The sequence below is a fragment of the Mesorhizobium sp. M0185 genome (assembly GCF_040322175.1).
GTDB lineage: Bacteria > Pseudomonadota > Alphaproteobacteria > Rhizobiales > Rhizobiaceae > Mesorhizobium.
In genome coordinates, this window is sequence record NZ_JAMYSY010000032.1 from 1 (window position 1) to 54,761 (window position 54,761).

Here is a 54,761-nt window from a genome sequence, read left to right on the forward strand (position 1 = left end):
TTGGGACTCCGAGAAGCCAGAGCAAAATGCCACGTCCCATGGATGCCTCCTGCGGCGATTGTGATCAACTACAATGCCTTGAAAGACTTTCCGTTCCGGCGCTCCTCGGCTATCTTGTTGCGATACAGCAGCCGGCATGGTGCGCCAGGATGCACTTCATGCCTGCTCCTGCGTATTCTGGATCGCGGCTCAGATATCCAGATTGGCGACCGACAGCGCGTTCTCCTGGATGAATTCGCGCCTTGGCTCGACCTCGTCGCCCATCAGCGTGAAGACAGGCTTTCCGCGTCAGTCACGTCATTGACCTTGACCTGTAAGAACGAGCGCACGAAGCGCTCTGCGATTTCACCGATGTTCATGGTCCGCCTCCATTTCTTGGCTGTTCTGTTCCTCACCACCGTGCGTACGGTTGATCGTCACCGTGCACGTAATCAGGTGTTCCAGTCCGGGCCGTCTTCGACGATGTGATGAAGCTCGGAAATCTCTTCAGAATAGTGCTCGATCGACAACCTCGACCCAAAGGCAGAGGAGCGAAAGGCGTTCCTGATACAGCATCGGCACCATGCCGTCGGCACACGAGCTTAGCGAGCGCGATGCGCCGCACGGACTGTTGCTTGCCATCGGCAACGAAAAGGAAGCCGCGCCCTGCTTGCCTGGGCTCGATCGACGGTCGGCGGCAAGTCATTCCCTGTCAGTCGCACCGGAGTCCGGTCGCCGATATCATTCTAACGGCGCTCACTGCCGTGGGCATAAGGCACCCCTTCAGGCTGGTTAGGCGGAGCTTACCAAAAAAGTGCTGTTCGAACGGAACACAGAAAGCGCAGGCAAGTTCGGTGCGCAGTGGAGGAGGTTGCGCCATGAACAGTGTCATTTATCTCATCGGCCTTGTCTGGCGTGGCTGATGCTCGGCAAAGGCACTTCGCTAGACAGGTCAGCGCCAGGTGCGTATCGGAGCGGCAGGCCATCTGGGGGCTCCCGCAATTTCTCCGACCGGCAGAGCTTCGGCGAGGGCTGGCAGGAGTCGAGCAGCGAGTACTATGGTGCCGAAAGCGAAGCTGCCGGAGGCGGCTCCATGCTCTCAGATGCCGCTGATTCGGTGGCTTCGGTAGCAGGCGGTGCTACCGAAGCTGTTACAGACCTTGCGAGCGGGGCCAGAGAAAAGTTGAGAAGCACGGGCGGACAAGTCGCCTCGGGCGTTAGTGATGCGGCTGCACAGGCGCGCGAATCTGCGCTGGACTTGTTCCAGCGCGAACCTCTGGCAATGGCTGCGGTCGGCCTCGCCGTGGGCACCGCCATCGGTGTGATGCTGCCCCACACCGCCACGGAAGACGAGCAACTTGGCCGTTACAGCGACCAGCTCCGTGAGAGTGCCGAGGTCGTCCTCGAGAATGGCATGGAGCAAGCCAAGCAGGTCGCCGCCGAAGCCTATGAGACCGTAAAGGAAGAGGCTGACCGCCAGGGCGCCAGCGGCGACGAGACGCTAGTCGACCGCGTCGGCGAAGTGGCAAAGAAGACGGCAAGCAAAACCGAGCAAGCTATTCGCGATCGTTTGCCGGAGACGGACGAGCCTCCCAAGACTTCGTCATAGCGCTGCCGCCGGTTTCGTGGTGCGCTGGCGAAGCTGTTCTTGAGGTCCACCGAACTAGCGTTTCAGGCTATTCCGTACCGTCCCCTGCTTCTTTGAAAATATTGGGCTTCTGGATTTATTTGTCTCGCACTGTCCGGCCCCGTCCCGTACTCATGTGGGCTCGTGACGGCAAGCGGCGTGAAATGGGCTTGGGCGCCTATCCCGTCGTCACACTTGCAAAGGCACGAGCGAAGGCCACCGAGTGCAGGTCTGCGGTTGAGGAAGGCCGCGATCCAATTGCAGAGAAAGCGAAGGAAGCAGAGCCGACTTTCGGGGACTGCGCTGACAAGTACATCGCCACCATCAAGTCCGAATGGCGGACAAGCACGAATATCAGTGGAATCAGACGCTCACCAGTTTCTGCGAGAGCATCCGGCCGAAGCGGGTTTCGACAATCACAACCGAAGACGTTCTAGAAGTTCTTGCGCCCATCTGGCAGGCCAAAGCCGAGACGGCATCGAGGCTTCGCGGGCGTATCGAGCGCGTTCTAGAGTTCGCAAAGGTGAAGGGCTGGCGCTCGGGAGAGAACCCGGCGGCATGGCGCGGCAACTTGCGGAACCTCTTGCCGAAGCGCCAGCGGTTGCAGCGAGGCCATCAGCCGGCAATGCCGTATGCTGAAATCCCCGCGTTCACGGCTCGCTTGCGGAAGGCATAGGCGATGGCAGCTCGTGCGCTAGAGTTCACAATCCTGACTGTGGCCAGATCCGGCGAAACGTGGAAAGAAATCGATTTTAAGGGAAAGCTCTGGAATGTGCCGAAAGAGCGCATGAAGGCCGGCGCCCCGCATACCGTTCCGCTATCGATCGAGGCCCTGGCGATTCTGGAAGCCCTGCACGAGCAACGGCAGGAGGGACAGGAATTCATCTTCACCCGTGACGGTGAGAACCCTCTGTCAAATATGGCCATGATGATGCTGCTTCGGCGCATGAAGCAGACGGAAATCACAGTTCACGGTTTCCGCTCTGGTTTCCGGGATTGGTGCGGCGACGCCACAAGCTTCCCGCGCGAAGTTGCGGAGGCCGCCCTGGCTCACAAGGTCGGGGATGAAACCGAACGAGCCTACCGCCGGTCTGACGCGCCCAAAGGTAAGGCTCATGGCCTCTGCCGCCACGGGCGATTCACTTGCGAGGCGATCGAGCAGCGCAAAGAGATTGCCGCGTTGGTAGCCGAGGCGCGGCGAACAGCGGCCGCTGTGGTATGAATGGACCTAGTTCGCCAATCACACAGCGATGCCCGTGCCCCTAACCTTCAAGTCGCACGACCCAGAGCGGATGAAACTAAAGCCGCTTCCGTTCCCGGCAGTTCGAACAGCATGGGCAGATGGCGACACTCGGCTTCGTCCACGATCAGCTCCTCGATAGTCGCGATGGAAAGATGGCTTTTGAGGCGCAGCCGGACAACCGCCGCGAATTTGTGAACGGGGACCGGTACCGCGCCGGCGTGATGGGCTAGCAGAGTATTGATCTCAGCAACTACCTTTGGATCGACGGCGTGGGGCAATGGCAGCATGAGAGCACTCCTTTCGGAAGTAACTCTAAGCGGATCAGGGCGATGAGTCTGGCGGCGTACGTTTTTAACCAAATGCGCGGACATCATTGGACGTCAGATCACGCTCGTTAGCGGTTGCGTGCATTCGAGCGGCGGGCGCCGGCTGCATAGCCAATCGTGAAGCAAGATGAACCTTCCCCGCATTATTGTGTTTGTAGGGATGCCTCGCTTTTTCTTCGACTTCACCGATACCAGGCAAGTCTTCCGCGACGTCGAAGGCACAGATCTGCCCGATCTCGAAGCTGCAAAACAAGAGGCGGTGAGAGCCTTGGTCGAGATCACCACAGATAAGCTGCCGGATGGCCCCTATCGAGAGTTTGTGATGAAGGTACCCGACGAGAGTGACCAGACGTTCGCAGAGGCAGTGCTCAAGTTTGAGCTGCGGGAGCGCTAGCGGTCTTCAAATGGTTTCCGCCTGGGACAAGTTTGACATAGTAACTGGTCGATTGAATGAGCGCCTCGCCCGCGCAGACATCGAAGACCTTCGGCAGACCCTCGGCGAAACCCGCCGTGTAATCGCAGCAGCCCGTAAGCTGTTGGACCGGCTAGCCGTAGGCCACGGGGCCATCTCGTCAGAAAGCAGCTCCTCCCGCCCTACCTAGGCGCTGCTGATGCCCGCTATGCGGCTCAGTTCGAATTTGACCACGATCTGCACTACCTGGTTGCCTGCTTCATCGCGGACTTGAATGCTAGCCTCGCGGTAGGTGCCATCGGGCAGCTTTTCTCTTGCGTTCAAACAGCGTTTTTGCTGCCTCGTCCTCCGCAGATTCCAGGTTCGGAAGCTCTGAACCTTTAGGGTCTGGGAAGATCTCTCCATTGCTGGACAAGTCGAACAAATAGCGCGGCATCAGTCCTAACTAGGATTGCCGGAAAATGTTCAAGGTCTCTTTTTTACATACAAAGAGCTAATTCACCATGTCCCGCAGGGGCTTCTTGCGCTTCGGTGGCCGGTATTTCTCCACCAGCCTGATCTTGTCGATGTCGATCGTCTCGAGTACAACAGCGCGACGTGGTTCAGCCGCGCATTGTGCTTTTGCCCACCGAAGGGCGCTCGACGTGGCGCGTGTCCAAGCCCGAAGGTAGTCAGCCCAACGTCAGTCCGGCATGGCGCGCCGCATCGCGCAGGAATGGCAGCCCGACTTCGATGACGTCGCGCGGATCTTCCGCCACCGGACGCCACACCGCCAGGCCGCCGGCAATGTCGACATCGACATGGTTCATGCTTTCGAGCGTGATCGCGCCCCGGTAGCCGATATCGGCGATCGCCTTCATGCAGGCCCGCCAGTTGAGCATGCCGCGCCCCGGCACACCGCGATTGGCCTCCGAGACATGGACATAGCCGAGGAAGGGTGCCGCCGCGGCGAAGCCGGCGGCAAAGCTCTCCTCCTCGATATGCATGTGGTAGGTGTCGAGGTGGATGAAGACGTTGCCGGCGCCGACCCGCTCGATAATCTTTGCCGCATCGATGCCGCGGTTGATTAGATGTGTCTCGTAGCGGTTACAAGGCTCGATGCCGAGCTTCAGCCCATGCGCCTTGGCAGCCTTCGCCGCGCGCCCGAGGAATCGGCACATGCCGTCGATTTCTGCCGTGGTCGGCGCACGGCCCGAGGTCTTGCCGATCGTGCCATAGGTGACGCCGCCGAGCGCCGCGCTGCCGACCGCTTCGCAAACCCGGAAGGCCGGCTCGAGGAAAGCCAGCGCCTCGTCCGGCCGCTCGACCACGTCGAGCGCGCGCGGCAGGCCGAGCGATGGGATGAGCTCGATACCCTGGCGTTCGGCGAAGGCGCATGTCTGCTTGGTGTCGATCTCCTCGGGTCGCAGCAGCGGGATCTCGAGCAGGCCGATGCCGAGTTCCTTCAGCCGCTCCATCTGCGGCTCGATCAGGTCAAGGTCCCAGACCGGAGCAATGGCGAAAGTGTGCAATCCAAAAACATTCATCGGTCAGCCTCGTTGTTCGTGCGCCGCGGCGGCACTGGTATCGCCGCCGCCGACGATGCGGCTGACGACTTCGTTCATGTTGGTCCTGGCTGTGACGAGATCGGCATCGGCCCGCCCGTGGCGCAGCACCACGATGCGGTCGGTGACCGAAAGCACGTCGTTCAGCCGGTGCGAGATCAGGATGACGGCGATGCCTTCGGACTTCAGCCGACGGATGAGATCGAGCACGCTCTGCACCTCGCGCACGGCGAGCGCCGCAGTCGGCTCGTCCATGATCACCAGCTTCGGATTGAAAGTCAGCGCCCGGGCGATCGCCACCGTCTGCTGCTGGCCGCCCGAGAACGAGCCGACCGAGCGGTTGATCGACGGCAAATGCGCCCCTAACCGCTCAATCATCTTTGCCGCCTGGCGGTCCATCTCGGTCTTGTCGACGAAGCCGGGAAACAGCCCGAACAGTTTTCTGGTCGGCTCGCGGCCCAGAAAGATGTTGGCCGCCACGTCCTGCTGCTTGGCCAGCGACAGATCCTGGTAGATCATCTCGATGCCGAGCTCGCGCCGCTGGCCGGGATCGAGTGGCAGGATGTCCTTGCCGTCGAGTTCGATCGATCCGGTATCGGCGCGGTAGATGCCTGTGATGGTCTTCATCAGCGTCGATTTGCCGGCCCCATTGTCGCCGACAAGGCCGACCACCTCGCCCGCTTCGACCGAGAGGTCGACGCCGTGCAGCACATCGACGGCGCCAAAACTCTTGCGGATGCCGTGGAGGGTGAGAAGGGTCATACGCGTGACTCCTTCCGCACCTGATACTGGTCGATGAACACCGCAAGGATCAGCACGGCGCCGATCGCCATTTGCTGGTAATAGGATTGGACGGCAAGCAGCGTCAGCCCATTCTGCAGCACGCCCATGATCAGCGCACCGATCATCGTGCCGAGGATCGAGGCGCGGCCGCCGAACAGATTGGTGCCGCCGATGATCGCCGCGGTGATCGCTGTCAACTCATAGTTGATGCCGGCGGTCGGGTCGCCGGCGTTGACGCGTGCCGTGAACAGCAGGCCGGCGAGACCGGCAAGCGCCCCGGACAGCGTGTAGATGATGCGGCGATGGTGTTCGATACGGATACCGGCGGCGCGCGCAGCGCCTTCGCTATCGCCGAGCGCCAGCGTGTGGCGGCCGAAGCGCGTGTATGCAAGCACGCAATGCGCGATGATAGCTGTGAGCACCAGCAGGATGACCGGCATTGGAATGCCAAACGGCCGGCCCTGACCAATATAGACGATCGCCGCAGGCAGTCCGTAGATCGCCCTGCCCTGCGAGATCACCAGCGCCAGACCGCGCGCCAGGCCAAGCATGCCGAGCGTGACGATGAAGGCCGGTACGAAGGCGCGAGTGACCAATTGCCCGTTGATATAACCCGCTAGCCCGCCGGCCACGATGCAAGCGGCGACCGCGAACACCGAAGGCCAGCCGAGGTTGACGGCAACGAATGCGCCCGCAACACCGGCAAGTCCCATGACCGAGCCGAGCGACAGATCAAGCCCGCCCGAGCCGATGACGAAGGTGGCGGCGATCGCCAGCACGCCGATCGTTGACGTCGCCAGCAGGATGTTGAGAAAATTGCTGAGCGACAGGAAATACGGCGACAGCACCGCCATCGCCGCGCTCAGCGCCAGCAGCACCACCAGCGACTCCAGTCTTATATGGAGCCGTTCGACGGACGCACGCTGCACCCGAGCCCAGAACCCAGGCTGTGCCATTTCAGAAGCCATTTGCCTCACCTTTGAAAAAGGTGGCTGGCGCAGGCTAAACCCGCGCCAGCCCAGTCCGGGAGGACTATTTCACGTATTCGAGCATCGGCTCCTTGCCGGCATCGAGCACATCCTTGGTCAGCACCAGGGTCGGCACGGCGATGCTGTCCTCGACCTTGTCGCCCGCCAGCGCCTTCTTGACGTTTTCGACCGCCTGCTTGCCGACGAGGTAAGGCAGCTGTGCCACCGAGGCGTTGAGCCGCCCGTCCTTGATCGACTTCACCGCATCCGAATTGCCGTCGACGCCGATGATGGTCACCTGCGGCCCCTTGCCGGCGGCATAGACGGATTCCACCGCGCCCAGCGCCATGCCGTCATTGGCGCAGAAGATGGCAACGAGGTCGGGATGCGCCGTCAGCGTATCAGTGGCGATCGAGGCCGCCTTGCCGCGGTCCCAGTCGCCCGGCAGCGACGCGACGATTTCCAACCCTGGTGCCAGCTCCTTGAGCTTGTCGGCAAAACCCTTGGCGCGCTTCTCGCCGGTGATGTTGCCCGAAAGGCCTTCGATCACCAGCACCGGGCCTTTGGCGTCCTTGCCTAGCTTGGAAACGAGATATTCGGCGCCTTGCGCGCCGGCCGCAACATTGTCGGAGCCGATATGGAAGGTGACTTTGATACCTTCCTTGTCGAGCACCGCCTGATCGAGATTGTTGTCGAGATCGACGATCTTGATGCCGGCATCCTGCGCGGTCTTCAGGCAAGGAAGCAGATTGGTCGAGTTGATGGCGGCGGTGATCATCGCCACCGGCTTGCGTTCGAGCATCGTGTTGCAGAGGTTGAGCTGCGGCTCGGCGGCCTGGTCGCTTTCGGCCGCCTGCTGGAAATATTTCACGCCAGCTTCCTTGGCACCGTCCTCGACGCCCTTTCCCATCGCACCCCAGAACGGGTTAGCCAGCGTCTTCATCAGCACGCCGTATTCACCATCCTCCGCCTTCGCCGCGCTGATGGCGGAGAGCACCATCGCAACGCACAGAGCCAAGGTAAATCGATTTATCTTCAGAACGAACGGTGTCATTTTTCATCCTCCGGTTGACGTCACGTGCCGCGAGCCAAGGCCAGGTGCAGCGCTACTGGTTTTCGACAATGGGGGTTATTGTCGGTCTCCTCCCCCGGAATGCGGGACGTTACCTGGCGAGCCAACGGATTCCCGCATCAAAACCTTGCAAGGCTCGAGCCGCGCGATCGGCGGCCCCTCCTCGCCTTCGATCCTGGCAAACAGCGCCTCCATGGCGTGGCTGGCGATCTGACGCATCGGCTGCACCACGGCGGCGATAGCCGGCCATGTCACCTGCATCCATTCGGCATCGTCGAAGCCGATCAGCGAAATGTCGTTGGGGCAGTGCCAGCCGCGGCGGCGAAATTCGGACAGCGCCACCAGCGTGCCCTTGAGGAACAGCGAATAGACCGCCGTCGGTCGTTCGCCTTTTGCAAAATAGTCGCGCAATTGCGCCCGCAGCGGTTCGACGTCGGTTTCCGCAAGCACGACGTCGATGCGGACATCCGGCGCCAGCGCCCGCGCGGCGGCGCGAAAGCCCTCGAGGCGGGCGCGCACGGTCGCCGCCTGTTCGCCAAGACCGACGACCAGAATGTGGCGGTGGCCCTTGCCGATCAGTTGGCCCGCGACCTCAGCGCTAGCGGAAGCACTGTCGGCCGACACGGTATCGAAGGCGTCATCGGACAGCACGCGGTCGATCAGCACGCCGGTCATGCCGTTGGCCTTCATGAATGCGGCAGCCGGGCCGTGCTCGTTGCGCACTGGCGCCAGCACCACGCCGGCCACCCGCCAGTCATGCATGCGGGCCAGGATCTCCGTTTCGCGCGCCTCGGATTCGCGGCTCGATGCCGCCACCAGCGTATAGCCGCGCTGCTCGGCGTGGCTCTCGAGCTGAGTGATCATCTGGCCGAAGAACTCGCTTTCGAACTCGGGCATGATAGCGCCGATGATGCGGCGCTTGGCCCGGCGCATGTCGGAGGCAAGCGGATCGACGCGGTAGCCCAGCAGCTCGATGGCGTCGATGACGCGCTGCGCATTCTCTAGCTTCACCGTGGTGACGCCGGCCATCACCTTGGAGACGGTGGCAGCGGACACGCCGGCATGGCTGGCTACGTCGTGGATCGACGGACGCCGCTGCTGGGCTTGTCGATGCGCCATTGTTCTCCTCCTGGGGCGGATAGACGCATTCTCGTCCGCTATCAAAATTAGTAAATCGATTTTTCACGATTGTAAATCGTTTAATCTTGAGTAAACATTCCCTTCAGGAAAGCGCGGACGCGGATCGCGTCGCCGGGAGGAACCATCATGTCCGATAGTACCTCGCCGCTGGTCATCAGCGCGCCCGAACCGCGCACGCTCGACCTGATTTTCACCCTCGATGCGCTGAAGAGGTTCCGGGCCAAGTACCGCATCGTGGAGACAACCGCTGATGAAGTCGCGGAACTGCCGGCGGATATGCTGGCCGGGGCCCGCTACATCATCGGCCAGCCGCCGATCTCGCCACGGACGCTGGAACAGATGAAGGCGCTGCGCTGCGTCTTCAATGTCGAGACCAATCTCGTCAACAACATGCCCTATGAGACGCTGTTTGCGCGCGGCATCCATGTCGTCACCACCGGCCTCGTCTTCGCCGAGCCGGTGGCCGAGCTGGGCCTTGCCATGGCACTCAATCTTGCCCGCGACATCGTCGACGCCGACCTCGCCTTCCGCCAGGGCAAGGAGTTGTGGGGCGGCGATGGCAACCAGACGGCGCGGCTGCTTTCGGGCGCCGATGTCGGCATCATCGGCTTCGGCGATCTCGGCCGCGCCCTGAACCGGCTGCTGACCGGTTTTCGCACCCGCACGAAAGTGTTCGATCCCTGGCTGCCGCCATCGATCCTGATCGACAATGGCGTCGACCCGGCTTCGCTCGAGGAGGTGCTGACATCAAGTGATTTCGTCTTCGTCGTCGCCTCGGTGACCTCTGAGAACCAGGGCTTTCTCGGCGCGGACGCGTTCGCGAGGATGCGCAGGGGCGCCGCCTTCATCCTGCTCAGCCGCGCTGGCGTGGTCGACTTCCCCGCCCTGATGGCGGCGGTGAAAAGCGGCCACATCGTCGCCGCAAGCGACGTCTTCCCCGAGGAGCCGCTGGCGCGGGAACATCCCGTGCGTGCCCTGCCCGGCTTTCTTCGCTCGGCCCACCGCGCCGGCGCGCTCGACATCGCCTTCAAGCGCATGGGCGACATGGTGCTGGAGGACATGGACCTGATCGACCGCGGCCTGCCGCCGCTGCGCTCCAAGCGCGCCGAGCGCGAGACCGTGTCGAGAATGCGTTCCAAGCCTGTGACCACAAATTGAACTTAAGGCTGCCCTAGGAGATTGAGAGCTTGATCAGGTCGTGAAGGATGCCAGAGGCTCGGTCTTGCATCGGGCCAGGCGGCGGTCCTACCCGGTACGTCGCGGTGCTTTGAAGGCCTGCAGTGCTTTCGATGACGAATTGGGTGACAACGGCGGCAAGCGCGCCGACGCCAAAAAAGAGCAGCACCAGGAGCGGTCGCCGTGACCGCGCCCGCCAACCCTTGAGCCCTCACGATTAGGGTAGGTTACCGGCTATTCTGGAAAACGCCCCGCTACGCTCGGCTCAAATCGACCCAGCTAGCAGATCTGAAGGCCCCTGAACTAAGCCTTGAGCAACTTGTCGCGTAGAAGAGAATGGAGGAGGAAAAGTGGAACATGCGTGTGCCGAGAAGATGCTTAAGGTCTTCGCTGCGGTTCAGCATGGCCATTTTTGGCGGTTTCAGTAAGCTCCATAGCCAGGTTGAATCTTGCTGGTATCAATAGGCGTTTCCGCCCAGTCGTTGTTTCAGCGGTTAAATCCGGTGCACTCCGTTGCGTCGTTGATCATCAGCCAATAGAGAGGGAATAAATCAGACAAAAGGACCAATCAATGACCAACCAAGCCGATACCCGCGCTGCCGAACTTGCTGAGTTAACCGCCGGCATTGTCTCAGCATATGTCAGCAACAATTCGTTGCCGGTGTCTGGCTTGCCGGATGTGATAGCATCGGTTCACACTTCGTTGTCCGGACTTGGCACGCCGATCGCGCCTGCCGCTGAACCGCAAACTCCCGCGGTCAACCCGAAGAGGTCGGTGACGCCGGACTTCATTATCTGCCTCGAAGACGGCAAGAAGTTCAAATCCCTGAAGCGGCATCTTAGATCTAGACGTCCGCGCCTTAATGCGGCAAGACCGGTCGCATCTATGTTTGAGGGCATCGCGTTGAAACACCAAGAGCGCTAAGGGAGAACAAGCGGTGATTTTGGTGTGCGATCGCTATGATCGCTGCCCGGGTCGCCCGCAGTCAACTGTGCCGGCTATGGGAACGAGTTATGAGCGCCAAATCCGGCTATTTAGTTGCGCGCGAGGAACATGAAAGCCGCGATCAGCCTTCGGCAGTTCCGGCCTGTCTGGAGCGCCTATCAAATTGCTCTAGTCGACTGGAATCGCGTCAAATCACCAGTACATACATCGGCTATGTGAGGTCCGCCTCAAGCTTTTCATCCCCAAAAGAATTGCCTCCCAGGTGCGGCTCGATAACCGAAGCTTGGCGATCCTATTCCACATCCGAGATACCTCCTCAGAACATGATCGATAATAGTGTTGCAGGCGCGCCACCGCAATTGCTTACCGCGATCACCTCCGAGAGCGCTCCGAGGATTGTTCATCCCGACGACGTACGTGGCGAGGATCGACCCGCCTGCGCCAATTCGGACGAGCGTGTATCCGGCGCAATCCTGAACCGATCGTGAGCTGAAGCTGCTGGAGGGAGCCCTTCCAACTCGTCACTGACCCCAGACCGATCCTGGCAGCGCGTTGAGCGGGATTTTCAGATAACGCAGGCCATTTTCCTCGACCTGAGGCAGCTCTCCTCCGCGAATATTGACCTGGAGGGCATGCAACATGAGCCTTGGCATCGGCAATGCCCTGTCTCGCGCCTCTCGAAGCCTGATGAACGCACTCCGAGATTGACCGGCAACGTGCTTGTTTTTCTCTTTCTGCTCCGCCACCGAACTCTCCCACAGAGCCTGGCGCCCTCCCGGCCTGTAGTCGTGACCGGTAAAGAGACGGGTCTCGCCGGGTAAGCTCAAAATGTCCTGGATGGACTGCCACAGATCAGCTGCGCTGCCGCCTGGAAAATCGGCGCGGGCGGAGCCGCTATCGGGCATGAAAAGCGTGTCGTGAATGAACGCCGCGTCGCCGATGACATACGTGATCGACGCCAATGTGTGCCCTGGCGAGTGCATGACGCGGGCTTCCAGCTCGCCAATCTTGAAGATCTCGCCGTCGCCAAACAGCCGATCCCATTGTGAGCCGTCGCATGCGAGATCCGGCCAATTATAGATCTCCTGCCAGATCTGCTGCACTTTCTTCACGCGCTCGCCGATCGCTATCGGCACGCCGGTTTTTGCCTTGAGATAACCCGCGGCCGAAAAGTGATCGGCATGCGGATGGGTATCCAGAATCCATTCGAGCTTCAGATTGTGGCTGTTGACGTAGTCGAGGATCACGTCCGCATTTGTCGTTGCTGTCGAGCCGGACTTTTCGTCGAAATCGAGTACGGGGTCGATGATGGCGCATCTTCGCGAACTCGGGCATGCAACGACATATTGGATGCTGCCCGTCCGTGCATCATAGAACCCGGCGACTTCAGGCTGCTGCATGGGCATTGCCCTCGACTGCGGCTCGCGGGAAGAAGATCGCCCGGCCAGGATCGAGGTCGTAGTCATGCTCGAAGTCCGTTGCCTCGGACGCAATCTGCGCCACGGCATCGAGTATGAACTGCACCTTCTCGTCCGGCAGCAGAACGCTGAAATTCAGCCGGGTGAATCCCGGCTTTTTCATTTCCTCGCCAGAGAGAATGGCTTGCCTTATTTCCTCGGACTGTTCGTCGTCGATCGATAGCAGTCTGTGCACATACGGGCCGGCACAGGCGCAGCCACCGCGCGCCTGGATCCCGAACCGGTCGCTTAGCATGCGCGTGATCAGCTGCTGGTGGACGTAGCCACCCTTTCCGTTTTCGACCCTAAAGGAAAAGATCGGAAGCCGCTCAGGATCCGACAGGCCGAGGAGTTCCAGCCGCGGCACGTCTTTCCATGCGCGAAAGGCACGGCGCGCTAACTCGCGATTGCGCGCTACCATCACATCAAGTCCGATCGCATCTTTGACGATGAAGGCCAGCGCGGCTCGTATGTCGCCGATCACGTTCGGCGTACCAGCTTCCTCGCGGGATTCCAGGCTGTCGCTGTAATCGTGTGTCTTCGGGGAGACAAACTTCACCGTCCCGCCACCTGGCCACGACGGCGTTTTCGTCGAAGGTCCGTCGCGTCGAACGATCAAGATGCCGGAGGCGCCGGGACCCCCGAGGAACTTGTGAGGCGAAACAACTATCGCGTCGATCTGGGCATCAGGGGCGGGCGACATGGAAATCGGCAGGTAAGGACCTGCGCCCGCATAGTCCCAGATCATCTTTGCGCCGGCGGCCTTCACGATCACGGTGATGGCCGCGACATCGCTGGTGATGCCCGTGACGTTTGAGGCCGCGGACATGGTGCATATCGTCAGATCTGACGACCCCCCGCCAACCGCGTCCTTGAGCTGAGACAGGTCCGGCCCGCCAGACGGATCCTCGGCGATTTCCACGATTTCTGCTCCGCTCTCACGCCAGGGCAGAATGTTGGAGTGATGCTCATAGGGACCGATAATGATCCGAGCGCGCTTGCCCGCTGCCACGGCTTCAGCGACGCCGAATAGCTTGACGAGGCGGTTGATCCCCGACGTAGCGCCGGAGCCGGTGAAGATCACAGCATGCCGTTCGGTGGCCCCGCAGAATTGACCGACCAGGGCGCGCGCTTCCCGACGCATGCGGGTCATGAAGCCTCCGCAATACGAGGCTTCCGTGTGGCTGTTGGCGTAGTACGGCAGGACCTCCTCAAGCACAAAGCGCTCGATCTGACGGAGTGCGCGGCCTGACGCGACATAGTCGGCGTACACCAAGTCCTTTTGCCCGTATGGACCCACGATTTTCGCCGTCGATCCCACAAGCCCATCCCGGAGGTCGGCGGTCACGTCAGCCTTTTTCTTTAGCCCCTGGCGGAACTTTGACAGAGGGGTCTCGGTCTGCCCTGTCGTTGGGCGAGCTGCTTGCACGGTCATTCTCCCCGGCTCGGATATTGACTCGGATTGTACCCTGCTCCACGGTCGAAAAAATTCACCTATTTTCTGCAATTTCTTGCAAAGAGCGTGTCAGATGATCGAAGATCGGGCGAAAATCGATGCATTTGATATGAAGATTTTGACGGCCATGCAGATCGATGCAAGCGTTTCCCAGCGAGATTTGGCGGAGAGGGTCGGCCTGTCTCAGAACGCGTGCTGGCGGCGGATCCAGCGCCTGCAGTCGCTAGGCCTTATCCGGGGGTCGCACAGCGATATCGATCTGCGAGCGCTGGGACTCGACCTGACGGTTTTCGTAATGGTCCGCACTCGCCACCATTCCAAGGAGTGGAGTGAGGCGTTCCGTGCCCATGTTGAACGGTTGTCGGAGGTGATCGATTTCTATCGGATCGGAGGGGACTGGGACTATCTGATCAAGGTCGTGACACAAGGCATGTCCGGCTACGATGCATTCTACCAGAAACTGATCACGAACTTCGACCTGGCTACGGTGACAGGCTTCTTCTCCATGGAAGCGATCATCAACAATCGTCCAGTGGATCTGACCAATCTGCGATAATCCGGCGCGCAATTGGACGCGCCGCTGGCCGTCGAGCAAGCCTTCGGCCGCAGGCCCCGCCAAGGTGTCTATTACAAGCCCACAGATCTGGCTGCGAGCTGGCCCCGCACGTCGGCTGTTTGCAGGCTCTCAACAGAGCCTTGAGTTCCTCCGCCTTGATGCGCGGGTTCCGACGACGCTTCGCTCAGGTCCGTACCCTAAGGGCTTGCTCCAGCCTGTCGGCAATCTGGGTGACGATATAGGCAATCACCATGTAGATCACGACGGCAATCACGAAGGCTTCGAGGTAGTAGTAGTTCAGCGCGGCGGTCAGCTGGGACTGGGCGAAGATATCGACAACCTCGATGGCGAATCCGAGAGAAAGCGCCTTCATGATGACCATCATCGAGGTTGTCAGGTCGGGAATTGCCGTGAGAGCCACCTGGGGAAACAGAATCCGTCGGAACAATTGGCCGTTCGTATAGCCAAGCGAATGGGCGGCGTCTGACTGACCGGTGTCGAAGGCGTTCAAGGCTCCCTTGATAATCTCGGATTGGAACGCAGCGATACAGCCTGTCACCGCAATAATAAGGATAACCGAGTTGGGTGTTTCGTGGGCGTTGAAGTTGATCCCGAGCAACGAGAGCAGGAACTGGAACGCCGGGGGCAGACCGAAATAGGCGAGGAAAATCACGATGACCATCGGAACGCCCTTGAAGACGATCTTGTAAGCCATGATGAGCTCTCGCAGCACCGGGACTCGTCTATATTCGACGAGCGCAAAAATGCTGCCGACTAGCGTCGACAAGACGAAAATCGTCAGCGCCATTCCAAGCGTTACAGGTACGGCGCCCAGAATTTCCTGGGTGTCCTGGAGCAAAATTTCGGTATCGAACATGGTTTAATACCCTTTAGGTCAGACGCTGGCGATGGCCGCGTTCTTGATCTGAGCTGTTGTCGTGGCCTCAGGCGCCTGCATCGGCGAGCGAAGCTCGAACAAGTGCACGATGAACCAGGCAATCAGGCACATAAGCGCATAGATAACCGCCAGGACGAGGTATGTTTCGAACTGGTACTGGTTATAGTCGCGCTCCATGATCAAATGCGCGGTCGCCATCACGTCCGCCGCCCCGATGTACATGACCAGCGCAACGTTGTGGATCAGATAAATGATGGAGTTTCCATAGCCCGGCAATGCGAAGTGCACCGCTTGCGGGCCGACGATGCGGGTGATCTTCTGGCGAAAGGTATATCCGAGACTGTCGGCTGCATCATGCTGGCCGCGATCGACGGCCAGGTATGCGGGCCGCAGGACTTCCGACAGATAGCCGCCATGGTAAAAACTCAGTCCGACCATCGCAGCGATCGTCGGCGAGAAGAAATCTGCGGAGCCGAACAGCGCCACCAACAGGGGGAGCCCGTAGAACGCGACGAACAACTGGAGGACGACGGGAACGCTGCGGGCATAGGACACGTAGAGGTCGGTGAGGTGGCTGACCACTGGTATCCTGCGAATCCGCAATGTTGTCGCAACGAGCGCCAAGCAAAAGCCGACCAACATGGCGGTAAACGTGATAGCGAGCGTCAGCGGCAATGCCGAGAGCAACTCGGGAATCATAGCAGAAACATCCACTTTGAAACGCTCCTTCTTGCAATTCAGCCTTGCCGCTGACGATATCTACTCAGATCGCATCACTTCATATACTTGACGATGCCTTCGCCAAACCACTTCTGCGAGAGCTTTTCGATCGTACCGTCGTCTTTCAACTTCTTGAGAACTTTGTTCACGTCATCGACCAAAACCTTGTTTTCATCTGACTTGTGAATAAGCATATAAGTATTGTTGGTGAAGACTGGTTCGGACGCCACGATGTCGAGCTTCTTTTCATCGATGACGGTCTGCTCACCAAGATTTGAAGGCAGGACCAGCGCGTCGAACTTGCCGTTCTGAACCTCATCCAAACGGTTTGGATACGGGATTCCGGCGCTCGACGCCGTCACGTCAAGCTTGTATTGCGGATTTTCTTTTTGCCAGTTCATGATGAACTTATAGGTTCCGCCGCCAGCCGTGGTCGGAACGATCCTCTTGCCGACCAGGTCTTTCATTTCTTTGATGCCGCTGCCCTTTTTGCTGTAGATCTTCATCAGGCTGGCGCCCATGGGGTTTTCAGGAATGAAGAACTGCTTGGCGCGCTCGGGTGACTTGTAGTAACCGCCGACCGCGATGTCGTATTTGCCTGTGGCCAGGCCGGTTTCCTGCGCGATGTCGGAGACACCTTCCATTTCGAACTTGTATTGCGGCAGCTTGGCGTTGATCGCCCTCAGCAGATCGGGTTCATACCCTTGCGGCTCGACGCCGAGCGCGCCCCAAGCCAATGGCTTGGATTCGGCAGAGGTCGCGATCTTGATTGTCCGAACGGTCTGACCATAACTGACCCCTGCTGTCGCAAGGGCAATTGCGATGCCGCCGGCGACGGCCAGGGCATAACGACGCGAAAAACTGGATTTGATTGCAGACATTTCTTGGGTTCCCTTCTTGTTGGATTATTGAAAAGCGAGTTCAGACTGCAGGAATTGAGCAAGTCGTGGGCTGGAAGGCGCATCGAAGATCTCAGCCGGACTGCCGTCGGCGGCAACCACGCCACGATCCATGAAGACGATCCGGTTCGAGATGTTCTTTGCGAATTGCATCTCGTGGGTCACAAGCAGCGAGGTGATGCCGGACGACGTGACGTCCTTGATCACTTTCAGGACTTCACCGACCAGTTCAGGATCAAGCGATGACGTCGGTTCGTCGAAGAGCATCACATCCGGCCGAACCGCCAGCGCTCGTGCGATGCCTGTGCGCTGGAGCTGGCCACCTGAGAGCTGGGACGGATAGCTGTCCCGCTTCGCTGAGAGGCCGACCCTTTCGAGCTCTCGCAGCGCGATTTCACGCGCCTCGTCCGTGGACTTGCGCTGCACGACGACCAGCGGATCCATGACGTTCTGGAGGACGGTCATGTTCTTGAAGACGTTGAATTGCTGAAAGACCATCGCTGTCCGCAGCCGGATCGCCTGGATGGCTGCCTTGTCGGCGCGCTGGTAATCCATCCGAATCTGGTCGAACGCGATGGTTCCAGATGCCGGCTTAACCAGGTAGTTGATGCATTTCAGCAGGGTGGTCTTGCCAGTGCCGCTTGGGCCGATGATTGACACAACGTCACCTCGCTTTACCGAGAGATTGACGCCGTTCAGGACCTGCGTGCTTCCGTAGGACAGCTTTATATCTTTGAGTTCAAGCATTCTGATTGGTGCCCTTCAGAGTGTGGGACGGAGTGCCTTGATCGCATGCGATATCATCACCCGCTCTCCGCATGGCCGAGAACGTGCATCAGCCGGTTTGCCCAGCCGAAGATCGATATGGCGTGGATAAGGTCGATGATCTCGACATCATTCATGCCGACGGATCGCAGCGCGGCGATATCGTCTGCCGTCGCTTCCGACGGCGCCGCCGACAGGCGGCGGGCAAAGCTGTAGATTGCCGCATCGCGCGGCCCAAGCTTTTCGGGTTTGTCGAGGTACAGCGCGGTGACCACATCGTCGCTCTTGGTCAGCTCTGCATGCCTGCGGGCGTGGACAACGGCACAGAATTTGCAGCCATTGACGATCGAGGCCCCCAATGCGCCAAGTTCGCGATCGGGACGGGCGAGCCCGCCTTCGACATACATGATCGCGTTGAACAAGTTGGTGCGGGCAAGATAGCTTTCCGGATCATGCACAAGGGTCCGTACATATTCCGAAACTTTCTTGGCGGAGGGCGTAACCTTCATCGCATCGAGCTGTTCCGGCGTGGCCCCGGACAGCTCGACCGGCGCGATGTATGGCTGCCAGTTCAGCGGCTTCAGGCGCACCGAGGAAATCATGCCGACCTCATCAATCGCAAGCCGGTCGCCACCCGTGTCTGGAAGTTGACGAAGGCGATCAGTTCGGAGAGCGCGACGATCTGAGGATTGTTCAATCCAGCCTTGTCCAGGAGCGCGATGTGGCTTGCTTCCGCCTTTTTCGGCGTCAGGGTGATCAGGTCAACATGACGGACGATGGTCGCCAATGGTTCTTCCAGAGCCGTTTCGCCCTGGGTCACGGCCAGAAGCTGCTCGGTCGGACCAAGCTGAGCCAGCTGCACATCATATTCGGCCACCAGGACCGGATCGGCGTTCAGGGCGGCCATGCGGCGGGCAAGAGCAACACGCAAGTTCGGCGCCAGCCCCTGATCGTTTGCCGGCTGCAGCACCGAGAGGCGACATTCTTCCGCCCCGTGCACGAATTCGGGCCGAAACCGCCTTGCGGCGAAAAGCGCATCGTCCGGCGAAAGACCGGCGGCTTTGTCAATTGCGTCGATCACCACGCGGCCTCCTTCTGCAGCAAGGGTGTTGAATCGACCCATTCGTCGCCGAGAAGTTCGGGCGTATCGTAGGCGATCAGATTGGCGAAGTGGGTTTCGACATCCTCGGCAAACAGCGATGCAGCAATGCCGCGGACGAGACGGTCGGCCCCGGCGCTGACGGCCGGGATGTCGCCGGAGACCTTGCCGTGGGTCAGCATGGCGGAGTCGTTGAAGCAGTGGATATGTCCCAGCATCGGGCAGGAACCGGGAGTGCGTTCACGGAACTCGAAGGCAGGACCGAGATCCGGTGCATCGGACATGCCTGCACGCGGCGGTCCCATATCCGGCCTGTATCGGCCATCCGACCAGGTGCGGATATGTGGGGCGATCGCCGCAAATTCCGGGCGGCCGCTGAAGTCGTTTGAAAAGCCGGTTGCCGCGATCAGGAAGTCGTAGCGCAACGGCCCCTGCGTGGTTTCCACCAGCAGGGTCCCTGTATCCTCCTTCACCGCAACTATGCCGCAGTCGAGAAGGAACCGAGCATTCGAATGGCGAGACACGCGAAGTGTCGATGAACGCGGCGGCGGTGTCTGGGTCGAGGCGGTATAATCGAAGAATTTCCATTTCCAGGCGTCGGGCAACTGATGCATGCCGAGTACAACACCCGGGCTGCCAATGCCGGTCAGCTTGTTGATGCGCGGCATTTCCTTGCGCCGGATCAACATGTCAACAGAGCCGGCTCCCGCCTCGAGTGCCGTTGCGGCATTGTCCATGGACGAGGCACCAGCGCCGATCACCGCCACACGCTTGCCTTTCAGCGCGTCGAAATCGATGTCGTCGGCAGAATGGGCCCAATAGGCGCGATCGATGCCGCTGAGGAAATCGGGCACGGCAAAACCGCCCAACCCGGACCGACCAGTGGCCAGAACGAGACGACGGGTGAGAACCCGGCCGGTTTCCGCGCCTTCGATATCGATCGCAATCAGATCTCCAACGGCTGCCAGTCCGGTCATGCGCACGCTGTTGCGCACCGGCAGGCCAAGAACCTTGCGGTACCAGACCAGGTAGTCCATCCACTGGCCCTTGGGGATTTTGTCCAGCGACCGCCAGGCCTCAACGCCCCATTGCGCCGTGAACCAGGCGCGGAACGTCAATTGCGGCAGGCCGAGCGACGGACCGTGCAGGGTTTTCGGCGACCGGAGCGTTTGCATGCGGGCAAACGTTACCCATGGTCCTTCGAGCCCGGCCGGAGCCGCATCATAGGCCACGACATTGCTTATCCCGGTCAGTAACAGCTTTGCCGTGGCAGCAAGTCCGCACATGCCGGCGCCGATGACCACGACATCGCGGACCGGCACGTCATCGTGCGAACGCGCGGGAACCCATGGCTTGGCGGGCAGTTCGAGAAAGTCGAGATCTTGCGTGAGCTGTGCTTCGAGCGCAGCAAGACCTGTCGGCGTTGGCACGGTGGGGGTATGCTTCATATTCCCGTTCCGTGATTTGTGCCGGATGCAGGATCGGTCACCAATTGGCCGGCCAAGGCCGGATCAAGTTTCTTGAAGCCGACGATCGATCGTTCAGCCACCGCTTCGACCGCCTCCATCAACGCCTGTGCGACTGGACGAAGGGGACTTTTTTCGGCAGCCACAACCCCCCAATAAAAGAGAACGGTCGCGTCAATCGGGCGGATGGCGACCCCAGCCAAGGCCACGCCATAGGCGGTGAGGGGATCAATGACAGCGGCAACGCCGGTCCGGCGCACAAGCTGCAGCGCGCCATAGGCAGTATTCGTCCGGATCACTGGCCCGGTGTCGATGCCCCTGGCCGCCAATGCCTTGGAGACATGCAACTGGAAACGTAGGGGGTTGAGCAATGTGGCGACGCGGCGACCGGCAAAGGCGGAAAGCGGTATGACGTCAAGTTCAGCCAGCGGATCGTCCTCCCGCACGGCAGCAACATCAGGCGCCGAATAGAGCCGCAGGACATCCAGGCCGGGCGTATCGAGCGGCAGGCTTGAAAACCCGATCTCGGCACGACCGCTGCGCACCTCCTGGGCGACGATCGAGGGCAGAAACTGCCCGAGATGCGTCTCGTGCGGAAGTTCGACACCTTTGAGCTCGGCCATGGCCGTCGGGATCAAGCCAGTACCGATCGCGGAGGTTGTGACAATCTGCAGGATCCGCCCCCGGCCGGCGGCGATCATCTTGGCCCGCGCTGCGAGTTCCGTGAAGGACATCAGCAAACGCCGCGCCTCCTCCTCGAAGGCCACACCCTCCTCGGATAACTGCACCCGGCGACCGACACGGTGCAGCAATTCGAAGCCGAGCTCCGCCTCGAGGTCCTGAATGGTGCGTGTCACCGAAGGCTGGGAACACCCGAGCATCTCGGCAGCCTTGGTGATGCTGCCGCTGGCAGCAACCGCAAGGAAGCTCTGAAGGTCGCGGGTTTCCATGTTCTCTCTACATGCGCAATCCGTATGATTGACATCGTCTCATTCATTTTTGATATATGTCAAGCGGAAACGAATATTCGCTGAGGCATGTTGCAATCGCGGGCTCAGGCCGGAATCCCATCGACAGAAGCCGACGATGGCAGATGCGGCTCCGATTTGTGGAACCTCCTAGTGAGAAATGGAGGCTGCAATGCCCGCAACAGGAGGGAATTTATGCGCGTAAGCATTCTTGGCGCCGGAGCGATTGCTTACGGCCTTGCCGCCTATCTGGCCGAAGCGGGACATGACCCGATGCTTTGGTCGCCTTCCGGAGAACGCACCAAGGCGCTGGCCGCCGGTGGATTGCTGAAGGCTACCGGAGCTATCAAGGCAACGACTAAGGTGCGCATCGCCAAGGATTGCGAAGACGCCATTGCCGATGCCGACATCGTCATAATCGCGTTGCCGGCTTACGGCCACAAGATGGTGATGGACGCTGCCACTCCTTATCTAAGCGACGGAACGCCGGTTATCATCAGCTCGCACAGTTCCTTTGGGGCACTGTATCTCTCCAAGCGGCTTGCGGACCGGAAGGTTAGCCTGCCGATCGTCGTCTGGGGTACCACGCTCGTGACTGGGCAACAGCGCGGGCCAGTCGAAATCGATATTGCAACCGTTCGCCAGAAACTGGATGTCGCGACGCTGCCTTTCAGTGCTCAGGACCAAGGGTTCGAGCTTTGCACGAGCTTGTTCGGCGATCGTTTCGTCAAGCGCGACGGCATGCTTGCTATCGCGCTCAGCAACCTCAATCCGCAGAACCATCTCGGGATCGCTCTTCTTAATCTCACACGCATGGAGAAGGGAGAACAGTGGAGCCAGGCCGGAAACGTCACCCCGGCTGTCGGCCGCTTTATCGAGGCTCTGGACGCGGAACGATTGGCGATCGCCGCCCGTTTTGGAATTGCCGTGCGGACGGTTGAAGAGCATTTTTCATTATCGTTTCACGTCCCCATGGCCACCGTTTCGGAAATGAACCAGGAGATGGATCGCCAAGGCCGCGGCGGCTTCGGCCCGTCAACCATCGACAGCCGCTATATTCTCGAGGACGTTCCGTTCGGGCTGCTGCCGACCGTTTTGTTGGGGAAGATCAGCGGAAATTCAGCGATTCTCCATGAATCTGGAATTGCCATATTCTCGGCGGCTTACGGTCGCGATCTTAAGGGAGATAATGATATTCTTCCCGCGCTGGGCTTCGAGGGAATGGCAAAAGCGGACCTCGAAAACCTTTGCCGTAAGGGATTTTAACAACTTTCCACAGTGGACTGGGACATAGGCCAAGTGCCCGAAAAACCACCGGGGCTGGTTGCCGGCGAGCACGACATGCAGGTTCCTCGGCGAGCGTCGGGAGATGTCTCCAGGAACTCAGCACGAGATCGAAATGGTCCCGCCCGACGGTGTGAGTGGGTCTGTAGCAGGGTCCGTCATCGAAACCCAGTGCGGCATGGTTCCATCAGTTGCCAGATGCCTGAACATTGCATCAACTGCGCAGGCGCTTCGCGCCTCCATCAAGATACCGGCCATGCAGGCGCCGACAGTCCGGAACAACGAGTGTCGTAGCCCGTTCAGGATAAGTGGTTCGTCCACAATCAGCTACGCGAGATAGACATGTTCCGATTTCTAACGTTGGCAGGGACCATCTTGGGTCTGACGATGTCGCCGGCGCAGGCCGCCAGTGATGCGGATCAGGCTGTCGAACAATTTCACCGTACCTGTCTGGCCGAGGGTCCCAATTTCGAGCGCATGATAGAGACCGCGCACGAACGCAGGTGGACACTTATTGCCGAAACAGGCTTCGCCGAACTCGCGCCAATCGCTAATCCAACCTCAGTGGAGGCATGGCTGGTGGCCGAGGCGGAGGAAGGATTGCCAGCAGGAACCATCATCGGCACCACCAAGGCAACGATGAGCGGCAAACGGGTGCAGACGTGTACGCTGGCATTTCCCGATGTCGATCAAGAAGCATTTCGGAAGAGTTTCTTCACCCGTACGGATGCCGAGAAGATTGCCGAAGATCGCGATACGGAGGAGTTCTCGCGTCTCTACATCCTCGTTGCCGGCGGACGTAAGCAATTTGTCCGGCTGGTGGTCGTGCCTTCAACGCCACCAGGAAACCCGCGCGTCGTTGCCAGTTCGATCATGGCCGACTGACATCTCATTCCTCCCGCCCCCGTGCTCCTCTGGAGGGCGAACACTGCGAAATGTCGCGAGCAGCAGAAGGTCGTAGATAATTTTTCAGCCCACCGGCGATGATCAGGGGCCAGCCGAAGCTGGAGACGGCAAGGAGAGCCCCTGCGAGGACTGGACTGGCGGCCGCCGCGAGGGCCTTCAGACCGAAGAAAAGCGCCTGCACCGCGCCGACATTGCCTAAAATCGCATAAATCCAGCTCAGCGCCATGATGGCGAGGACGCCGGGCAGTACGAACAGTGTGCCGGCCACGAGCCCGCCTCGGATTTTATGCAGGAGCCACCCGATGTAGACGGCGAGCTGCTGGGCCTCCGGTCCTGGCAGCAGCATGCAGTAGTTCAGCGCATGCAGGAACCGCGTCTCGCCGATCCAGCGCTTCTCCTCAACCAGGATGCGATGCATTACCGCAATCTGGCCGGCCGGGCCACCAAAACTCAACGCAGCGACTCGCGCCCAGACCCGCACTGCTTCGCGGAAGGGGATCCCATGCGAAGGTTCATCCCCCAGCGCATTCGGATGGACGGCATGGGCGCTGGTCATTGGTTCCCCTCACCCGCGCTTCTGGCGGAAATAGGCCCGCTTCGTTCTGATCCGATGGACTGGATTAGACTAGGCCTCCTGGCGTTGGCGGGGTTCCTCACCTGGACACTGAACACCCTCTCGGCCGGAGGCGGAGGTCTATTGCTGATCCCCGCCGTGACTTTCATCACAGCGAGCGCGGCGGTTGCGCCGGTCATCACCTTGACCGAGCTCATCGGCAATCCCATCCGCGCCCTGGCCTTTCGGCGCAACATCGATTGGAGCCTGGTCCGTTGGTACCTGCCCGGCGCCATCGCCGGCGCCGCGGCGGGCTCCTGGCTCTTCGCCAACAGTCGGGCGGAATGGCTCCAGATACTCATAGGGATCTATCTGATCAGTGCAGTCTGGGAATTTCGCGGCGGGGCGCGCGAGCGGAGCTACCGAGTCCGCCGCTGGTGGTTCCTCCCGGCCGGCCTGATCGTCGCGCTGTTGTCGGCGCTGATGGGCACGGTGGGACCCGTCCTGAATTCGCTCTATCTGAACTACGGTTCGGAGAAGGAGACGTTGGTCGCCACGAAATCGGTGAACTCGTTTGTGACCGATGTCGTCAAGATCGCGGTATTCACCGGACTTGGCGCGCTCGGGGGTCAGGCGGTCATGTACGGCGCAGCCGCGGGTTTGGGCGCTCCGCTTGCCAATCTGCTGGCCAAGCGCTGGCTCGAGCGCCTGAGTGGACGACAGTTCCGCGGCCTTGTGGTCGCGCTCATGGCAGTCAGTGGAGCGCTGATGATCTGGAACCAGCACAGCTTGGTTGTGCAGGCCTGGCGCGCGGCCACAGGAACGTCTTTAACAATGTCCATGTTGGCTGGAGCCCTTCGCGCGCTGTACCGTAGCTGGTTGGCCGGTCCCGCGACGCGCAGCAGCTGGCGAAAGGCCTGCGCGCAGCCCTCGACAAGGTCGCCGTCAAAAAGAGCTAGGCTTCCCAAACGTCTATATCGGACGGGACTCTTCGGCCGGTTCCTTCGAACCAGCCGATCTAACCAGCTCAGCTTCGAAAAGGTTCGCGAGGTCAGATCACGCTCAGCGTCACTGCGGCAAGAACAAGATAACGGCCGACCTTGGCGGCAGTGACCAGCAAAAAAAGCTCGCGCAGGACACCGGCAATGACGGACAGCCTCGCGAAACGCGTTGGGGGCAGAAACCCCATCTTTCAGATAACAGGGCGACCCGCGCTATCAGCCAGATGACAGGCTGCAACGCCGCCATGCGGCACCGATCGCAGCATCGGTTCCTCGACCCGGCAGACATCGATCGCCACCGGACAGCGCGTGTTGAACCGGCACCCCGGAGGCGGCGCGCTGGGACTTGGCGGATCGCCGGCGAGAATGATCCGGCGGCGCCCGGCTTCGATGCGAGGATCGGGAGAAGGAACAGCCGACAGCAGCGCCTGGCTGTAGGGATGGGCCGGCTCGCGAAACAGCGGGCGGGTCAGGCCGGCTTCCGAGATGCGGCCGAGATACATCACCGTCACGTTCGAGCAGACCTCGCGCACGATCGCCAGATCATGCGCGACAATGACAATGGTCAGGCCAAGCTGTTTCTGCAGCGACGTGAACAGGTTGACGATCTGCGCCCGGATCGAAACGTCGAGCGCGCTAAGTGGCTCATCGCAGACCAGTATGGACGGCTTCAGCGCGAGCGCGCGCGCAATCGAAACGCGCTGGCGCTGGCCACCGGAAAGCGAGCGTGGAAGCCGATCGAGCACCGTCTCAGGCAGCGCAACCAGATCCAGAAGCTCGGCGATGCGGCGCCGGCGCTCGACTGATGAACCGAAGCGATGGATCTGCAGCGGCTCCTCCAGTGTCTGGTAGACGGACTGGCGGCGGCTCATCGACCCCAACGGATCCTGGAAGACGAACTGGACTTCGCGGCTGAACGACTTCCTGTCCGATTTCAGCCATTCGGTGCGATCCCTTCCCCCAATCAGGACAGTGCCTTCGCTCTCCTTCTGCAAACCGACGATGGTGCGCGCCAGCGTGGTCTTGCCGCAGCCGGACTCGCCGACGATGCCGTGGAACGCGCCGCGCGTGACCGTCAGGTCTATGCCATCGACCGCCCGCACCGCGCCGGTGCCCGAACGGTTGGCAAAATGCACCTTCAATCCCTTGACCTCGATCGCCGCGGCATCAGACATGGAGGGCGATCCCCTCTCGTTTCAGCACGACCGGGCAAGCCACACGGTGCGGGCTTGTCGACGCGGATATCGTCTGCAACGGCGGCCGGTGCTGCCGGCAACCGGCTTCGACCAATTCGCAGCGCTCGGCAAACCGGCAACCCGGTTCCAGCCGGATCTGGTTTGGCGGCAGGCCCGGTATCTCGCGGGTCGCCGCGCGTTCGTCGGCGCGAAAATCCGGCACCGATGCGAGCAGTCCGCGCGTATAGGGATGGACCGGCCGGGTCAGCACATCCATCGCCGTCCCCTCCTCCGCCACCTGGCCGGCGTAAAGCACGATGACGCGGTCGGCGACGGAAGCGACCACGCCGATATCGTGCGTGATCAGCACGACCGCGATGCCATCCTCCCGCTGGATCTGACGGATGAGCTCCAGGATTTGCGCCTGGACCGTGGCGTCCAGCGCCGTGGTCGGCTCGTCTGCGATCAGCACGCGCGGCCGGGCCGCCAGCGCCAGCGCGATCATCGCGCGTTGCAGCATGCCGCCCGACATTTCGTGCGGATAGCGGTTGTAGCGATCCTCGGGGTCCGGAATGCCGGAGCGTGCCAGAAGCGAGACCGCTTCCTTGCGCGCGGCCTCATGCGATAGGCCGGCGAAGCGGCGCGCCTGGCGGGCCAGCTGCGGGCCGATTTTCAGCATCGGGTTCAACGCGCTCATCGGGTCCTGGAAAATCACGCCGAAATAGCGCCCGCGCAGGTCCGACAATTGCCGTGAACCGATGCTGAGCAGTTCGCTTCCGTCGGCTCGCGCCGATCCCTTCATGTCCACGGTCACGCCCTCGGGCAGCAGGCCGAGCGGACCGAGCGTCATTACGGTCTTTCCCGAACCGCTTTCGCCGACGACCGCAACCGTTTCTCCGGGATGGACGTTGAACGACACCCCGTCCACCGCCCGCACCGAAACGGTGGTGGCGTAGAGGTCGATGACCAAATCTTCGATCGAATAGATCGGCTGAGCGTCGCTCATGCTGAAGTCGTTCCCGTTTCGACGGCGTTACGCTCGGCTTCTTCGCGAGCGCGCGCCTTTCGGCGTCTGCGCAAGGTCGCGCCGCGAACCGGCCGCGGCACCTTTTGCAATGCGAAGGCTTCGCCCAGAAGGTTGAAGCTGACCACGACCAGCGTCAGCGCCAGACCGGGCAGCACGACGAGGCGCGGTACCTCCTCGATGTAGCTCATGCCGTCGACCAGCATCTGGCCCCATTCCGGTGTCGGCGGTGCGACGCCAAGTCCGAGAAAGCTGAGCGTGGCGATGGCCAGCACAAGCGCGCCGGCGTCGGCGCTTGCATAGACCACGACGAGGGCAAGCACATGCGGCAGGATATGGCGAACAAAAATCCACAGATGGCCGGCGCCCATCACGCGGGCCGCCTCGATATAGGGCTGCTGCAGCTCGGCGGTGACGACGGCGCGGCTCATGCGGGCATAGTTCGCCCACCACGCCAGGGTGAGCGCCGTTATCATCGACCAGTAGCCGGTGCCCAGAATGCCGATCAACGCCAGCGCGATCACCAGACTCGGAAGTGCCAGCGCAATATCGATGATGCTGATAAGGACGAGCTCGACACGGCCGCCGACATAGCCGGCGAAGGAGCCGATCGTGACCCCGATCGCCAGCGCGGCGACAAGCACGATCACCATCGCCACCAGGGAAATGCGGGCGCCACCGACGATGCGGCTGAAGACGTCTCGGCCGAGATAGTCGGTGCCGAGCCAGTGGTTCCAGCTCATGCCCTCCAGTGTCGCCGAATAGTCCTGCGCACTTGGATCGTAAGGCATGATAGCAGGAGCGAAGATGCCGATCAGCACAAAGCCGATTACGGGGAGCAGCACCAGCCACGGCCAGTCCTTGATGTCCCTGATAGCGGAAATGTTCATCGCCTCATGCTCCCCGCGCCCGGCGCATTCGCGGATCCGCGACGATGCAAATCATGTCGACGATGAAATTGACTATGACGAAGAAGACGACAAACAGCAGCAGCACCGACTGCATGCCGATGAAGTCGCGGAAGCGTATCGCCTCGATGAAAAAGGCACCGACGCCGCGCAATGCAAATACCGTCTCGACGACGATCGACCCGATGATCATCAGCGTGAATTGCGCGCCGAATGTCGTCAGGAACGGAATGGCGATGTTGGGCAGCGCTTCGCGCAGCAGCACCTGCGTTCTGGTATAGCCTTTTGCGAAGCCGGTTGTCGCAAACGGCCGCGACATCGCTTCCTGGAGGTTGACCCGAACGACGCGGCTGAGAACGGAGGCTGGGAACAGCGCGATCGTCACCCACGGCAGAAGCCACGAGGTGAAGCCGCTGGTGCCGAAGGTGGGCACCCAGCCCAGCATGACCGAAAACACGATGACCAGCAGCGCCGCCACGAAGAAGTTCGGGGTCGACGCGCCGATCAGCGAAAATGCATGCAGGAACCTGTCCATCACGCCACCATTGCTGACGGCGCCGGCAATGCCGAGCGCGATCGAGAAAATGAAGGCGAGAATGCCGCCGCCGGCAAGCAGAGCCGCCGTCATCGGGATGCGGGCGGCAAACTCCGACGAGATCGGCTTTCCCGTTCGCAGTGAGATGCCGAAATCCCCGGCCAGCGCGCCGGAAAGCCAGCGTCCGTAGCGGATCGGCAACGAGTCGTAGAGACCGAGCTCGTTGCCGATCTTGGCGATCATTTGCGCGTCAGCGCCAGGACCTGCCGCACGCTCGGCAATGAGCGCCGCAACATTGCCCGGAGCCGCCGCAACCAGGGCGAATGTCAGCGCGGATGCCGCCAGGATCAAAAGGCAGGCAAGCAGCATCCGTCGCAGGATCGTGCGTTTCATCGTCAGGCCTCACTCGGGCTCGAAGTCTTCAGGCCTTCAGCGTGATCGCCTTGAACGGCAAGTCGTAGTCAGTCGCCGGAAGCGAGAAGTTCTCTGCGCGCGGATTGTGAGCCCACAGCCGCTGGCTGACGACAAGCGGACAGATGGCGGTGTTGTCGTGCAGCCAATCGTAGAGAGCCTGCATCTTCAGGTCGCGTTCGGCGCCGCTCGCCTCGAGCGCAGCCTTGACTACGCCGTCGAGCGCGTCCGAGACATAGATCTTGCCGTCAGGCCCGCTGTCCGCCGTCGAGACCAAGGCATTGCCAAGGGTCCCGTGAGGGTCATAGGGAGCGCCATAGGTGGTGAAGAAAGCGAGATCATAGTCGAAGGCCGGACGCCGTTCATGCATGGTGGCATTGTCCACCGAGGAGACTTGGACCTGGAAACCGACCTCGGACAATTGACCCTGGATCATTTCGGCGATGCGCCGCGATCCCGGCAGGGACTCTTCGGAAACCAGAAAGTCGATGGTCAGAGGAGAGCCAGCCTTGGTCCAAGCACCGCCGCTGTCGACCCAGCCGCCATCGGCGAGGATCTTCTTGGCCCCCGCCACGTCGCGCACCGGCACGTCATGCCGCTTGCCCGACGAAGGCACGTTCGCCGGGAACAGATCGGCGGCCGGGTCGGCAAAGCCTTCGAACAGGACCTTGGCGATCGCCGCCCGGTCGACCGATGCATAGACGGCGTCACGGACGGCCTTGTCGGCGATGATCTTCGACTTCGGCGAATAGCCGAGCAGCATCGTCGCGGTGCCCGGCTCGGCTATGACCTTCATGCCGTCGCTTTCCAGCGCGCGAGCGCGGCGCGGCGACAGCGTCGCCACCCAGTCGCCGCCGATGACATCGAGGTCGCCTGAGCGGAGGCCGTTGGCGCGAGCGAGTTCATCGGGAACCACCTTCAATTCCATGCGGCTGAAAAGCGGCTTCTCGCCCCAGTATTTGTCGTTGCGAACGAGGCTGGTGCCGCTCGAATCGTATTTTTCGACGATCCATGGACCGGTTCCGATCGGCGCCGTCTGCTTGCCATCCTTGTCGACTGCCTTGGGCGACAGGAAACGGACTGGGCGGACGATGGTGAGTTCGAGGAGTGCCGCCGGCACCGGCCGCTTCAGCTTGACCGTCAGCTTATTCGGTCCGTCCGTGACGATGCTGTCGAACGCGTCGGAGATGCCGATCCAGGAGAAGTCGCTCACCCCCATCCATCGCTTGAGGTTCCATTCGGCTGCGGTGGAATCGAACGGCGTGCCGTCGCTGAAGATCACGCCTTCACGCAGATCGAAGGCGATCGAAAGCTGATCGTCGGCGACTGTCCATTTGGTGGCAAGTCCCGGCTCAAGCGCGCCGTTCTGGCCGTAGTGGATCAGCGCATCGAAGACGATGGTGTAGGTGCTCAGCGTTGAAACATTCTGCAGCAGGTCGAGATCGCCGGTCTCCGCAGCGATGGCAATCTTCAGCGTTTCATGCGTTTCGGAAAAGGCGCTGCGCGGAAAGGCGGCAACGAAGGCAAGGCCAGCGGTGGAGGCCAGAAAATTGCGGCGGTCGAGAGTGATCATTTCAGTTCCCCATTTTTGATTGATTGGTAGCGATTGTACACATGAATTCCCATTTGTATAGACATATTCGGCGCCAATCCAAGTTGGCGCGCAGCGCTGCGTTTGGCAAAGGAAAGCGCCGTCTCGCGTAATATCGCCGTGCCGGCGCGGGTCTCGACAGGCGCTAAATCCAGCTCAGCGTCATCGCCGCCAGCGCAAGGTAGCGGCCGACCTTCGCGATCGTGACGATCGCAAAGAAGCTCCAGAATGGCTCCCGCAGCGCTCCCGCCACAACCGTCAGCGGATCGCCAACGAGAGGAAGCCAGCTCAACAGCAGCGACCATCGTCCATAGCGCTGATACCATCGCGTCGCGCGCGTCAACGCGGAGGGCTTTACCGGGAACCATTTGCGATTGCGAAAGCAATCGATCCCCCGGCCGAGCCACCAGTTGACGATCGAGCCGAGCACATTGCCTGCGCTTGCGGAGGCGATGAGCAGAGCCGGAGCATAGCTTTCCGTCAGAAGCAGTCCCGCAAGGGCTGCTTCCGATTGCATCGGCAGAATGGTCGCCGCGGCAAACGCGGTCAGGAAAAGACCGCCATAGATGGCGAGCTCGCCAGGCATTTCGAGCTCTCAGCTTGCCCTGGGCCATTTCGGGTGCCGATCATCGACGACATAGCCATGCGAATGCTCATAGCCCGCTTCCGACCATACTGCGTCGCCAATATGACGGTCGTCCTCAGGCAGATCGACATGCGTATGCACAAGCACGTCGGGATCATGTTTCGGCCAGAGCCAGATCGCGGCAAGCAGGGCTGCGGCGCCAATGATGCCGAGCAGAATGAAGGTGAAGGGCAATCCCATCGCCGCACCGATGCGGCCGGCAATGGGATAGGTGATCAACCAGCAGGCATGCGAAAGCGCGAATTGGGCAGCAAACAGAGCGGGCCGGTCGACGGCATCGGCGGAACGCCTGATCAATCGGCCCGAAGGCGTCTGCGCCCACGAATAGCCGAGCCCCAGCACGAACCAGAGCGGCAGCAGCAGATAGTAGCTGCCGGCGAGCGGTCCCACCAGCACGCCCGCGACCAGGATCGCGGCGCCCGAGAGCATCGCAACCCGGTCCGGGACGTTCTCCAGCAGCCGCGGCAGGGCAAGGGCTGCAATCATCGATCCGCCGCCGAACGCTGCGAGCGCCAGCGCCGTGTCGCTTTGCGAGAGGCCGAACTGCGCCTGCACCAGGACGACCGTGTTGACGATCACCATCGCGCTTGCCGCCGCGACGGCAACGTTAAGGGCCAGCAGCCCGCGCAATCGCGGCGTCGCCAGATAGATGCGGATTCCGCGCGTGGTACGATCGTAAACGCCGCGCGGCTGCGACGGTTTAGGGCTCGGCAGGACCACCGACACCACCAGCGCCGCCGAGGCGAGAAAGCCGATAACCGTACCGGCGAACAGGCTGTGGAAGCTGATGACGGAAAGCAGCGCCGCCGCCAGCATGGGACTGACGACGCTTTCCAGGTCATAGGCCAGTCGCGACAGCGACAGGGCCCGCGTGTAGTCCTTCTCCTCGGGCAGCACGTCAGGGATCGAGGCCTGGAAGGCCGGAGTGAAGCCTGCCGACGCCGACTGCAGGACGAAGATGAGAACATATACCTGCCAGACTTCGGTAACGAAGGGCAGGAACACCGCGACCGCAGCCCGGATGAGGTCGAGCGAAACCAGCATGGTGCGGCGCGGCAGGCGCTCTGCGAACGCAGCTGCGACAGGCGCCACGCCGACATAGGCGATCATCTTGATGGCGAGCGCCGTGCCGAGCACCGCGCCAGCGTCGTCTCCCGCGAGATCGAACGCCAGCAGCCCGAGCGCCACTGTGGCAAGGCCGGTGCCGATCAGGGCGATGACCTGGGCCAGGAAGAGATGACGGTAAGTGCGATTGGCCAGGACCTGAAGCATATTTGTCTTCTTGCAGCGGATGACGGTTCGTCGAGAACTGGCGCGAACGGCCTGCCTGTCTCAGTGATGGTGACCTTCCGGCTCGACCATCTTGAACGGCAGCACCTGCTCGCGACCTTTCGCGGCCAGGATCAACCTCGCCTGGAACTCATGCGGCTCGGCAGGGGCGACGGTGCTCTCAAGCCGATGATGGTTGTCAGCGGCGGGCTCGAGGCGAAGCGTCTCTGGCCCTTCGGGTCGGTCGATGATCACAGTCGCTGTCAGATCGTCAGCGTGGCGATCGATGGTCAGCCGCATCCGCTCGCCAGCCGGTGTATCGACGATTTCCAATGTCCCTTCAGCCAGATCGCAGGCGAACTTGAAAGGCTCCGGCGCATGATGGTGAGCATCAGAGGCTTCCGCGCCAGTGACGGCCAGGCTGGCTGGGCTCACCAGGCGGACATTGGCTTCCGCCAACGCCGGCAAGTGGGCGAACAGCTCCTGCTTGAGGGCTTCGGTTACGCCCAGCACGTCTTTGGCCGTCGCCATCTCCGGAACACTGATGGCCACGTCGGCATGCAGACGATGTCCGATCCAGCGTGCCTGAACGCTTTCAACGCGCCCGATGCCCGACACGTGTTCGGCAGCATGATGGATTTCATCGACGATGGCGGGCTCGACACCATCGAGCATGCGCGTCAACACGGCTTTCGAAGATTGCCAGACAATGGCGAAGATCGCCGCGGTGATCAGCAGTCCGATGATCGGATCGGCAAGCGGAAAGCCCAGCCAAACGCCAATAGCGCCAAGGACGACTGCCAGGCTGGTGAAGCCGTCGGTGCGCGCGTGATAGCCGTCAGCGATCAGCGCAGCGCTGTTGATCTCACGGCCGACGCGGATACGAAACACGGCGACCGCTTCGTTGCCTAGGAAGCCAATCAGACCGGCGATGGCGACCCAGCCGAGAAACGCGATGGGTCGCGGATTGACCAGCCGGTCGATCGCCTCGTAGCCAGCGACGATGGCGCTGAAAAGAATGATGAGAACGATGACGATCCCGGCCAGATCCTCGACGCGGCCCAGGCCGTAGGTGAACGCCTTGCTCGGTTTGCGGCGGACCAGCATGAAGGCGATCCACAGCGGGACGGCGGTGACCGCGTCGCCGATATTGTGGATGGTGTCGGCCAGCAGCGCCACGCTGCCGGAGAGGAACACGACCACAAGCTGGAGCGCTGCCGTGACGGCCAGAACGACGAATGACCATTTGATTGCCCAGATGCCGCGCGTCGTCGTGGCGATCGTCGGATCGATGACGCCGTGGGTGTGGCCATGGCCGCCATCACCATCACCATGATCATGTCCATGGCCGCCGAAGCCCTGCGTCATCGGACCGAAGCCGAACCAGTCGCGTATCTTATCCATTATGGTGTTCTCTCACAGGTACTTGGTGATATCCTTGAACTCGTCGATCGAGCGGCGCTGCTCGCGCGCCAGCGGCCCGACGACGTCTTCAAGGCAATGGTTGAGATGATCCTGGATCAGGGTCTTCTTGGCTTGCGCGATGGCCCTCTCGACAGCATGGAGCTGCTGGGCAAGATCGAGGCAGGGCCGGCCCGCTTCGATCATTTCGATGACGCCCTTCAGATGTCCGCCAGCCCGCTTCAGGCGCTTGACGATATCGGGATGGGTTTCGTGGGTATGAGGCTGCTCGCTCATCTCTTGATACTATCCTCTTGGAGGGGATACAACAAGCCTCAAAGAGGCCTCGATTCCGGTGCAGTCAACAACCATTCGTTAGGATTTTGGAGAATAAACGCCGTTCATGCCGAATCGGATCCACAGCACAGTTTTTTGTCTGGTCATCGCTTTAGCGATGATGTTCGGCGTGCTGCGTCCTTTCGGCTATTCGACCTCACACGATCCGATCGCGATTGCCACCGCGGTTGAACGTCACGGCGGAGCCGCCGCGCAGATCGAAGATCATGACCACGCACACGATGACGGCGTTGCCGACGAGCAGAGCGCTGGCCATTTTCACGGGCACAATGCGGCCGACCACTCGCACGAGACGGCGAGCACGCCAGTCGACTTCGCACCGACCGTTCCACAGGTCGAACGGGGCTGGCTGAATTACCCGCCGACTTTCATCGATCCGGGCACGACATTCCGGCTCGAGCGACCGCCGAGACCATTCCTCGCCGCATGATCGCGGCCGCTCGCGCGGCCACCCTCAACGACGAAGATTGGAAATTTTATGCAAGAACCTTTCGACCGGGGCCACTGGCGACCCGCCCTGCCCCTGCTTATCGCTCTGCTGACCCTGCCGCTGCTCGCCGGGGCAGCCTTTGCCCATGCCGTCGCCGCCGGCGACAAGGGCTACATCCAGGAAATCTCGGGCATCAACGTGCTGCCCTTCATCTATCTCGGCGCCAAGCACATGGTGACGGGATACGACCACATCCTGTTCCTGTTCGGCGTGATCTTCTTCCTCTACCGGATGAAGCATATCGGCATCTATGTCAGCCTGTTCGCGCTCGGCCACTCCACGACCATGCTGCTCGGCGTCTACTTCAATGTCGGCATCAACAGCTACATCATCGACGCGATCATCGGCCTGTCCGTGGTCTACAAGGCGCTCGACAATATGGGCGCTTTCCAGAGATGGCTCGGCTTCCAGCCGAACACCAAGGTCGCGACGCTGGTCTTCGGCTTCTTCCATGGTTTTGGCCTGTCGACGAAGATCATCGAATACAACATCTCGCCGGATGGCCTAGTGCCCAATCTTCTGGCCTTCAATGTCGGCGTCGAGATCGGTCAGCTCATGGCCCTTGGCGCCATCCTGATCGTGATGGGCTACTGGCGCCGGACACGAAGCTTCTGGCGCCACGCCTATACCGCAAACGTCATCATGATGACGGCTGGTTTCCTGCTGATCGGATATCAGCTCACCGGCCTGTTCGTCGCCGCATAAGGAACCGAATCATGTACAACACCGACCTTCCCAGCCGCGCCGATTTGCCGACGTCAGCGCAGCTCAAGCGCTCCACCTTCATTGCCGCGCTGACGGCTTTCGCATTGCTCATCACGGTCGTCATGCCGTCCGAGTATGCGATCGACCCGACCGGAGCAGGCAGATTGCTCGGCCTCACCAGAATGGGCGAAATCAAGACACAGCTGGCAGCCGAGGCGGCAGCCGACGAAATGGCCAGCGCGAAGGCACCAACCGAGCGGATGACGCAAATGGTCCCTCCGGCCGAGTTGATGGCGCGCATGGACCGAATTGAAAACCTCCTCGTCGCCCTGACCGCCGAAAAGCCCGCGTCGCAGCCATCGCCAACTGGGGAGGCCCTTGCCCAAGAGAATGTGACAGCTGGAGAGACTGCTCCTGCCGAGGCTCCGGCCATTGCTACAGCGCCTGTCACCGAAAAAACCTCGGAAGCCCCGATCCAGCCAGATGGAAGGCAAGACGAGCTATCCTTCACGTTGGCGCCAGGCCAGGGTGCCGAAGTCAAGCTCGTGATGCGGCAGGGCGCCAAGGCAAACTTTTCCTGGACAGCTGACGGTGGCGTGGTGAACTTCGAGACGCACGGCGATGGCGGCGGTCAGTCCGTAAGCTACGAAAAGGGTCGCAGCGTTCCAGCTGACGAAGGTGCCATTGAAGCCGCCTTCGATGGAAATCACGGTTGGTTCTGGCGCAACCGCGGTGGCAGCGACGTGACCCTGACGATCCAGACTGAAGGCGACTACATCGACATCAAGCGTATGATCTAGCGCATACAGGGTCGCCCGGCGCCACTTCGAGCGTCGGGCGTCACCTATCCGTCTGTTCCACCGACGAGCGCAGATGCGCGTCGAAGCTTTGCGCCGCGACGAAGACACGGCTGACCTCCAGGTAAACGGGTCTTGATCCACCGCTCCATCTGGTTCACGGCATTTCAGCCCGACGTGACCTGCCAAACGGCTACGCCGGCAAGCGCCAAGCCGGCAGCGCCCTCAATGGCTCGGGAAATGGCATCGAACAGGCGTGGCCGGCTATCGAAAAAATGCACCAGACGTTCACGAAACAGGATCGACAGCACCGCAACGCAAGACAGCGTCAGCGCCACGCCGGCCATCATGGTGATTGCGAAAAGAATGCCGGCGACCGGAACGCCTCTGGATATCGCAAAGGTCATCACGAAAAGCGTCAGCGGGCATGGGATCAGGCCGGCCATGACGCCGACGGCCTCGCCCTCATGCTTGTGGTGATGGCCGTGGCTCAATGCGCGCCAGAGCATCCAAATGCCGATCAGGCCAAGCAGGCCCCGACTGACGTCTTCCAGCAGCGGGGCGCGGCCAACACTGCCCAGGGCAATCGATACCAACGGCAACGAGAGCGCCGCGATCAGCACGGCAATCGTTACATGCGTGAAGGAGAGTGTCAGCGACACCAGAAGCCCACGCCGGACGCTGGCGTCCGATCCTGCCAGATAGGTGGCCAGGACAGCCTTGCTATGGCCCGGCGTCAGCGCATGCGCCGCACCGAACAGAATGCCCATGGGCAGAAAGGCCGTGAACGCCAGCCAACCGCCGCCGGCCGCAAGCAGTTTGATCTGCTCGGCCAGCGCCAGGTAGATCGTGCGTTGGAACTCGACCAGCGTCTGGAACATGGCCATCGAACCGGCTCCGGGTCAGCCGCACGTCAATTCGAGGCGCGTCGCGAAAATCTTGCCGAGATCGGTCCCCGTCGGATCACTGAAGAACGCGTCTGTCAGGCTCTTCTGGTTCTGCGCGATGGCCGTGTCCGGATCTGGACGGACGACGGAACGTGAGCAGCCTTGCGGCAGACCGGCCACCGCAAGCTTGTCGTCGTCGGTAAAATCGATTGCCGTGTAGAAAGTCGGATCGTATACACCGATACTGACTTGTCCAGCAAGGGCCAACGGGTCCTTCGGCTGCGTTTCGAACTGGACGACGAGTTGATCGTTTTCATAGCTGACGCTGAACTTCGGCGGTGGCGCCATCGTCACGTCCTTGCCGTTCAAGGTCACCATCTGAAAGTAGTTGTACTCGGCCAACGACGCATGGACGGTGAGAGCGACTTCATCGAGTTCCTTCGCATCAAGGACAAGGTCGGAATTCTTGTCGAATTCCATCAGCACAGTGCTGGAAAAGAGGTCGTCGAAACGCCAGAGATGCCGAAGCGACTTGACCGTCCTGTCTGGACCGACGGTCAGGTCCAGCTTCGCTTCGGCAAAGACATGCGGATGGGCGTTCGCTGCCGCGTTGGAAGCGAGCAACAGCGCCGCGCCGGATATCATGCCTGTCAGTTGCATTTTTCGCTCACATTTCGCTCGTCGATTCCGCATCAGGCAGGACACCTGCCATTGCAAGCAGGCCGAAATGGGACGGGCCAAAGCCCATACCAACCTTGATCGATCAGGGCTGTGTTGCTTCATTTAAGGAGGCAGCTACCCAAGGTCGCCCTTCAGCGAATGTTTGAGCATGATCACCGCGATACCAGCAAGGATTGCCAGCACTATCATCCAGATAATCTTTTGCCGATCGCTCAATTTCCTGCTCCTGATCGATTCAGAGCATTCCTATCGCGAGTTCCTTGCAAACGCAAAAAGCCCCGCGTCCCGTGCAGATAACACCAGCTGATCCGCCCTAGTCGTCGGCGATCGAGCTTGCAATGACCGTGTTCGATGTGATCCGGATCTCGGGAACGTCAAATGGACAAGTGCTTGCGATTGCCGACTGTCAATATGTAGAGTTTGGAAACTTGCATTCCGTTTCTGTCCTCGCCGATTGTTTCGGCATCCGTCCGGGCGAAGAAACGCTCCTCGAATGCCGCGCGGTCGACATCGAATAGCTTTATGGAGCAAGTTTGCACGGACTTGCCATTCAAGTGGCTTTTGTCACCGCGATCATGGTTTTGGCCGGGAGGTCGTCACCGGTCGCCTCCCGGTCCTGGAAGGCGCCTACGTCACCGACGGGGGCAAGTGCTGCGTCGCCGGACAACGGAGTCCATCCGCGTCTCCTGGCCGCAGGACGGTTCGTTCGAAGTCAGGTCCATGGGCAAGACAAATACCGTGAAAAGCTTCCAACGCCAGATCGACATTATCGGCACGCACCAGCGGCGATCTCAGGCATATAGCAGCGAGCGCCGGGATAAAGAGGGGCTTCGACATCAGCACACCGCAGGGTCAAAAAATGGACCCTCTGGCACGTTAGTCAAGAGTGCCATTTAGCGGGCCCAGCGGCTGCGACGAGATCGACCTCCATCCGACTGTCGGCGGCTGCGCCGTCGCCCCGTAGTATCATTCGCCAGTTATTCTCCGACGCGGTCCGCATTGAAGACCCGCGGTAGCCGTCGAACTTGTGTGTCCATCCCTCGGCCCTCGGGAGGCTTCTCCACCAGGGTGGGGATCAAAGGAGCGATGAACGCTGGCCGGCTGGTGCTGGCAGTTACTCGTTTACGCATGGAATCGTGTCTAGGTCGCAGGCATATATCCGCGCTCCACACGTCCCGACGTTGGTTGAGATCGGCAGCCAGACCGGCCAGCCACTCTGTGCGCCAGGCGGATAGAGGTGAGTGTCGATCGCGAATTGCAGAAACGTTGCCAGCGGATAATTGCAAAGTCAGCGCGTCACGCGTACGGATCCATAAGCCCCAGCGCGCTTACATCCATAAGCACCCCAAACCCGATGATCTGCTCCAGCGCAACGTTGCGAGATAATGTGCCCAAGCTTTTGGCCGGTTCGGACTTCATGCGGCTGACCAGGGCGTATCGGTTGTAGACCGCCAAACCGACCATCGCGACGAATAGGCTGATCTTGAACAGGAGAACTCGACCGTAGCTGTTGCGCGGATCGGGGAACGAGCCAAGCACGAGCCAAGTGTTCATGGCGCCCGTCAAAAAAATGAGCGCAACCGCCACCATACCAAAGCGGGAGAAGCGCCACAGGACGGTTTCCACGCCTGCGACTTCGGATGGATGCCGCTGTGCTGCCGCGATAAGCAGGCCGAGGGGCAGGAGGCCACCTATCCACGCCCCGGCACTTGCAACATGGAGAGCCTGAGTCAGTGAGCCTAGAAGGCCCAACGCCGCCGCGTGGCCCTGCCAACCCTCGCAGGTCAGTAGCAAGAAAGCCGGCCCGACGATCAATTCGGGCCGCCCCGAGAAACTGATCACCAGGAGCAGGAGAACGAGCGAAAGGCGAACAAACCAAACAGTTCCGAAGTCGCTTTCCATGAGGACGCCGCGCAAGGTGTCAACCATACCCTCGCGTCCGGAGAGCCCGGCCGTAAAGCACAGCAGCCAAATTGCCGCGAAGATTGCGGCCGCAAGTGCGAGGGCAGGATTGCTGTTACGGGGTAGAGGCGCAAGCGCGGGAGCCGCGGTTCTGTCTAGCGCATAGAAAGGGAAGAGTGCCGACCCGAATAGAATCATCACTGAGAGGAAGTAGACCCACCGGGCGAAGGCCAGAGTGCCATCAACGTCCATTTCTACGGTCTGACTTCAAATTTGAAATTGCCCTTCACCTTGTGTCCGTCTGCTGACAGCACGTGCCAATCAACTTGATAAACACCCGGCGCAAGGGACCTTGATACAGGTGCCACCATGTCCTTATCCTGCACCGCGATCTCCGTGGTGATCTTCGCACCATCCGGCCCCGACAGATCGATGCCCGAGAATCGAGCCTCAATGGGTTCGCTAAAGCGCAGTCGAATCTCAGTGGGCGGAGCGGCAATGGTGCTATTGATCTCTGGAGTAGCCTCGACCAATCGAGCATGCGCAAGCGCCTGGCCGGATAATGGCACGCTCCACAGCGCAACTGTGGCGATCATTCGGATAGTTCGGTTCAACGCGAACTCCTCCCGCGACGACGGTCATCAAAGACTATGCACTTTCTGACGAGTATACGAATTTGTTGATGTTGCAGGGCCGCCACCGTTCGAGCTGTCACGAAATTTTCCATTTGCCGGAAAAGTGATGGGAGATCAGGCCAACACGCTACCGACCGCCGAGACTCTCGATTGAAGGTCACGGTCGCCGCAAGCGTTTGTAATTATCAGGACAAGCGCGGGCGAAACAAGCGTTTGCGCCCGCGTGACTCCATTTCAGCTACTTAACCGGGATCATGAGATGTGCGTATGGAGTGCCCGGCCACATCACATAGGGCTTGGATGTGTCAGGCTTGGGGTCCGTCGGATAGCCCTGCATCATGTCCATTGCGTTGACGATCATCACATGCGGGCCGGTCTCTATCCAATTGTTGCCTTCCTCGGGCTTCGTCGCATAGGGATCGGTGTTGCTGCCATCGGTACCGCCGGACAGCATGTACATGAAGCCGACCTTGCCCTTGGGCGGTTCCTTCTTTTCCATCCATGCCATCGCCCATTCCATCGCGTTGGCATCGCCGCACATTGGGTCCGGGCCGGGCGTGGACGGGCTGTCTGGCATGCACCAGAAGCCGTTCTTGCCCTCGCGCAGGGTGCGCATGGCGCCCTTTTCATCCACGGCGTAGACCGCAGCGCCGCTTGCCACGGCAGGGGGTGCAGCAGATTCAGCGCTCTTGATCATCGCAGCGTCGTCGGCGGCTGCGCCTTGCATCGTAACCAAACTGCCTGCCGCCAAAAGGGCAGCGACCGTCAGAAGCCGTTTCATGGCCGTTCTCCGGTTTGAGTTGATCTTGTGCATGATGTCCGACGCACGGCTTTCCAGAGCCGTTTGTCGGTGATCAAATAGTAGCAGATTACATGCCTCCGGACAATTTACGTTTTAGCGCTGTCTAATGTCTTTGCAGGGGGCGTGCTATTAAACGGGGGCCTTCAAATCGGTCACGAAACTCCTGAGGGTTCACTAACCAAGATGGTGCTGTTCAGCGAGTGGCCAAATTTGCGCGGTTTCCCAGCAACCTTGCTTGCGTCGTCAAATCGCCACCTGCCCTAACCCTAGATTAGCCCGCGCATCGCCAGTTCAGCCTTCAGATAGGCATAATAGATCGGCGCGGCGACAAGACCCGGCATACCGAACCAGGCTTCCATGAAAACCATCGCCAGAAGAAGCTCCCAGGCACGCGCATTGATCCGCGAACCGATGATCCTGGCGTTTACGAAGTATTCGAGCTTGTGAATGATGATGAGAAAGGCAAGCGAGCCGAGCGCTGCAAGGAAGGAGATGCTGAGGCTGACAACCACGATCACCGTGTTGGAGATCAGATTGCCGATGACCGGCAGAAGGCCAGCGACGAAAGTCAGCGCTATCATTGTCCTGATGAATGGCAGATCGATGCCGAAGGACGGCAGAACAGCGACGAGATAGATCGCCGTCAGAAACGTATTCAACGCCGAAATCCGGATTTGCGAGAACACGATGTTGCGAAAGGCCTTGCTCAGAATGTTGACACGATCCGCCAGCGCGACCGCCAGTGGGCCGGGCTCGCGCGATGGCGCCGCCGAGCTCACCGCGATCAAGCCGCCGATCACCATGCCGACGACAATGTGGACCACCAGGACGCCAACATCCCGCCCAACGAGTTGAAGCTGGCCGGCATGTTCGCGGAGCCACCGGGCCGCGAAGACTTCCAGTTCCTCGATGTTCGACGGAAAATAGGCCATCGCCCAGGTCGGGAGATGGACGCGCGCGGTATCGATGATCTCGGCCATCTTCTTGAGGAGCGTCACGACGCTCTCCGAACCACCAGTCAATTGCGACATGCCGCTAAAGATAGCGGCGGCTATCAGGAGCGTGAAAATCAATGCCACCAAGGTCAGCGCAAGGCTTTTCGTCAGGCTGTTGGAAACGCCGATTCGATGGAGCATCGGTGCGGCGAAATGAACGATGTTGAACACGAGAAGGCCCGAAAGCAGTGCCGGAAGCAGTCCGAGTTCGAGAACGGCGACGAGCGCTATAAGCGCAAGCAGGCACGACGCGAGATAGAACCATGAGAAAGTCAGCACTTTTCACCTGCAGAAGCAGCCAAGTCCTCTCCGGGTTTCATTAGCTTTGATACCCGGTGATGCGCAAGCGAACACGCGTTCAACACGTGTGTAAGGCTAACCGCCTCGCAGATCCCATGCTTGCGCGCCAGGTCGCCCGTTTTTGCCCCGCCTCATGCTCACGCAGGACCGCGATGATCAGCTCTTGCGTAAACCGCATTCTCTTCATCAGTCCGCCCTTCAATCGAGGCCGGACTTTAATCTCAGATGGAGGAAATTGCCCGTGGCAGGTCAGCCGCTCGAGGATGTTTATGCCGGTTGGCAAGAATGATCCTCTTCGTGGTGAAGCCGAAGTTCATTCCGCCGCGAAGACCATCAGATCCTCGAAGGGGAACTCGACATAGTATTGGCCGGACGGAAGGGCGTCCCGGGAATAGGTCCGGATGGTCAGGTCATTGCTTTCGAAAATGACTTCATGCCGATCGCCAAGGAAAAGGCTCTCGACGCAGGTCATGGCGATACGTCCAGGGCCGTCCTCCCCGGACCACGTCACCCGCTCAAGCCGGACGAGTGCGGTGACTTTGGCGCCGACGGTCAGCTCCTGCTGGGCGCTGCCCACAAGATGGATGCCGTTGGCGACAATTTCCGCACGGTTGCCGTTGATGGCGGTGACCACGCCGTCAAGGCGATTGCTGGCACCCATGAACTCTGCCGCAAACAGGCTCTTCGGCTTGTTGTAGATTTGCTTGGGTGTTCCGTCCTGTTCGATCTGGCCGCCGTTGAGCAGCAGGATGCGGTCGGCGAGCGCCATCGCTTCCACCTGATCATGGGTGACGCACAGCGCCGATAGCCCGAGATTGGTGATGAGGCGGCGCAGCCAGATCCGCGCTTCTTCGCGTAACTTGGCGTCCAGATTTGACAGCGGCTCATCGAGCAGAATCACGTTCGGCTCATAGACCAGCGCGCGGGCCAGCGCCACGCGCTGCTGCTGTCCGCCGGAGAGCTGATGCGGATAGCGTTCGCCCAGTTTGCCGAGGCCGATGCTGTCCAAAGCCTTCTGGACGCGGCTCGCAACATCTGCCTGGGACACTTTGCGCAGCTTCAGGGGATAACCCACATTCTCGGACACCGTCCGATGCGGCCACAGCGCATAGGACTGGAATACCAGCCCGAGACCGCGCGTTTCCGGCGCCAGATTGATGTTCTGCCCGGCATCGAAAAGCGGCTTGTCACCGAGCAGTATCTTGCCGCTGTTGGGTGTCTCCAGACCGGCGACCGCTCGCAAGAGCGTCGTCTTGCCGGACCCGGACGCGCCGAGCAAGGCGACGATCTGACCCGGTTCGACCGAGAAGGACACACCTTTCAGGATTTCAAGGTTGCCGTAATTGAGGCGCAGACCGTCTATGATGATGTCAGTCATTGAGGCGGACTCCAAAGCGCATCGCGAGGGCAAGACCGGTCACGATAATGACGGTGTTGATGACGGCGAGAGCGGAAACCAGATCGATCGCGCCGGTGCCCCAAAGGGAAACCATGAGCGAGCCGATCACTTCGGTTCCCGGCCCGAGCAGATAGACGCCCGTCGAATATTCACGGGCGAAGATCAGGAAGATCAACAGCCAGGCCGAGAACATGCCGCCGCGGATGAGCGGCAGCGTGATGTCCCGGGCGACCCGGCCCTCGCTGGCGCCAACTGACCGGCCGGCTTCCTCGAGCTCCTTGCCGATCTGCAGGAGCGTTCCGGAAATCAGCCGCATGCCATAGGCGAACCAGACAATGGTATAGGCGAGCCATACCGAGATCATCGTGGCACGCAGGGGCGCGATCGGCTTGAAGAACAGAAAGATCCATAGCATCGCCAGGCCAGCCACAATGCCCGGCATCGCCCGCGGTATCATGGCCACGTAGTCGACAACTTTGGTCAGGGGTGCGTTCGAGCGGTGACCGGCGAGTGCCACGGCAGTATAGGCCGCGATCGAAGCCGCGCCGCCGACCACCGCGACGCCGACCGTGTTGAGAATGGCGCTGATGACATTCGGATAGTCAGCGAGATCGCGATAGTGATCCAACGTCAGCACCTGGAAGATATTCACCCCGACGCCCCAGCTTGTCACCAGTGAACGAATTGCCACGCCCCCCACCGGTATGATCACGGTGGCCGCGAACCAGGCCACCACAAGCGCGAAGGCCGGCCAGCGAAGAGCGCCCAGCCGGATGGGGTTGTGCCGACTGCCCTTGCCTTTGACAGACACATAGCGGCTGGCGTTGCGCAGCATGTAGCGCTGCAGCACCACCAGCGGCAGCGCGATCATGATGATCGCCACCACCACTACGGCCATCAACTGGTAGGAAGGAACACCGAGCTTGTTGGTGAGCTTGTAGAGATAGGTGGCGAGAACCAGCACGCCTTCCGGATCGCCAAGCACCAGCGGCAGGCCGAAAAGTTCGAAACCGAGGAAAAACACCAGAACCGCCGCATAGAGCACCACCGGCATCACCATGGGCAGCGACACACTGGCGGCGACGCGCCAAGGGCCGGCGCCGGCGGTGCGTGCCGCCTCTTCGAGGTCGGCGCCAACGTTGCGGAGCGCCGCCGATGCATAGAGATAGACATGTGGGACATGGGTGAGCCCGGCAATGATCGCGATCGATGTCACCGAATAGACATTCCAGGGCACGTAGCCGATCATCGACTTGACCGCCAGCGAGACGAAGCCGACTGGTCCCAGTGTCATCACATAGCCGAAGGCCAGCACCACCGCCGACATGAAAACCGGGATCAGGATGATCGGCTCCAGCCAGCGCTTGCCCGGCACGTCGGTGCGCACGATGATGAACGCGAGCAGGATTCCCACCGGAACTGCGATCACCGTCATGCCCACCGCGAGCTTGAGCGAAGTCGTCAGCGCTAGCCAGAAATCCGCGTCCGCGAGGATGAAGCTGTAGGCGTTCAGCGACAGATGCGCGGTTTTCTGGAAGAAAGGCGCGGACAGAAAACTCTGGTAGATGATCAGCGTGACAGGCGCCAACACCACCAGGATGGCGAGGAGGTTGGTGCTGACACGAAAGACGCGAAAGGGCATGATCGCCTCGAACAAAGCCGGGGCTGTCCGCTGGCAAGAGCGTAAGCGCGCCGTTCCGATGGTTCTTGACAGTAAGAAAGGCGGGAGAGCCGATTGTCGCGGCACTCCCGATCAAGCGATTACTCGCCCTTCATGGCTTTCTGCCACTCGTTGAGGAACGCCAGCCGTGTCGTCTCGTCGAGACCTTCGAGCAGCTTGTCGTCGAGCGCGATCGGGTGAACGTTTTCACCGGCGGCGGCCTTGATGGACGCCAGCGTGGTTGCCCCTTCAACGTCATCACGAACGGCATAGAGCTTGATGTCGTCGGCGATCAGCTTCTGCGCGCGCGCTGACAGCAGATAATCTACGAATAGCTTCGCAGCATTGGGATCCTTGGCTTCCGCCGGAATGACGGTGGCGCGGGTGGTCACCAGGACATAGTCCTTCGGGATTACCACGCCAAGGTTCTCGTCCTTGGCCTGCTTGGCGAGTCCATAGGAGCCGAAGATGCCATAGGCGATGGAATGTTCGCCAGACGTGACCTTCTCGATCATCGAGCCGGCGGAGCTGTAGAGCTTGATATGGGCCTTGCCGAAAGCCTTGTTGAGCGCCCAGGAATCGGTCCAGATCTTGGCGTCCTGGTTGTAGAAATAGAAGCCGACACCGGACTTTTCCGGATCGTAGGACGCGATCTTGCCGTTGTAATCGGCGGTCTTGCCGCTCATCAGCTTGAGCAGATCGGCGTGGCTTGCGGGAACGTCGCCCTCAGGCACGAGACGCTTGTTGTAGACGAAAGTCACCGGGTCGGCAGTTGCACCATAAATCATGTCCTTGTAGGAGGCCCAGGCCGGAACGTGAGCCGCCTCCACGGACTTGTATTCCTGCGCATAGCCGTCTGCGGCAAGTTTGATCTGCAGATCCGGTGCGGAAGACCATGCGACATCCGCCGTGCCTTGGCCCGAAGCGGTTTCGGCGATTACGCGATTGTAGAGTTCGGTGGAATTGAGGTCGGAATATTCTACTGCAATCCCGGGAAATGCTGCTTCGAAATCCTTGAGTAAGGGCTGGACCAGCGCCGCATCGGTCGTCGAATAGATGCTGAGGTGTCCTTCCGCGGTGGCGGCGGCCACCAGATCCTTGTAGTTGTCCGGATACCCGGCGGGAATCTCGGCAGCGGCGGCAAGCGTTGCGAAAGCGGCTGACAGCGTAAGCGCAGCCGTCATCGTCGCAAGACGATTTTTCATTAGGGTCTCCTCCAAGTTCGCCTAAATCGTACCTCCTCCAGGCACAAAAGGCGAGTATCATCCTCACCTGTCACCAACCTGTCATGGCGATGTCGAGATTTACTCAGCCGACTTGGGCCCGATGGGTCATGCTCGGTTTCTCGACGACAGCCGGATCGGCCACGTCGACGTATCGCTGAGATCGTTGAAATCTTGGAGCGGCATCCTACGCGTCACGGTCGCTGGCCCTGCGCATCGATCATGGACTTACTCCAATCCTCGATGAAGCGGCGGCGCAACGCCTCGTCCTGTACCGCAAGTAACGCAGGGCCGATGCGTATGGCGCGCGCGATACCAGACTCCCCAAGTTTTTCCGGGCCGTCCGCTCCCTCAGGCAATTGCCCGTTCTCGGCAAAGAAGAAGGCGCTATCCGTGGCAACCTTCTGTCCCCGGGCTGACAGAAGGTAGTCGAGAAATCGTTTGGCAACGTCCATATTCGGCGCCGTCTTCGGAATGAGCGCGCCACGACTGAGTATTAGCGCATAGTCCCGCGGGACAACGACCCTCAAGTCGGAATCGCCCCTGGCCGCCGCGTAGGCGTATGACCCGATCATATTGTAGCCTATATACAGGCTCCCGTTTGCAACGTCCTGAAGGGTCTCCGCGGTGCAACAACGCACCACAGTTTCCGCTCGGCTCATGCTTTCCAGAAGCCGACCGTAGACCGCCGTCGTCTGCCGCGCATCACTGAACGCCAATAGGTAGCCGATCCCCGAAAGCCGGATGTCGAACGTTCCGACCCGTCCGCGATAAAAGTCGATCCGCCGCCTGAGAAGATCGGCGAGTTCGATGTGGGTGCGCGGTACGTCGCCGGACGGCACGAGGCGGGCGTTATAGACGAATACGGCCGGTTCGTAGGTAAAGCCGAATACCTCGTCGCGCCAGTTTGCCCAATTGGCGACATGCGCGGTTTCGGCCGACACGTGCGGCGCCGCGCAGCCGTCATTGGCGAGCTTCACGAGTTGGTCGACCGACGGCGACAACAAGATGTCGCCCAGCACCGCGCCCGTCCGACAGGCTTCGCTGGCACTCTTTTGCAAGTCGTTGGTGACATATTCAACATAGTCGACTGCAACGTTGGGGAAAACGGACTGAAAATCCCGGATCAGTGGTTCCATAGCTGCCAGATCGGTCGCGGCGTGGATCGACAGTCGGTCCTTCTCCGGCTGAGACGAAGGGAAAAATGCGCTGCTTCCTTCAGCAGCTCTTGCCGCGTGACCGATGCATAAGACGACGGCAGCCAGCAAAGCGAATGTCCGCGATGTTCCCGCTATCACCCTGCCTTCTCCCTGGCGATGGGCAACGTCAAGGTGACGGTGAACCCTTGCGTGCGCTTCCCGCCATCCTCGCTTTTCTCGCGAAAGGTCAGCGCGCCACCGTGAGCCGCCGCCACCTCCGACGCGATGGCGAAACCCAGACCTGCGCTGCCTTCGTGAGATTTGGACGTTTCGAAGCGCTGCGTGACCCGCTCCCACTCGCCCGGCGGAATGCCCGGTCCGTCATCTTCGACCTCGACATGGGCACGCGTACCGTCGCTGCGTACTCTGACCTCAAGGCGCGACACCACTCCATGGCGCAAGGCATTGTCGATGATATTGACGATCGCTTCGCGAAGGCTGACGGCGTCCGCAAGCACGACCGGCTCGTCGTCAGGCGCCTCGAAGGAGACGATGATGTCCGGATCGATAGTTATCGGAACCGCCGCACGGAAAGCGCGCCGTGCGACATCTGCCAGATCGTGCGGCTGAAGCTGCACGGAATCGGCACGATGGATGACCATGGCGTGGCTGAGCAATTGGTTGGTCAGGCGCGCAAGTTCGCTGGCGCGCTGCTGTACGCGATCGAGATGCTGGCGGCTCGACTTGTCCAGCTTGGCTTGACTCAACAGATCGAGCTGCGCCGTTAGCGCTGTCAGCGGCGTTCTGATCTGGTGCGCCGCGTCGGCGATGAAGCGCTGCAGGAGTTTCACGCGCTCGTCGAGCCGACTCATGAAATAATTGATGGAAGTAACGAAGGGCCGCAATTCTCTCGGTACGACGACCGTTACTGGCGTCAGGTCTTGTGGATCGCGACGGCGGAGCGTCGCTCCGAGATGCTTGACCGGTTGCAGAGAATAGCGAATAGCAATCATCGCTCCAGCCAATGCCAATATGCTCATGATCGCCAGGAGGACGGTCGCCCTGAGAGTCAATTCACCCGCGAGCGCGCGGCGGGCTTCCGTGGTCTGCCCAACGATGACATGCGCCCAACCGGATACGGCGGGATCGGACAGTGCGCGCGCCACCACCGCAATCCGAACCGGTTCGCCGCGATAATACGCAGATTCCAATACCGGAACATCGTGTATTGCGGCCAGATCAACTTCTGTTTGCAGATCGGCATAACCTGTCAGCGTCGCGCCGGACGGGTCGATGACGCGATAGAAGATGCGATCGCGGCTGGCGAGGCCCAGAAGTTCAAAAGCTGATACCGGCAGGTTGATGATGAGCGAACCGGATTCAACCGTAAGGCTGTCTGCCATCTGGAGGGCCGCACCAAGCAGAAGCCGGTCATAGGCGTCATCGGCGGCGGTACGTGCGTAGTACGACGCCGCACTCACCAGAAGAGCCGCACCCAGGCCCAGCACCAGCGAGATACGGACCGCCAGGCGCGTGAAAAGGGAAGGCTCAGCCGGTATCATCGGAAGCCAGCTGATATCCCACGCCCCGCACGGTGACGATCTGCGCCTTGGCGCCTTCCAGCTTCTTGCGCAGCCGCCCGACATAAAGTTCGATCGCGTTCTGATTGGCCGGCTCGTCAAACCCGAAAAGCTGATCGATGAGTTCATCTTTGCTGAAGACGCGGCCTGGCCGCGATGCCAGTATCTCAAGCAACGTCATCTCGCGTCGTTTCAATTGCACCTCGCGCCTGCCTACTCGGACTGAGCGGCTGCCGCGGTCGAGCACGACATCGCCGCATTGTACGATGTTGGTCGCCTCGCCGCTTTTCCGCCGCAGCAGAACACGGGCGCGCGCCTCCAATTCGCGGAAATCGAACGGTTTTACCAGATAGTCGTCGGCGCCGAGATCGAGCGCGCCAACGCGGTCCTCTATCTCGGAACGGGCCGTCAACATCAGAACCGGGGTTGTATTTCTTGCCTGCCGGAGCCTTCGAACGATTTCGAACCCGTCGAGGCTGGGCAGCATGACGTCGAGGATGACGAGATCGTAGCAGGTGAAATCGAGGATCTCTGCGGCAGCACGGCCGTCCGTCTCCCAATCGACTGCGTGGCCGATCGTTTCGAAGCGGCGGCTGATAGCCTCGCCAACGTCGCGCGTGTCTTCGACGAGGAGAATTCGCATGCCGGAGCATTTGCACGGAAGCAGCCGCCTATCAAGCGTCACCTCTTTGCGGAGAGGCGCTTGACATCATCTGCAGATCACGCGTTGGCTTCAGCCCTGTTACCGTCAGCAGTTCAAGCTGTCCAATCATTTGAGCTTTATCGACGGGCTGCGTGATGCCGTCTGCCTTCATTTTGATCTGCGCATCCACGCCAAGAACGGGGCGCGTCGGTACATGACCCGCGCTGCAAGCCACGGCTGGACCACGCACTTTGCCGCATTCAACGTATTCGACCGCACCGTGATCAGTCGCCAGTAGATGCACCACCATCGCCATCAGGGGATTATGCTTCTGGCGATCGTGATGCTGATAGCGATTGCGCAATGCCATCATTTGCGCTTCAGAGACGTATCCAATTGCGTCATTAAGAGGATATCATGCCGACAGGCGATGGCAGTTTGAGCGACATTCTTGGAATCTTGTCGGTTCTCCTACTCGTGGCCGCAAACGGCTTCTTTGTCGCCGCCGAGTTTTCCCTGGTCGCCGTGCGCCGAAGCCGAGTTGCCGAACTCGCTGCGGCTGGGCGGCTGAACGCGGCAGCGCTCCAGCGGGCCGTCGACAATCTCGATGCCAATCTGGCGGCGACCCAGCTCGGCATCACCATTTCATCGCTGGCACTCGGCTGGATCGGCGAACCTGCTCTCGCGCATCTCGTCGAGCCTCTCTTGATCGGGCTGCTGGGGTCGTTGGCGACTGCGGGCTCACACACTGTCGCCGTCGCGATCGCTTTCATCATCATCACCGCGCTTCACATCGTGCTTGGCGAGCTCGCACCAAAGAGTCTGGCGCTCCAGCGCAGCGAAGACACTGCGCTCTGGGTCGTGCGTCCGCTCGGTCTGTTCCTCTTTCTGCTCAGGCCGGCGATTCTAATGCTGAATGGTCTCGGCAACCTCGTTCTGCGACTCTGCGGTCTGCGCCCGGGAACCGGTGAGGATTCATTGCACTCGCCAGACGAGCTGAAGCTTCTGATCTCGGCCAGTCAGGAAGGCGGGCTGTTGCAGCAGGCGCAGCGGGAGATGGTCGAGCGGGTCTTCAATATCGGCGAGCGCCGCATCAGTGACATCATGACGCCTCGGCCGGATATCGATTGGATCGACGTGAATGATGACCGAACCGAGATTCTTCGTACGATCCGCGATTGCCGCCATGAGCAACTCCTTGTCGGCAAGGGCGGTATCGATGAACCGCTCGGCATGGTCCTGAAGAAGGACTTGCTCGACCAGGTCCTTGACGGCCAGCCTCCCGATCCGATGGCGATCATCCGTGAGCCGCTCGTCGTTCATGAATCAACGCCGATTTTCAAAGTGCTGGAGCAGTTCAGGAAGGCGCCCGTCAGGGTAGCAATGGTCCTCGACGAGTACGGAGGCCTGGAAGGAATTGTTACCCAGACCGATTTGCTCGAAGCCATCGCCGGCGACCTGCCAGACATTGAAGGCGAAGAGCCGGATATCGTCGAGCGTGAAGACGGCTCCCTTCTCGTGGATGGTATGATGTCGGCCCAGGACGCGTTCGATCGCCTTGGTTTTCGAGCACGGCCAACTGAAGGCGACTTCCATACGATCGCAGGATTTGCCCTGTTTCGACTAGGGCATCTGCCTGAGGTCGGGGAACATTTTGATTATGGCGGCTGGCACTTCGAGATCGTGAACATGGATGGCCGGCGGATCGACAAACTGCTCGCACGAAGGAACGCTCCCATGGGGCGGCAAGAAACATCGGAGTAAGAATGCCCGGATTCCTGCAAGACAGGCGGCGTCATTTTCATTTTTGCGTGGTTGCTCGGCGGCGCCCTTCGTTTATCCCGTAAACCCGGCAATCGTGTTGGTTATTCTGCCGTTGGTCATGATGACGCGGCACTTGGTTGCCTGCGTGGCTCCGTTCCCTGATGGCCTTTGGAAGGGCTTGGGGCTAGCGGACGGATGGGTTTCGCCTGTATTGAAAAAAACTCGCCAACTTGTCCGAAGTGTAAACGGAGCATTGTCCTCACCTTATCGCCGCTTGGAGTGTGATCGGCAATCATGGTGCCGCAATGCCGGGAGACGACGATGCGTGTCATTTTCCGATGTGATCCAATGTTGGTCGAGCATTTGCCACGCCCGATCCTGGCGCGCGGCGCTCTACCGGATTGGCTGCGCGCAATGCCCGCCACTTCCTTTTCGGCGATCCACGGCCGCGACGTTCGTACGCTCAAGCAGTGCCCGCCGGTCATCGACGCAATGACCTATGGCTTCATGATCCTCCTGCCGTGCGACGTCCTCGTCGACAAAGGGACCTTTTCCTGGGACTGGCAGATTCCGGACCCGGTCACCGGGAACCACCCCCGAGCGCCTTTGAGCTTCCACACGCCGGGGCAACTCGCAGGCAGCCCGTTTGCCACTCCCGGTCAAGCCGCCCTCAAATTCAACAGCTTCTGGACCATACAGGTCGAGGACGGCTGGTCGCTGTTCGCGACGCATCCGATCAATCGCGACGATCTGCCCTTCAGGCTGGTGACGGGCCTGGTGGATTCCGACCGGTTCAACGATGGAGGCATTAATTTCCCGGCGGTCTGGACTGAGCCCGAGTTTTCCGGCGTGCTCAGGAAAGGAACCCCGGTCGCGCAGTGCTTTGCGGTTCCACGGGTTGAGCCGCAGCTGGAATACGAGGTGTTCGATGAAAAGCGGCAGGCATCGTATGCGCAGACGGTCGCCGATGTCCTGTCAACGCCCGGTGTGTACCGCAAGCGGTTTCGCGCCAGGCGGGGACGCTCCACCAGCGAGTGAGCGATGCAGCGCTTCCTCATCAAGCCATAGCCGGCCGCTGGACGCCGATGTGAGTGCCATGGCGATGACGCCGAACGTGGATGGGCGCAGACTGTAGGCAATCGAATACGCAGCCATGGCCCCGTCGAGGTCGCCGACTTCCTGCAGGACGACACCCAGATTGACGGCAGCTTCCGGGGCGTCCGGGCTCATCTTCAGCACCCGCCGATAGGCTTGAGCGGCGCTGCCGAACTTGCGCATGTCCTGACGCACCAGCCCGAGGTCAAACCACGCAGTCGGATGCCCACCGCCGGCGACAGCGCGTTCGAGGAAGCCCTCCGCTTCGGCAGGCGCACCGCGTTGCCAGGCAAGGCGCCCGAGGCGCGCCGCTGCCTCCTGGGATTTCGGATCCCGCCGCAAGACAAGTGTCCAGCATTCGCGCGCGGCCGGGGCGTCGCCTGCCTGATCAAGGGTACGTGCTCGCTCTATGAGGATTTCCGCCTGCGATGATAGCTTGGCTGCGCGATCCAGCTGTTGCAACGCCGCTTCAAACCTGCCTTCGGCCCGGACAATCCTGCATGCCAGAATCAAGGCAGGCACATTGTCCGGGCGAACGGCAAGGCTCGCTTCGATGCGCGCACGAGCCGCCGGCATGTCTGCCCTTGCGAACAGGACCGCCGCCAGAAGATGGCAAAGCGCTGAATCGCCCGGGTGCTGCCCCAGGCCCAATGCGCACAGATGCATCGCTTGGTCGTGATTACCGGAATTGAAAGCAGCCACCGCGCGGCGGATCAGATCGCCACTATCGCTTTGATTGTGCGCGTTGTTGCTCGGACGCTCACTGGCCGTCATGTCCTCAAGCGCCCGATGTCGATTCCAATCATGTTTGGCGGGGCCGCTTGCCATGAATCGAGCAGAGTAGCCGATTTGGAGCCTCGCTTGTCATCTCGCTTAACCGCTTCCAAAGGCAAGAAGGCCGCAATCCGCCCCAATTTGCTGCTCCCGTGCCCTTGGGCACACACGCTCTAGTGACGACCATTCTATGAGCGCGCTTGTAAATATTGGCTACTCGCAAGGGATGTCGATAGGCGTTCGTCAAATTCCAGCAAAAGCGGTCTCATGTTGACCAGCTTTTCCGGTGTAAATCTGGTCAGCGGTCCAGAAACAGCCACCACCCCGACCAAGCCCTCGTTGCTTGAAAAAACCGGTACGGCCATCGTCGCTGTTTCAGAATCTCCCTCCCCGAGCGATACAAGCGGAATCTTCGCCATAAGAGCTATTCGCATTCCAGGCTTAGCGATACTAAACCGAGCAAGCACTTGGCCAGCTGCATGATGGTCAAGCGAAAGCACATCGCCCTCTCGGATTTGATCCCGGATCAAATGGCGACAGTCTGCATGAAACAGGCAAATGCTGCGATTTCCCTCCTTTCGAAAAAACGATGCGCTTTCATTCGCCTGTTCAACAAAGGCTCAAAAGGAGAGGCCGAACGAACGCCTCCATCTTAAAACGACGACGGTAGAATGAGCCCAATATCATCGGCGTAGGCCGACAGCAAAGCGCTTGTCCACCATGCGAACA

General features: G+C 60.5%; 58 protein-coding genes and 2 pseudogenes. 18 read left to right on the plus strand and 42 right to left on the minus strand.

Translation table 11 applies throughout. The features are described from left to right. From NKJ20_RS22540 to NKJ20_RS22560, 5 genes are all read left to right on the plus strand, one after another. A partial coding sequence (locus NKJ20_RS22540) for a hypothetical protein (RefSeq protein ID WP_352452078.1) occupies window positions 1–468 on the plus strand: 468 nt, incomplete at its 5' end. Window positions 469–1,072: 604 nt separating this feature from the next. After that, on the plus strand, window positions 1,073–1,588 hold the full coding sequence (locus NKJ20_RS22545) for a hypothetical protein (RefSeq protein WP_352747080.1): 516 nt from the start codon (window positions 1,073–1,075) through the stop codon (window positions 1,586–1,588). Between the two features lie 182 nt (window positions 1,589–1,770). Further along, entirely contained in the window at window positions 1,771–2,043 is a 273-nt protein-coding gene (locus NKJ20_RS22550; RefSeq protein ID WP_352747083.1) for an integrase arm-type DNA-binding domain-containing protein, read from the plus strand. Further along, the gene (locus NKJ20_RS22555) at window positions 1,941–2,282 is read left to right on the plus strand and encodes a phage integrase central domain-containing protein (RefSeq protein WP_352747193.1); all 342 of its coding nucleotides are present in this window, start codon (window positions 1,941–1,943) and stop codon (window positions 2,280–2,282) included. The genes NKJ20_RS22550 and NKJ20_RS22555 overlap by 103 nt, the downstream gene beginning before the upstream one ends. Before the next feature lie 3 nt (window positions 2,283–2,285). Beyond that, on the plus strand, window positions 2,286–2,828 hold the full coding sequence (locus NKJ20_RS22560; protein WP_352452064.1) for a tyrosine-type recombinase/integrase: 543 nt from the start codon (window positions 2,286–2,288) through the stop codon (window positions 2,826–2,828). Between the two features lie 47 nt (window positions 2,829–2,875). On the opposite strand, the gene NKJ20_RS22565 is transcribed toward NKJ20_RS22560, so the two are convergent. After that, the gene (locus tag NKJ20_RS22565; RefSeq protein WP_352747086.1) at window positions 2,876–3,136 is read right to left on the minus strand and encodes a hypothetical protein; all 261 of its coding nucleotides are present in this window, start codon (window positions 3,134–3,136) and stop codon (window positions 2,876–2,878) included. Between the two features lie 166 nt (window positions 3,137–3,302). On the opposite strand from NKJ20_RS22565, the gene NKJ20_RS22570 reads away from it, so the two are divergent. Next, entirely contained in the window at window positions 3,303–3,569 is a 267-nt protein-coding gene (locus NKJ20_RS22570; RefSeq protein WP_352452062.1) for a DUF6894 family protein, read from the plus strand. A gap of 295 nt (window positions 3,570–3,864) precedes the next feature. On the opposite strand, the gene NKJ20_RS34175 is transcribed toward NKJ20_RS22570, so the two are convergent. From NKJ20_RS34175 to NKJ20_RS22595, 6 genes are all read right to left on the minus strand, one after another. Next, a complete protein-coding gene (locus tag NKJ20_RS34175; RefSeq protein WP_502902824.1) occupies window positions 3,865–4,023 on the minus strand; it encodes a DUF6894 family protein in 159 nt (52 codons plus the stop codon). 235 nt (window positions 4,024–4,258) lie between these two features. Beyond that, window positions 4,259–5,113, minus strand: a complete 855-nt coding sequence (locus NKJ20_RS22575) for a sugar phosphate isomerase/epimerase family protein (RefSeq protein ID WP_352452061.1) — start codon at window positions 5,111–5,113, stop codon at window positions 4,259–4,261. Window positions 5,114–5,116: 3 nt separating this feature from the next. After that, window positions 5,117–5,893, minus strand: a complete 777-nt coding sequence (locus NKJ20_RS22580) for an ATP-binding cassette domain-containing protein (protein WP_352452060.1) — start codon at window positions 5,891–5,893, stop codon at window positions 5,117–5,119. Then, entirely contained in the window at window positions 5,890–6,882 is a 993-nt protein-coding gene (locus tag NKJ20_RS22585; protein WP_352747090.1) for an ABC transporter permease, read from the minus strand. The genes NKJ20_RS22580 and NKJ20_RS22585 overlap by 4 nt, the downstream gene beginning before the upstream one ends. A gap of 64 nt (window positions 6,883–6,946) precedes the next feature. Then, entirely contained in the window at window positions 6,947–7,936 is a 990-nt protein-coding gene (locus NKJ20_RS22590; RefSeq protein ID WP_352747093.1) for a sugar ABC transporter substrate-binding protein, read from the minus strand. Between the two features lie 75 nt (window positions 7,937–8,011). Continuing rightward, window positions 8,012–9,073, minus strand: coding sequence for a LacI family DNA-binding transcriptional regulator (locus NKJ20_RS22595; RefSeq protein WP_352452057.1), 1,062 nt, complete (start codon window positions 9,071–9,073; stop codon window positions 8,012–8,014). Window positions 9,074–9,220: 147 nt separating this feature from the next. Here NKJ20_RS22595 and NKJ20_RS22600 point away from each other — a divergent pair, with 147 nt between their 5' ends. Together NKJ20_RS22600 and NKJ20_RS22605 are read left to right on the plus strand one after the other, a co-directional pair. Then, a complete protein-coding gene (locus tag NKJ20_RS22600; protein ID WP_352747095.1) occupies window positions 9,221–10,252 on the plus strand; it encodes a hydroxyacid dehydrogenase in 1,032 nt (343 codons plus the stop codon). Between the two features lie 589 nt (window positions 10,253–10,841). Then, window positions 10,842–11,111 (plus strand): annotated as a pseudogene (locus NKJ20_RS22605) (Ros/MucR family transcriptional regulator); the annotation flags it as partial. 626 nt (window positions 11,112–11,737) lie between these two features. Here the strand turns inward: NKJ20_RS22605 and NKJ20_RS22610 are convergent. Beyond that, window positions 11,738–12,616: an MBL fold metallo-hydrolase gene (locus NKJ20_RS22610; RefSeq protein ID WP_352747185.1), complete on the minus strand. Its 879-nt coding sequence runs from the start codon at window positions 12,614–12,616 to the stop codon at window positions 11,738–11,740. Further along, window positions 12,603–14,108 (minus strand): aminotransferase class V-fold PLP-dependent enzyme, encoded by a 1,506-nt coding sequence (locus NKJ20_RS22615; RefSeq protein ID WP_352747097.1) that lies wholly within the window; start codon window positions 14,106–14,108, stop codon window positions 12,603–12,605. The genes NKJ20_RS22610 and NKJ20_RS22615 overlap by 14 nt, the downstream gene beginning before the upstream one ends. Before the next feature lie 94 nt (window positions 14,109–14,202). Between NKJ20_RS22615 and NKJ20_RS22620 the strand changes: the two genes are divergently transcribed. After that, entirely contained in the window at window positions 14,203–14,685 is a 483-nt protein-coding gene (locus tag NKJ20_RS22620) for an Lrp/AsnC family transcriptional regulator (protein WP_352508390.1), read from the plus strand. A gap of 184 nt (window positions 14,686–14,869) precedes the next feature. Here NKJ20_RS22620 and NKJ20_RS22625 read toward each other — a convergent pair whose 3' ends face one another. From NKJ20_RS22625 to NKJ20_RS22660, 8 genes are read right to left on the minus strand one after another with little or no spacing between them, the layout of a single operon-like run. Then, window positions 14,870–15,562, minus strand: a complete 693-nt coding sequence (locus NKJ20_RS22625) for an amino acid ABC transporter permease (protein WP_352452053.1) — start codon at window positions 15,560–15,562, stop codon at window positions 14,870–14,872. Between the two features lie 18 nt (window positions 15,563–15,580). After that, window positions 15,581–16,297, minus strand: coding sequence for an amino acid ABC transporter permease (locus tag NKJ20_RS22630; protein ID WP_031194726.1), 717 nt, complete (start codon window positions 16,295–16,297; stop codon window positions 15,581–15,583). Window positions 16,298–16,356: 59 nt separating this feature from the next. Beyond that, window positions 16,357–17,184 carry a transporter substrate-binding domain-containing protein gene (locus tag NKJ20_RS22635; protein WP_352747099.1) on the minus strand — a complete coding sequence of 276 codons (828 nt, stop codon included), beginning with the start codon at window positions 17,182–17,184 and terminating at the stop codon, window positions 16,357–16,359. 24 nt (window positions 17,185–17,208) lie between these two features. Continuing rightward, window positions 17,209–17,949 carry an amino acid ABC transporter ATP-binding protein gene (locus tag NKJ20_RS22640; RefSeq protein WP_352454991.1) on the minus strand — a complete coding sequence of 247 codons (741 nt, stop codon included), beginning with the start codon at window positions 17,947–17,949 and terminating at the stop codon, window positions 17,209–17,211. Between the two features lie 56 nt (window positions 17,950–18,005). Next, window positions 18,006–18,569, minus strand: a complete 564-nt coding sequence (locus NKJ20_RS22645) for a peroxidase-related enzyme (protein ID WP_352747100.1) — start codon at window positions 18,567–18,569, stop codon at window positions 18,006–18,008. Further along, window positions 18,566–19,051 carry a CMD domain-containing protein gene (locus tag NKJ20_RS22650; RefSeq protein ID WP_352747103.1) on the minus strand — a complete coding sequence of 162 codons (486 nt, stop codon included), beginning with the start codon at window positions 19,049–19,051 and terminating at the stop codon, window positions 18,566–18,568. The genes NKJ20_RS22645 and NKJ20_RS22650 overlap by 4 nt, the downstream gene beginning before the upstream one ends. Continuing rightward, the gene (locus NKJ20_RS22655) at window positions 19,045–20,514 is read right to left on the minus strand and encodes an NAD(P)-binding domain-containing protein (protein WP_352747105.1); all 1,470 of its coding nucleotides are present in this window, start codon (window positions 20,512–20,514) and stop codon (window positions 19,045–19,047) included. The genes NKJ20_RS22650 and NKJ20_RS22655 overlap by 7 nt, the downstream gene beginning before the upstream one ends. After that, window positions 20,511–21,482 (minus strand): LysR family transcriptional regulator, encoded by a 972-nt coding sequence (locus NKJ20_RS22660; RefSeq protein WP_352747107.1) that lies wholly within the window; start codon window positions 21,480–21,482, stop codon window positions 20,511–20,513. The genes NKJ20_RS22655 and NKJ20_RS22660 overlap by 4 nt, the downstream gene beginning before the upstream one ends. A gap of 213 nt (window positions 21,483–21,695) precedes the next feature. Here NKJ20_RS22660 and NKJ20_RS22665 point away from each other — a divergent pair, with 213 nt between their 5' ends. Both NKJ20_RS22665 and NKJ20_RS22670 read left to right on the plus strand, forming a co-directional pair. After that, window positions 21,696–22,766: an NAD/NADP octopine/nopaline dehydrogenase family protein gene (locus NKJ20_RS22665; protein WP_352747109.1), complete on the plus strand. Its 1,071-nt coding sequence runs from the start codon at window positions 21,696–21,698 to the stop codon at window positions 22,764–22,766. Window positions 22,767–23,126: 360 nt separating this feature from the next. Continuing rightward, a complete protein-coding gene (locus NKJ20_RS22670) occupies window positions 23,127–23,669 on the plus strand; it encodes a hypothetical protein (protein WP_352747112.1) in 543 nt (180 codons plus the stop codon). Between the two features lie 7 nt (window positions 23,670–23,676). Here the strand turns inward: NKJ20_RS22670 and NKJ20_RS22675 are convergent. Then, window positions 23,677–24,246, minus strand: a pseudogene (locus tag NKJ20_RS22675) (chromate transporter); the annotation flags it as partial. 54 nt (window positions 24,247–24,300) lie between these two features. Between NKJ20_RS22675 and NKJ20_RS22680 the strand changes: the two are divergent. After that, entirely contained in the window at window positions 24,301–25,356 is a 1,056-nt protein-coding gene (locus NKJ20_RS22680) for a sulfite exporter TauE/SafE family protein (RefSeq protein WP_502902827.1), read from the plus strand. A 79-nt stretch (window positions 25,357–25,435) separates the two neighbouring features. On the opposite strand, the gene NKJ20_RS22690 is transcribed toward NKJ20_RS22680, so the two are convergent. The 9 genes from NKJ20_RS22690 to NKJ20_RS22730 form a co-directional block, all read right to left on the minus strand. Continuing rightward, window positions 25,436–26,419, minus strand: coding sequence for an oligopeptide/dipeptide ABC transporter ATP-binding protein (locus NKJ20_RS22690; RefSeq protein WP_352747114.1), 984 nt, complete (start codon window positions 26,417–26,419; stop codon window positions 25,436–25,438). Beyond that, on the minus strand, window positions 26,412–27,425 hold the full coding sequence (locus tag NKJ20_RS22695; protein ID WP_352452034.1) for an ABC transporter ATP-binding protein: 1,014 nt from the start codon (window positions 27,423–27,425) through the stop codon (window positions 26,412–26,414). Before NKJ20_RS22695 ends, NKJ20_RS22690 begins: the two co-directional genes overlap by 8 nt. Further along, window positions 27,422–28,333, minus strand: a complete 912-nt coding sequence (locus tag NKJ20_RS22700; RefSeq protein WP_352527317.1) for an ABC transporter permease — start codon at window positions 28,331–28,333, stop codon at window positions 27,422–27,424. Before NKJ20_RS22700 ends, NKJ20_RS22695 begins: the two co-directional genes overlap by 4 nt. A 4-nt stretch (window positions 28,334–28,337) precedes the next feature. Beyond that, window positions 28,338–29,279: an ABC transporter permease gene (locus tag NKJ20_RS22705; RefSeq protein WP_352747118.1), complete on the minus strand. Its 942-nt coding sequence runs from the start codon at window positions 29,277–29,279 to the stop codon at window positions 28,338–28,340. 28 nt (window positions 29,280–29,307) lie between these two features. Next, window positions 29,308–30,870, minus strand: a complete 1,563-nt coding sequence (locus tag NKJ20_RS22710) for an ABC transporter substrate-binding protein (RefSeq protein ID WP_352747120.1) — start codon at window positions 30,868–30,870, stop codon at window positions 29,308–29,310. Window positions 30,871–31,033: 163 nt separating this feature from the next. Next, window positions 31,034–31,474, minus strand: coding sequence for a YqaA family protein (locus NKJ20_RS22715; protein ID WP_352747122.1), 441 nt, complete (start codon window positions 31,472–31,474; stop codon window positions 31,034–31,036). Window positions 31,475–31,483: 9 nt separating this feature from the next. Continuing rightward, window positions 31,484–32,806: an MFS transporter gene (locus NKJ20_RS22720; protein WP_352747123.1), complete on the minus strand. Its 1,323-nt coding sequence runs from the start codon at window positions 32,804–32,806 to the stop codon at window positions 31,484–31,486. A 60-nt stretch (window positions 32,807–32,866) separates the two neighbouring features. Continuing rightward, window positions 32,867–34,210 carry a cation diffusion facilitator family transporter gene (locus tag NKJ20_RS22725; RefSeq protein ID WP_352747186.1) on the minus strand — a complete coding sequence of 448 codons (1,344 nt, stop codon included), beginning with the start codon at window positions 34,208–34,210 and terminating at the stop codon, window positions 32,867–32,869. A 9-nt stretch (window positions 34,211–34,219) separates the two neighbouring features. Further along, the gene (locus NKJ20_RS22730; protein WP_352495699.1) at window positions 34,220–34,501 is read right to left on the minus strand and encodes a metal-sensing transcriptional repressor; all 282 of its coding nucleotides are present in this window, start codon (window positions 34,499–34,501) and stop codon (window positions 34,220–34,222) included. Window positions 34,502–34,607: 106 nt separating this feature from the next. On the opposite strand from NKJ20_RS22730, the gene NKJ20_RS22735 reads away from it, so the two are divergent. Genes NKJ20_RS22735 through NKJ20_RS22745 form a run of 3 tightly spaced genes read left to right on the plus strand, consistent with a single transcriptional unit; the run spans window position 34,608 to window position 36,556 of the window. After that, entirely contained in the window at window positions 34,608–34,991 is a 384-nt protein-coding gene (locus NKJ20_RS22735; RefSeq protein ID WP_352747126.1) for a hypothetical protein, read from the plus strand. Window positions 34,992–35,039: 48 nt separating this feature from the next. After that, on the plus strand, window positions 35,040–35,756 hold the full coding sequence (locus NKJ20_RS22740; RefSeq protein WP_352747129.1) for a HupE/UreJ family protein: 717 nt from the start codon (window positions 35,040–35,042) through the stop codon (window positions 35,754–35,756). Window positions 35,757–35,767: 11 nt separating this feature from the next. Further along, the gene (locus NKJ20_RS22745) at window positions 35,768–36,556 is read left to right on the plus strand and encodes a hypothetical protein (RefSeq protein WP_352747131.1); all 789 of its coding nucleotides are present in this window, start codon (window positions 35,768–35,770) and stop codon (window positions 36,554–36,556) included. Window positions 36,557–36,720: 164 nt separating this feature from the next. Here the strand turns inward: NKJ20_RS22745 and NKJ20_RS22750 are convergent, their stop codons facing one another. Further along, window positions 36,721–37,434 (minus strand): HoxN/HupN/NixA family nickel/cobalt transporter, encoded by a 714-nt coding sequence (locus NKJ20_RS22750; RefSeq protein WP_352747187.1) that lies wholly within the window; start codon window positions 37,432–37,434, stop codon window positions 36,721–36,723. Window positions 37,435–37,455: 21 nt separating this feature from the next. After that, a complete protein-coding gene (locus NKJ20_RS22755; RefSeq protein ID WP_502902825.1) occupies window positions 37,456–38,100 on the minus strand; it encodes a DUF1007 family protein in 645 nt (214 codons plus the stop codon). Window positions 38,101–38,459: 359 nt separating this feature from the next. On the opposite strand from NKJ20_RS22755, the gene NKJ20_RS22760 reads away from it, so the two are divergent. Next, a complete protein-coding gene (locus NKJ20_RS22760; RefSeq protein ID WP_352747134.1) occupies window positions 38,460–38,639 on the plus strand; it encodes a hypothetical protein in 180 nt (59 codons plus the stop codon). Between the two features lie 778 nt (window positions 38,640–39,417). Here the strand turns inward: NKJ20_RS22760 and copD are convergent. From copD to NKJ20_RS22815, 11 genes are all read right to left on the minus strand, one after another. Further along, window positions 39,418–40,275, minus strand: coding sequence for a copper homeostasis membrane protein CopD (gene copD / locus NKJ20_RS22765; protein ID WP_352747136.1), 858 nt, complete (start codon window positions 40,273–40,275; stop codon window positions 39,418–39,420). Window positions 40,276–40,277: 2 nt separating this feature from the next. Then, window positions 40,278–40,619 carry a copper homeostasis periplasmic binding protein CopC gene (gene copC / locus NKJ20_RS22770; RefSeq protein ID WP_352590747.1) on the minus strand — a complete coding sequence of 114 codons (342 nt, stop codon included), beginning with the start codon at window positions 40,617–40,619 and terminating at the stop codon, window positions 40,278–40,280. Window positions 40,620–40,896: 277 nt separating this feature from the next. After that, the gene (locus NKJ20_RS22775) at window positions 40,897–41,472 is read right to left on the minus strand and encodes a hypothetical protein (RefSeq protein WP_352747138.1); all 576 of its coding nucleotides are present in this window, start codon (window positions 41,470–41,472) and stop codon (window positions 40,897–40,899) included. 254 nt (window positions 41,473–41,726) lie between these two features. Then, complete coding sequence (locus NKJ20_RS22780; protein ID WP_352747141.1) at window positions 41,727–42,734, minus strand: AI-2E family transporter; 1,008 nt, start codon at window positions 42,732–42,734, stop codon at window positions 41,727–41,729. A 334-nt stretch (window positions 42,735–43,068) separates the two neighbouring features. Beyond that, a complete protein-coding gene (locus NKJ20_RS22785; RefSeq protein ID WP_352747144.1) occupies window positions 43,069–44,133 on the minus strand; it encodes an ABC transporter ATP-binding protein in 1,065 nt (354 codons plus the stop codon). Then, window positions 44,126–45,796, minus strand: coding sequence for an ABC transporter permease (locus NKJ20_RS22790; protein ID WP_352508356.1), 1,671 nt, complete (start codon window positions 45,794–45,796; stop codon window positions 44,126–44,128). Before NKJ20_RS22790 ends, NKJ20_RS22785 begins: the two co-directional genes overlap by 8 nt. A gap of 119 nt (window positions 45,797–45,915) precedes the next feature. After that, a complete protein-coding gene (locus NKJ20_RS22795; RefSeq protein WP_352747146.1) occupies window positions 45,916–47,019 on the minus strand; it encodes an ABC transporter substrate-binding protein in 1,104 nt (367 codons plus the stop codon). 212 nt (window positions 47,020–47,231) lie between these two features. Then, window positions 47,232–48,305 (minus strand): ABC transporter substrate-binding protein, encoded by a 1,074-nt coding sequence (locus tag NKJ20_RS22800; protein ID WP_352747149.1) that lies wholly within the window; start codon window positions 48,303–48,305, stop codon window positions 47,232–47,234. 26 nt (window positions 48,306–48,331) lie between these two features. After that, complete coding sequence (locus NKJ20_RS22805; protein ID WP_352747151.1) at window positions 48,332–49,738, minus strand: sensor histidine kinase; 1,407 nt, start codon at window positions 49,736–49,738, stop codon at window positions 48,332–48,334. Continuing rightward, entirely contained in the window at window positions 49,725–50,399 is a 675-nt protein-coding gene (locus tag NKJ20_RS22810) for a response regulator transcription factor (RefSeq protein ID WP_023722098.1), read from the minus strand. Before NKJ20_RS22810 ends, NKJ20_RS22805 begins: the two co-directional genes overlap by 14 nt. A gap of 31 nt (window positions 50,400–50,430) precedes the next feature. Continuing rightward, a complete protein-coding gene (locus NKJ20_RS22815; RefSeq protein WP_352747153.1) occupies window positions 50,431–50,772 on the minus strand; it encodes a hypothetical protein in 342 nt (113 codons plus the stop codon). 44 nt (window positions 50,773–50,816) lie between these two features. Between NKJ20_RS22815 and NKJ20_RS22820 the strand changes: the two genes are divergently transcribed. Then, window positions 50,817–52,163, plus strand: a complete 1,347-nt coding sequence (locus tag NKJ20_RS22820) for a hemolysin family protein (protein WP_352747156.1) — start codon at window positions 50,817–50,819, stop codon at window positions 52,161–52,163. Between the two features lie 348 nt (window positions 52,164–52,511). Next, window positions 52,512–53,201, plus strand: coding sequence for a hypothetical protein (locus tag NKJ20_RS22825; protein ID WP_352747158.1), 690 nt, complete (start codon window positions 52,512–52,514; stop codon window positions 53,199–53,201). On the opposite strand, the gene NKJ20_RS22830 is transcribed toward NKJ20_RS22825, so the two are convergent. Together NKJ20_RS22830 and NKJ20_RS22835 are read right to left on the minus strand one after the other, a co-directional pair. Then, complete coding sequence (locus tag NKJ20_RS22830; protein WP_352747160.1) at window positions 53,139–54,032, minus strand: tetratricopeptide repeat protein; 894 nt, start codon at window positions 54,030–54,032, stop codon at window positions 53,139–53,141. The genes NKJ20_RS22825 and NKJ20_RS22830 overlap by 63 nt on opposite strands. Window positions 54,033–54,220: 188 nt before the next feature. Continuing rightward, a complete protein-coding gene (locus NKJ20_RS22835; RefSeq protein WP_352747163.1) occupies window positions 54,221–54,451 on the minus strand; it encodes an IclR family transcriptional regulator in 231 nt (76 codons plus the stop codon). Window positions 54,452–54,761 lie beyond the last annotated feature (310 nt).

Excerpts from the sequence above, each read along its gene's own strand:
- NKJ20_RS22545 (WP_352747080.1), top strand. The coding sequence starts at position 1,073 with ATGCTCTCAGATGCCGCTGATTCGGTGGCTTCGGTAGCAGGCGGTGCT.
- NKJ20_RS22550 (WP_352747083.1), top strand. The coding sequence starts at position 1,771 with ATGGGCTTGGGCGCCTATCCCGTCGTCACACTTGCAAAGGCACGAGCG.
- NKJ20_RS22555 (WP_352747193.1), top strand. The coding sequence starts at position 1,941 with ATGGCGGACAAGCACGAATATCAGTGGAATCAGACGCTCACCAGTTTC.
- NKJ20_RS22560 (WP_352452064.1), top strand. The coding sequence starts at position 2,286 with ATGGCAGCTCGTGCGCTAGAGTTCACAATCCTGACTGTGGCCAGATCC.
- NKJ20_RS22565 (WP_352747086.1), bottom strand. The coding sequence starts at position 3,136 with ATGCTGCCATTGCCCCACGCCGTCGATCCAAAGGTAGTTGCTGAGATC.
- NKJ20_RS22570 (WP_352452062.1), top strand. The coding sequence starts at position 3,303 with ATGAACCTTCCCCGCATTATTGTGTTTGTAGGGATGCCTCGCTTTTTC.
- NKJ20_RS34175 (WP_502902824.1), bottom strand. The coding sequence starts at position 4,023 with ATGCCGCGCTATTTGTTCGACTTGTCCAGCAATGGAGAGATCTTCCCA.
- NKJ20_RS22575 (WP_352452061.1), bottom strand. The coding sequence starts at position 5,113 with ATGAATGTTTTTGGATTGCACACTTTCGCCATTGCTCCGGTCTGGGAC.
- NKJ20_RS22580 (WP_352452060.1), bottom strand. The coding sequence starts at position 5,893 with ATGACCCTTCTCACCCTCCACGGCATCCGCAAGAGTTTTGGCGCCGTC.
- NKJ20_RS22585 (WP_352747090.1), bottom strand. The coding sequence starts at position 6,882 with ATGGCTTCTGAAATGGCACAGCCTGGGTTCTGGGCTCGGGTGCAGCGT.
- NKJ20_RS22590 (WP_352747093.1), bottom strand. The coding sequence starts at position 7,936 with ATGACACCGTTCGTTCTGAAGATAAATCGATTTACCTTGGCTCTGTGC.
- NKJ20_RS22595 (WP_352452057.1), bottom strand. The coding sequence starts at position 9,073 with ATGGCGCATCGACAAGCCCAGCAGCGGCGTCCGTCGATCCACGACGTA.
- NKJ20_RS22600 (WP_352747095.1), top strand. The coding sequence starts at position 9,221 with ATGTCCGATAGTACCTCGCCGCTGGTCATCAGCGCGCCCGAACCGCGC.
- NKJ20_RS22610 (WP_352747185.1), bottom strand. The coding sequence starts at position 12,616 with ATGCAGCAGCCTGAAGTCGCCGGGTTCTATGATGCACGGACGGGCAGC.
- NKJ20_RS22615 (WP_352747097.1), bottom strand. The coding sequence starts at position 14,108 with ATGACCGTGCAAGCAGCTCGCCCAACGACAGGGCAGACCGAGACCCCT.
- NKJ20_RS22620 (WP_352508390.1), top strand. The coding sequence starts at position 14,203 with ATGATCGAAGATCGGGCGAAAATCGATGCATTTGATATGAAGATTTTG.
- NKJ20_RS22625 (WP_352452053.1), bottom strand. The coding sequence starts at position 15,562 with ATGTTCGATACCGAAATTTTGCTCCAGGACACCCAGGAAATTCTGGGC.
- NKJ20_RS22635 (WP_352747099.1), bottom strand. The coding sequence starts at position 17,184 with ATGTCTGCAATCAAATCCAGTTTTTCGCGTCGTTATGCCCTGGCCGTC.
- NKJ20_RS22640 (WP_352454991.1), bottom strand. The coding sequence starts at position 17,949 with ATGCTTGAACTCAAAGATATAAAGCTGTCCTACGGAAGCACGCAGGTC.
- NKJ20_RS22645 (WP_352747100.1), bottom strand. The coding sequence starts at position 18,569 with ATGATTTCCTCGGTGCGCCTGAAGCCGCTGAACTGGCAGCCATACATC.
- NKJ20_RS22655 (WP_352747105.1), bottom strand. The coding sequence starts at position 20,514 with ATGAAGCATACCCCCACCGTGCCAACGCCGACAGGTCTTGCTGCGCTC.
- NKJ20_RS22660 (WP_352747107.1), bottom strand. The coding sequence starts at position 21,482 with ATGGAAACCCGCGACCTTCAGAGCTTCCTTGCGGTTGCTGCCAGCGGC.
- NKJ20_RS22665 (WP_352747109.1), top strand. The coding sequence starts at position 21,696 with ATGCGCGTAAGCATTCTTGGCGCCGGAGCGATTGCTTACGGCCTTGCC.
- NKJ20_RS22670 (WP_352747112.1), top strand. The coding sequence starts at position 23,127 with ATGTTCCGATTTCTAACGTTGGCAGGGACCATCTTGGGTCTGACGATG.
- NKJ20_RS22680 (WP_502902827.1), top strand. The coding sequence starts at position 24,301 with ATGGACTGGATTAGACTAGGCCTCCTGGCGTTGGCGGGGTTCCTCACC.
- NKJ20_RS22690 (WP_352747114.1), bottom strand. The coding sequence starts at position 26,419 with ATGTCTGATGCCGCGGCGATCGAGGTCAAGGGATTGAAGGTGCATTTT.
- NKJ20_RS22695 (WP_352452034.1), bottom strand. The coding sequence starts at position 27,425 with ATGAGCGACGCTCAGCCGATCTATTCGATCGAAGATTTGGTCATCGAC.
- NKJ20_RS22700 (WP_352527317.1), bottom strand. The coding sequence starts at position 28,333 with ATGAACATTTCCGCTATCAGGGACATCAAGGACTGGCCGTGGCTGGTG.
- NKJ20_RS22705 (WP_352747118.1), bottom strand. The coding sequence starts at position 29,279 with ATGAAACGCACGATCCTGCGACGGATGCTGCTTGCCTGCCTTTTGATC.
- NKJ20_RS22710 (WP_352747120.1), bottom strand. The coding sequence starts at position 30,870 with ATGATCACTCTCGACCGCCGCAATTTTCTGGCCTCCACCGCTGGCCTT.
- NKJ20_RS22715 (WP_352747122.1), bottom strand. The coding sequence starts at position 31,474 with ATGCCTGGCGAGCTCGCCATCTATGGCGGTCTTTTCCTGACCGCGTTT.
- NKJ20_RS22720 (WP_352747123.1), bottom strand. The coding sequence starts at position 32,806 with ATGCTTCAGGTCCTGGCCAATCGCACTTACCGTCATCTCTTCCTGGCC.
- NKJ20_RS22730 (WP_352495699.1), bottom strand. The coding sequence starts at position 34,501 with ATGAGCGAGCAGCCTCATACCCACGAAACCCATCCCGATATCGTCAAG.
- NKJ20_RS22735 (WP_352747126.1), top strand. The coding sequence starts at position 34,608 with ATGCCGAATCGGATCCACAGCACAGTTTTTTGTCTGGTCATCGCTTTA.
- NKJ20_RS22740 (WP_352747129.1), top strand. The coding sequence starts at position 35,040 with ATGCAAGAACCTTTCGACCGGGGCCACTGGCGACCCGCCCTGCCCCTG.
- NKJ20_RS22745 (WP_352747131.1), top strand. The coding sequence starts at position 35,768 with ATGTACAACACCGACCTTCCCAGCCGCGCCGATTTGCCGACGTCAGCG.
- NKJ20_RS22750 (WP_352747187.1), bottom strand. The coding sequence starts at position 37,434 with ATGTTCCAGACGCTGGTCGAGTTCCAACGCACGATCTACCTGGCGCTG.
- NKJ20_RS22755 (WP_502902825.1), bottom strand. The coding sequence starts at position 38,100 with ATGCAACTGACAGGCATGATATCCGGCGCGGCGCTGTTGCTCGCTTCC.
- NKJ20_RS22760 (WP_352747134.1), top strand. The coding sequence starts at position 38,460 with ATGACCGTGTTCGATGTGATCCGGATCTCGGGAACGTCAAATGGACAA.
- copD (WP_352747136.1), bottom strand. The coding sequence starts at position 40,275 with ATGGACGTTGATGGCACTCTGGCCTTCGCCCGGTGGGTCTACTTCCTC.
- copC (WP_352590747.1), bottom strand. The coding sequence starts at position 40,619 with ATGATCGCCACAGTTGCGCTGTGGAGCGTGCCATTATCCGGCCAGGCG.
- NKJ20_RS22775 (WP_352747138.1), bottom strand. The coding sequence starts at position 41,472 with ATGCACAAGATCAACTCAAACCGGAGAACGGCCATGAAACGGCTTCTG.
- NKJ20_RS22785 (WP_352747144.1), bottom strand. The coding sequence starts at position 44,133 with ATGACTGACATCATCATAGACGGTCTGCGCCTCAATTACGGCAACCTT.
- NKJ20_RS22790 (WP_352508356.1), bottom strand. The coding sequence starts at position 45,796 with ATGCCCTTTCGCGTCTTTCGTGTCAGCACCAACCTCCTCGCCATCCTG.
- NKJ20_RS22795 (WP_352747146.1), bottom strand. The coding sequence starts at position 47,019 with ATGAAAAATCGTCTTGCGACGATGACGGCTGCGCTTACGCTGTCAGCC.
- NKJ20_RS22805 (WP_352747151.1), bottom strand. The coding sequence starts at position 49,738 with ATGATACCGGCTGAGCCTTCCCTTTTCACGCGCCTGGCGGTCCGTATC.
- NKJ20_RS22810 (WP_023722098.1), bottom strand. The coding sequence starts at position 50,399 with ATGCGAATTCTCCTCGTCGAAGACACGCGCGACGTTGGCGAGGCTATC.
- NKJ20_RS22815 (WP_352747153.1), bottom strand. The coding sequence starts at position 50,772 with ATGATGGCATTGCGCAATCGCTATCAGCATCACGATCGCCAGAAGCAT.
- NKJ20_RS22820 (WP_352747156.1), top strand. The coding sequence starts at position 50,817 with ATGCCGACAGGCGATGGCAGTTTGAGCGACATTCTTGGAATCTTGTCG.
- NKJ20_RS22825 (WP_352747158.1), top strand. The coding sequence starts at position 52,512 with ATGTTGGTCGAGCATTTGCCACGCCCGATCCTGGCGCGCGGCGCTCTA.
- NKJ20_RS22830 (WP_352747160.1), bottom strand. The coding sequence starts at position 54,032 with ATGACGGCCAGTGAGCGTCCGAGCAACAACGCGCACAATCAAAGCGAT.
- NKJ20_RS22835 (WP_352747163.1), bottom strand. The coding sequence starts at position 54,451 with ATGGCGAAGATTCCGCTTGTATCGCTCGGGGAGGGAGATTCTGAAACA.